At 63.6% G+C, this 54,465-nt stretch carries 56 protein-coding genes (2 of these 56 only partly in view); 14 read left to right on the top strand and 42 right to left on the bottom strand.

What is annotated here, in order from left to right; all coding sequences use genetic code 11:
* Positions 1-4,066, top strand: the 3' portion of a protein-coding gene (locus ACQ4W0_RS09835) for a translocation/assembly module TamB domain-containing protein (protein WP_436576551.1). Its footprint begins 353 nt before the window's first position; only the last 4,066 of its 4,419 coding nucleotides appear in the window; the start codon falls outside the window, past its left edge; its stop codon occupies positions 4,064-4,066.
* 132 nt (positions 4,067-4,198) lie between these two features.
* Here ACQ4W0_RS09835 and ACQ4W0_RS09830 read toward each other — a convergent pair whose 3' ends face one another.
* The 3 genes from ACQ4W0_RS09830 to ACQ4W0_RS09820 all read right to left on the bottom strand — a co-directional run bounded on the left by ACQ4W0_RS09830 (position 4,199) and on the right by ACQ4W0_RS09820 (position 7,190).
* On the bottom strand, positions 4,199-4,438 hold the full coding sequence (locus ACQ4W0_RS09830; protein ID WP_426073239.1) for a hypothetical protein: 240 nt from the start codon (positions 4,436-4,438) through the stop codon (positions 4,199-4,201).
* Positions 4,439-4,462: 24 nt separating this feature from the next.
* Positions 4,463-4,615, bottom strand: coding sequence for a hypothetical protein (locus tag ACQ4W0_RS09825; protein WP_168208500.1), 153 nt, complete (start codon positions 4,613-4,615; stop codon positions 4,463-4,465).
* A 67-nt stretch (positions 4,616-4,682) separates the two neighbouring features.
* Positions 4,683-7,190, bottom strand: coding sequence for an alpha/beta hydrolase family protein (locus tag ACQ4W0_RS09820; RefSeq protein ID WP_436576550.1), 2,508 nt, complete (start codon positions 7,188-7,190; stop codon positions 4,683-4,685).
* Between the two features lie 184 nt (positions 7,191-7,374).
* On the opposite strand from ACQ4W0_RS09820, the gene ACQ4W0_RS09815 reads away from it, so the two are divergent.
* Positions 7,375-7,893 (top strand): CcdC protein domain-containing protein, encoded by a 519-nt coding sequence (locus tag ACQ4W0_RS09815; protein ID WP_436576549.1) that lies wholly within the window; start codon positions 7,375-7,377, stop codon positions 7,891-7,893.
* A gap of 1 nt (position 7,894) precedes the next feature.
* On the opposite strand, the gene ACQ4W0_RS09810 is transcribed toward ACQ4W0_RS09815, so the two are convergent.
* From ACQ4W0_RS09810 to ACQ4W0_RS09775, 8 genes are all read right to left on the bottom strand, one after another.
* On the bottom strand, positions 7,895-8,704 hold the full coding sequence (locus tag ACQ4W0_RS09810) for a hypothetical protein (protein WP_436576548.1): 810 nt from the start codon (positions 8,702-8,704) through the stop codon (positions 7,895-7,897).
* Positions 8,705-8,792: 88 nt separating this feature from the next.
* Positions 8,793-9,419 (bottom strand): nucleotidyltransferase family protein, encoded by a 627-nt coding sequence (locus ACQ4W0_RS09805; protein ID WP_436576547.1) that lies wholly within the window; start codon positions 9,417-9,419, stop codon positions 8,793-8,795.
* Complete coding sequence (locus ACQ4W0_RS09800; protein ID WP_436576546.1) at positions 9,388-10,398, bottom strand: DUF4424 family protein; 1,011 nt, start codon at positions 10,396-10,398, stop codon at positions 9,388-9,390. The genes ACQ4W0_RS09805 and ACQ4W0_RS09800 overlap by 32 nt, the downstream gene beginning before the upstream one ends.
* Positions 10,398-13,229: an ATP-binding protein gene (locus ACQ4W0_RS09795; RefSeq protein ID WP_436576545.1), complete on the bottom strand. Its 2,832-nt coding sequence runs from the start codon at positions 13,227-13,229 to the stop codon at positions 10,398-10,400. Before ACQ4W0_RS09795 ends, ACQ4W0_RS09800 begins: the two co-directional genes overlap by 1 nt.
* A gap of 8 nt (positions 13,230-13,237) precedes the next feature.
* On the bottom strand, positions 13,238-13,972 hold the full coding sequence (locus ACQ4W0_RS09790) for a hypothetical protein (protein WP_219136191.1): 735 nt from the start codon (positions 13,970-13,972) through the stop codon (positions 13,238-13,240).
* Entirely contained in the window at positions 13,965-15,347 is a 1,383-nt protein-coding gene (locus ACQ4W0_RS09785) for a hypothetical protein (protein ID WP_436576544.1), read from the bottom strand. The genes ACQ4W0_RS09790 and ACQ4W0_RS09785 overlap by 8 nt, the downstream gene beginning before the upstream one ends.
* Before the next feature lie 226 nt (positions 15,348-15,573).
* Positions 15,574-16,338 (bottom strand): DUF3108 domain-containing protein, encoded by a 765-nt coding sequence (locus tag ACQ4W0_RS09780; RefSeq protein WP_436576543.1) that lies wholly within the window; start codon positions 16,336-16,338, stop codon positions 15,574-15,576.
* A complete protein-coding gene (locus ACQ4W0_RS09775; protein WP_436576542.1) occupies positions 16,339-17,454 on the bottom strand; it encodes a DUF3108 domain-containing protein in 1,116 nt (371 codons plus the stop codon).
* 149 nt (positions 17,455-17,603) lie between these two features.
* Here ACQ4W0_RS09775 and ACQ4W0_RS09770 point away from each other — a divergent pair, with 149 nt between their 5' ends.
* Positions 17,604-18,320, top strand: a complete 717-nt coding sequence (locus ACQ4W0_RS09770) for a PhaM family polyhydroxyalkanoate granule multifunctional regulatory protein (RefSeq protein WP_436576541.1) — start codon at positions 17,604-17,606, stop codon at positions 18,318-18,320.
* A gap of 21 nt (positions 18,321-18,341) precedes the next feature.
* Here ACQ4W0_RS09770 and ACQ4W0_RS09765 read toward each other — a convergent pair whose 3' ends face one another.
* The 11 genes from ACQ4W0_RS09765 to pdxR form a co-directional block, all read right to left on the bottom strand.
* A complete protein-coding gene (locus ACQ4W0_RS09765) occupies positions 18,342-18,557 on the bottom strand; it encodes a hypothetical protein (protein ID WP_436576540.1) in 216 nt (71 codons plus the stop codon).
* Positions 18,558-18,621: 64 nt separating this feature from the next.
* Positions 18,622-20,352: a response regulator gene (locus ACQ4W0_RS09760; RefSeq protein ID WP_436576539.1), complete on the bottom strand. Its 1,731-nt coding sequence runs from the start codon at positions 20,350-20,352 to the stop codon at positions 18,622-18,624.
* 11 nt (positions 20,353-20,363) lie between these two features.
* Positions 20,364-21,083, bottom strand: a complete 720-nt coding sequence (locus ACQ4W0_RS09755; protein WP_436576538.1) for a sensor histidine kinase — start codon at positions 21,081-21,083, stop codon at positions 20,364-20,366.
* Positions 21,084-21,240: 157 nt separating this feature from the next.
* Positions 21,241-23,052 (bottom strand): family 2A encapsulin nanocompartment cargo protein cysteine desulfurase, encoded by a 1,812-nt coding sequence (locus ACQ4W0_RS09750; protein ID WP_436576537.1) that lies wholly within the window; start codon positions 23,050-23,052, stop codon positions 21,241-21,243.
* Positions 23,027-23,956 (bottom strand): family 2A encapsulin nanocompartment shell protein, encoded by a 930-nt coding sequence (locus ACQ4W0_RS09745; protein ID WP_034753448.1) that lies wholly within the window; start codon positions 23,954-23,956, stop codon positions 23,027-23,029. The genes ACQ4W0_RS09750 and ACQ4W0_RS09745 overlap by 26 nt, the downstream gene beginning before the upstream one ends.
* A gap of 104 nt (positions 23,957-24,060) precedes the next feature.
* The gene (locus ACQ4W0_RS09740) at positions 24,061-24,285 is read right to left on the bottom strand and encodes a helix-turn-helix domain-containing protein (protein WP_034784364.1); all 225 of its coding nucleotides are present in this window, start codon (positions 24,283-24,285) and stop codon (positions 24,061-24,063) included.
* A gap of 7 nt (positions 24,286-24,292) precedes the next feature.
* Positions 24,293-25,279, bottom strand: a complete 987-nt coding sequence (epsC, locus tag ACQ4W0_RS09735) for a serine O-acetyltransferase EpsC (protein ID WP_436576536.1) — start codon at positions 25,277-25,279, stop codon at positions 24,293-24,295.
* 19 nt (positions 25,280-25,298) lie between these two features.
* A complete protein-coding gene (locus ACQ4W0_RS09730; protein ID WP_436576535.1) occupies positions 25,299-25,796 on the bottom strand; it encodes a rhodanese-like domain-containing protein in 498 nt (165 codons plus the stop codon).
* Between the two features lie 117 nt (positions 25,797-25,913).
* A complete protein-coding gene (mnmC1, locus tag ACQ4W0_RS09725; protein WP_436576534.1) occupies positions 25,914-27,545 on the bottom strand; it encodes an FAD-dependent 5-carboxymethylaminomethyl-2-thiouridine(34) oxidoreductase MnmC1 in 1,632 nt (543 codons plus the stop codon).
* Entirely contained in the window at positions 27,545-28,108 is a 564-nt protein-coding gene (locus ACQ4W0_RS09720) for a DNA-3-methyladenine glycosylase I (protein ID WP_436576533.1), read from the bottom strand. Before ACQ4W0_RS09720 ends, mnmC1 begins: the two co-directional genes overlap by 1 nt.
* A gap of 38 nt (positions 28,109-28,146) precedes the next feature.
* Entirely contained in the window at positions 28,147-29,637 is a 1,491-nt protein-coding gene (gene pdxR / locus ACQ4W0_RS09715) for a MocR-like pyridoxine biosynthesis transcription factor PdxR (protein ID WP_436576532.1), read from the bottom strand.
* A gap of 106 nt (positions 29,638-29,743) precedes the next feature.
* On the opposite strand from pdxR, the gene ACQ4W0_RS09710 reads away from it, so the two are divergent.
* Positions 29,744-30,205 (top strand): OsmC family protein, encoded by a 462-nt coding sequence (locus ACQ4W0_RS09710; RefSeq protein WP_436576531.1) that lies wholly within the window; start codon positions 29,744-29,746, stop codon positions 30,203-30,205.
* Positions 30,206-30,859 (top strand): FMN-binding negative transcriptional regulator, encoded by a 654-nt coding sequence (locus ACQ4W0_RS09705; RefSeq protein ID WP_436576530.1) that lies wholly within the window; start codon positions 30,206-30,208, stop codon positions 30,857-30,859. It begins immediately after the preceding gene.
* Here the strand turns inward: ACQ4W0_RS09705 and ACQ4W0_RS09700 are convergent.
* The 3 genes from ACQ4W0_RS09700 to ACQ4W0_RS09690 form a co-directional block, all read right to left on the bottom strand.
* Positions 30,843-31,796: an AEC family transporter gene (locus ACQ4W0_RS09700; protein ID WP_436576529.1), complete on the bottom strand. Its 954-nt coding sequence runs from the start codon at positions 31,794-31,796 to the stop codon at positions 30,843-30,845. The two genes, ACQ4W0_RS09705 and ACQ4W0_RS09700, sit on opposite strands and share 17 nt — an antisense overlap.
* 99 nt (positions 31,797-31,895) lie before the next feature.
* The gene (locus ACQ4W0_RS09695) at positions 31,896-32,333 is read right to left on the bottom strand and encodes a CHRD domain-containing protein (RefSeq protein ID WP_436576528.1); all 438 of its coding nucleotides are present in this window, start codon (positions 32,331-32,333) and stop codon (positions 31,896-31,898) included.
* Positions 32,334-32,490: 157 nt separating this feature from the next.
* Positions 32,491-33,048, bottom strand: coding sequence for a winged helix-turn-helix transcriptional regulator (locus tag ACQ4W0_RS09690; protein WP_010394680.1), 558 nt, complete (start codon positions 33,046-33,048; stop codon positions 32,491-32,493).
* 252 nt (positions 33,049-33,300) lie between these two features.
* Between ACQ4W0_RS09690 and ACQ4W0_RS09685 the strand changes: the two genes are divergently transcribed.
* Positions 33,301-33,537, top strand: coding sequence for a hypothetical protein (locus tag ACQ4W0_RS09685; RefSeq protein WP_436576527.1), 237 nt, complete (start codon positions 33,301-33,303; stop codon positions 33,535-33,537).
* On the opposite strand, the gene ACQ4W0_RS09680 is transcribed toward ACQ4W0_RS09685, so the two are convergent.
* Genes ACQ4W0_RS09680 through ACQ4W0_RS09660 form a run of 5 tightly spaced genes read right to left on the bottom strand, consistent with a single transcriptional unit; the run spans position 33,534 to position 38,157 of the window.
* Entirely contained in the window at positions 33,534-34,541 is a 1,008-nt protein-coding gene (locus ACQ4W0_RS09680) for a Csu type fimbrial protein (RefSeq protein WP_436576526.1), read from the bottom strand. The two genes, ACQ4W0_RS09685 and ACQ4W0_RS09680, sit on opposite strands and share 4 nt — an antisense overlap.
* The gene (locus ACQ4W0_RS09675) at positions 34,541-35,506 is read right to left on the bottom strand and encodes a fimbria/pilus outer membrane usher protein (RefSeq protein WP_436576525.1); all 966 of its coding nucleotides are present in this window, start codon (positions 35,504-35,506) and stop codon (positions 34,541-34,543) included. The genes ACQ4W0_RS09680 and ACQ4W0_RS09675 overlap by 1 nt, the downstream gene beginning before the upstream one ends.
* A 3-nt stretch (positions 35,507-35,509) precedes the next feature.
* Complete coding sequence (locus tag ACQ4W0_RS09670) at positions 35,510-36,901, bottom strand: fimbria/pilus outer membrane usher protein (RefSeq protein WP_436576524.1); 1,392 nt, start codon at positions 36,899-36,901, stop codon at positions 35,510-35,512.
* 42 nt (positions 36,902-36,943) lie between these two features.
* Positions 36,944-37,681 carry a fimbrial biogenesis chaperone gene (locus ACQ4W0_RS09665; RefSeq protein ID WP_436576523.1) on the bottom strand — a complete coding sequence of 246 codons (738 nt, stop codon included), beginning with the start codon at positions 37,679-37,681 and terminating at the stop codon, positions 36,944-36,946.
* A gap of 11 nt (positions 37,682-37,692) precedes the next feature.
* Positions 37,693-38,157, bottom strand: a complete 465-nt coding sequence (locus ACQ4W0_RS09660) for a Csu type fimbrial protein (protein ID WP_436576522.1) — start codon at positions 38,155-38,157, stop codon at positions 37,693-37,695.
* Positions 38,158-38,425: 268 nt separating this feature from the next.
* Here ACQ4W0_RS09660 and ACQ4W0_RS09655 point away from each other — a divergent pair, with 268 nt between their 5' ends.
* Positions 38,426-38,554, top strand: a complete 129-nt coding sequence (locus tag ACQ4W0_RS09655; protein WP_436576521.1) for a hypothetical protein — start codon at positions 38,426-38,428, stop codon at positions 38,552-38,554.
* Between the two features lie 12 nt (positions 38,555-38,566).
* Positions 38,567-39,373 (top strand): response regulator transcription factor, encoded by an 807-nt coding sequence (locus ACQ4W0_RS09650; RefSeq protein ID WP_436576520.1) that lies wholly within the window; start codon positions 38,567-38,569, stop codon positions 39,371-39,373.
* Here ACQ4W0_RS09650 and ACQ4W0_RS09645 read toward each other — a convergent pair.
* Positions 39,370-41,937 (bottom strand): TonB-dependent receptor, encoded by a 2,568-nt coding sequence (locus tag ACQ4W0_RS09645; protein ID WP_436576519.1) that lies wholly within the window; start codon positions 41,935-41,937, stop codon positions 39,370-39,372. The two genes, ACQ4W0_RS09650 and ACQ4W0_RS09645, sit on opposite strands and share 4 nt — an antisense overlap.
* On the opposite strand from ACQ4W0_RS09645, the gene ACQ4W0_RS09640 reads away from it, so the two are divergent.
* Positions 41,906-42,169, top strand: a complete 264-nt coding sequence (locus ACQ4W0_RS09640; protein ID WP_436576518.1) for a hypothetical protein — start codon at positions 41,906-41,908, stop codon at positions 42,167-42,169. The genes ACQ4W0_RS09645 and ACQ4W0_RS09640 overlap by 32 nt on opposite strands.
* Before the next feature lie 98 nt (positions 42,170-42,267).
* Here ACQ4W0_RS09640 and pnuC read toward each other — a convergent pair whose 3' ends face one another.
* On the bottom strand, positions 42,268-42,870 hold the full coding sequence (pnuC, locus tag ACQ4W0_RS09635; protein ID WP_436576517.1) for a nicotinamide riboside transporter PnuC: 603 nt from the start codon (positions 42,868-42,870) through the stop codon (positions 42,268-42,270).
* 220 nt (positions 42,871-43,090) lie between these two features.
* Between pnuC and ACQ4W0_RS09630 the strand changes: the two genes are divergently transcribed.
* Positions 43,091-43,852 (top strand): substrate-binding periplasmic protein, encoded by a 762-nt coding sequence (locus tag ACQ4W0_RS09630; protein ID WP_436576516.1) that lies wholly within the window; start codon positions 43,091-43,093, stop codon positions 43,850-43,852.
* 6 nt (positions 43,853-43,858) lie between these two features.
* Here ACQ4W0_RS09630 and ACQ4W0_RS09625 read toward each other — a convergent pair whose 3' ends face one another.
* On the bottom strand, positions 43,859-44,560 hold the full coding sequence (locus ACQ4W0_RS09625; RefSeq protein ID WP_436576515.1) for an isochorismatase family protein: 702 nt from the start codon (positions 44,558-44,560) through the stop codon (positions 43,859-43,861).
* Between the two features lie 56 nt (positions 44,561-44,616).
* Positions 44,617-45,483, bottom strand: a complete 867-nt coding sequence (locus ACQ4W0_RS09620) for a pirin family protein (protein WP_436576514.1) — start codon at positions 45,481-45,483, stop codon at positions 44,617-44,619.
* 118 nt (positions 45,484-45,601) lie between these two features.
* Here ACQ4W0_RS09620 and ACQ4W0_RS09615 point away from each other — a divergent pair, with 118 nt between their 5' ends.
* Together ACQ4W0_RS09615 and ACQ4W0_RS09610 are read left to right on the top strand one after the other, a co-directional pair.
* On the top strand, positions 45,602-46,507 hold the full coding sequence (locus tag ACQ4W0_RS09615) for a LysR family transcriptional regulator (protein WP_436576513.1): 906 nt from the start codon (positions 45,602-45,604) through the stop codon (positions 46,505-46,507).
* 46 nt (positions 46,508-46,553) lie between these two features.
* Entirely contained in the window at positions 46,554-47,357 is an 804-nt protein-coding gene (locus tag ACQ4W0_RS09610) for a metallophosphoesterase (RefSeq protein WP_436576512.1), read from the top strand.
* Between the two features lie 9 nt (positions 47,358-47,366).
* On the opposite strand, the gene ACQ4W0_RS09605 is transcribed toward ACQ4W0_RS09610, so the two are convergent.
* On the bottom strand, positions 47,367-47,540 hold the full coding sequence (locus ACQ4W0_RS09605; protein ID WP_436576511.1) for a hypothetical protein: 174 nt from the start codon (positions 47,538-47,540) through the stop codon (positions 47,367-47,369).
* A gap of 288 nt (positions 47,541-47,828) precedes the next feature.
* Positions 47,829-48,773, bottom strand: coding sequence for a subclass B3 metallo-beta-lactamase (gene bla / locus ACQ4W0_RS09600; protein ID WP_436576510.1), 945 nt, complete (start codon positions 48,771-48,773; stop codon positions 47,829-47,831).
* A gap of 140 nt (positions 48,774-48,913) precedes the next feature.
* Here bla and ACQ4W0_RS09595 point away from each other — a divergent pair, with 140 nt between their 5' ends.
* Positions 48,914-49,717, top strand: a complete 804-nt coding sequence (locus ACQ4W0_RS09595) for a metallophosphoesterase (RefSeq protein ID WP_436576509.1) — start codon at positions 48,914-48,916, stop codon at positions 49,715-49,717.
* Here ACQ4W0_RS09595 and ACQ4W0_RS09590 read toward each other — a convergent pair.
* A complete protein-coding gene (locus tag ACQ4W0_RS09590; protein ID WP_436576508.1) occupies positions 49,714-50,241 on the bottom strand; it encodes a dihydrofolate reductase family protein in 528 nt (175 codons plus the stop codon). The genes ACQ4W0_RS09595 and ACQ4W0_RS09590 overlap by 4 nt on opposite strands.
* 40 nt (positions 50,242-50,281) lie before the next feature.
* Between ACQ4W0_RS09590 and ACQ4W0_RS09585 the strand changes: the two genes are divergently transcribed.
* Positions 50,282-50,869, top strand: a complete 588-nt coding sequence (locus tag ACQ4W0_RS09585) for a TetR/AcrR family transcriptional regulator (protein WP_436576507.1) — start codon at positions 50,282-50,284, stop codon at positions 50,867-50,869.
* Positions 50,870-50,876: 7 nt separating this feature from the next.
* On the opposite strand, the gene ACQ4W0_RS09580 is transcribed toward ACQ4W0_RS09585, so the two are convergent.
* The 5 genes from ACQ4W0_RS09580 to ACQ4W0_RS09560 form a co-directional block, all read right to left on the bottom strand.
* Positions 50,877-51,554, bottom strand: a complete 678-nt coding sequence (locus tag ACQ4W0_RS09580) for a type 1 glutamine amidotransferase domain-containing protein (protein ID WP_436576506.1) — start codon at positions 51,552-51,554, stop codon at positions 50,877-50,879.
* Between the two features lie 22 nt (positions 51,555-51,576).
* On the bottom strand, positions 51,577-52,740 hold the full coding sequence (locus ACQ4W0_RS09575; RefSeq protein WP_436576505.1) for an iron-containing alcohol dehydrogenase: 1,164 nt from the start codon (positions 52,738-52,740) through the stop codon (positions 51,577-51,579).
* A gap of 86 nt (positions 52,741-52,826) precedes the next feature.
* Entirely contained in the window at positions 52,827-53,429 is a 603-nt protein-coding gene (locus ACQ4W0_RS09570; protein ID WP_436576504.1) for a TetR/AcrR family transcriptional regulator, read from the bottom strand.
* A 137-nt stretch (positions 53,430-53,566) separates the two neighbouring features.
* Positions 53,567-54,346: an enoyl-CoA hydratase gene (locus ACQ4W0_RS09565; RefSeq protein ID WP_436576503.1), complete on the bottom strand. Its 780-nt coding sequence runs from the start codon at positions 54,344-54,346 to the stop codon at positions 53,567-53,569.
* Positions 54,347-54,419: 73 nt separating this feature from the next.
* Positions 54,420-54,465, bottom strand: partial view of an acetyl-CoA C-acyltransferase gene (locus ACQ4W0_RS09560; protein WP_010394649.1) — the 3' portion only. The gene runs 1,151 nt beyond the window's last position; the window shows 46 of its 1,197 coding nt (coding positions 1,152-1,197); its start codon lies off the right edge, out of view — the gene reads right to left on this strand; it ends in the stop codon at positions 54,420-54,422.

The raw sequence follows: 54,465 nt of genomic DNA, 5'->3' as shown, positions 1-54,465 counted from the left end.
CAGCCTGTCCGTGGAAAGCACGGCGCCCTCCGAGGAACCGTCGACGATGCCAGCCAGCCTGGCCTCGCCGTTCAAGATTGGCATCAGCGACGCGCGCCTGGACAAGGTGACCTTGGTGAGCGCGGGCGGCAACACGGTATTTGAGAAAATCCATTTCACCTTGTCGGGCGACAAGACCCAATGGCAGCTGGAAGACGCCTCGGCGCTGACGCCGTTCGGCCAGGCCACGGCCAGCGCGACGATTGCCGCCACGCAGCCGTTCAAACTGTCAGGCAAGGCGGGCTTGACGCAGCGCAATGCCGCCGCCGGTGAAAAACCGGCCGCCCTGGCGCTGCAACTGGGTGGCGACCTGAATGTGCTGAACGTGACGGCCAAGGGCAGCGCGGGTGCGGCCACGGCCGACGCCCAGCTGGCGCTGGCGCCGTTCGACCCCGTCATCATCCTGCGCTCGGCCAGCATTCGCGGGCGCAACATCAATCCGGGCAAGTTCGACGCCACCCTGCCGCAGGCGGACCTGAGCCTGGAACTCGATGCCGCCATCGACACGCGTCCCAACGCGCAAACGGTATCGGGCAAACTGGCCATCCTCAACCACGCCACACCCGGCCCCATCGACCAGCAAAAGCTGCCACTGCGCCAATTCGAAGCGCGTCTGGGCGGCACCCTGACGGCCACGACGCTGGAATCGGCCATCATCGATTTCGGCAACGCGGGCAAGTTCACGGGTAGCGGCAAGCTCAACCGTGACGCGGCCGACGCTCCCATCGGCAATGCGCAACTGACCTTGCACACAGACAAGATCGACTTGCAGCACATGTACAGCAGCATCAACAGCACGAAGATCATGGGCGATATCGTGCTCGACAGCGACGGCAAGACGCAAACCCTGCGCGCCAAGCTGGGCGAAGCCAAGCTGCGCCTGGACGTGGAAGCGACACTGGCCGATTCCCTGGTGCAATTGCGCAAAGCCACCTTGCAAGCAGGCAAAAGCAGCGTCAACGCGACGGGCCAGATCAGCCTGAAGGACGAGCAGCCATTCAAGGCCGTGGCCAGCACCAGCCGCTTGAACCCGGCCGACTTCGGCGCCTTCCCCGTGGCCGACCTGAACCTCGACGTGCGCGCCAATGGTCACGTGGCCCCCAAGTGGCTGGCGAATGCGGACTTTACCGTGCGCCCCAGCAAGCTGCTCGACCAGCCGTTGTCGGGCAAGGGCAAGCTGACGGCCGATGCAGCCCATTTCAGCGGTATCGACGTGCAATTGGCGTTGGGCAAGAACAACGTGACGGCCAAGGGCAACTTTGGCGGTGCCGGCGAAAAACTCAACTGGAATGTCGATGCGCGGCAACTCTCTGCCCTGCAGAGTGACTTGCTGGGCGCCGTGCAAGCCAGCGGCGTCGTGCAAGGCACCCTGCAGCAGCCGCGCACGACGTTTGTTGCCGATGCGAAAGGACTGGGCCTCACCAGCGGCAGGCGCCCTGCGCCAGACAGCGCCATCCACGCCAGCGGCGACGTGGGCTTGACGGGTCCGAAGAAGGAAGCGGAATTGAAAATGACGGGTTCCTTGCAAAAGATCAACCCGGCTGCCTTTGGTGCGACATTACCCAACGGCAGCGTGAATGCGGACTTCAACGGCAGCGGCCGCCTGACCAGCGACTGGCAAGTGGCCCTGAACCTGGGTTTGCGCGAATCGACCCTGCAAAACGCGCCGCTGGCCGGCTACGCCAAGTTGTCGGCCAACGCGAAACGGGTCGACAGCGTCGATGCGGAACTGCGCCTGGGGCCGAACAGCCTGCTGGCCAAGGGCGCGCTGGGCGGCGCCACGGATCAGCTGACGTGGAAACTCGATGCGCCGCAGCTGTCGACCCTCGGTCCCCGCTTTGCCGGCGTGCTGCAGGCCTCCGGCTCCGTCTCGGGCAAGATGGACGCACCCGCCGCGCAACTGACGCTCTCGGGCCGTGACCTGACTTTCTTTGGCGACCAGCAATTGAAAGCCGTCAAAGGTAGCGCCAGCGTGGGCGCCGGCCAGGGCGCGCTCGACCCCATGGTCAGCAGCCTGGACATCACGGGCTACAGCACGCCCACCTTCAAGTTGGCCAGCGCCCGCCTGGGCACGACGGGCACGCGCGGCAGCCATACGCTCAGTGTGACGGCGCGCAATGACGATTTCGATGCCACCGTGCAAATCCGCGGTAGCCAGAGCGGCGCCAGCTGGACGGGCACGATCGACAGCCTGCAAAACAAGGGCCGCTATGCACTGGTACTGCAAGCGCCCGTGCCCGTGAAAGTGGCCGGTCCTGCCGGCAGCGGCGTGGCGGGCCTGGGCCAGCCTGAACAGATCAGCGTGGGCAACACCGTCATCAAATTGCCAGCAGGCAGCATCAGCATGCAAAGCCTGGTCAAGAACGGCCCCCGCTGGACCAGCTCCGGCCAGGCGGCCGGCGTGGCGCTGACCTACCTGGCGCAAGTGATTCCCTCGCTGCAAGCCAATGCGCGCAGCGACCTGACCCTGGGCGCGCAATGGTCGCTCGACATGCAGGTGCCAACGGCGAAACAGAAGGATCCGTCCTTGGCCGGCATGCTGCACATCTACCGCGAAAAAGGCGACGTGACGGTGGGCGTGGACCAGCCGCTGGCGCTGGGTTTGCGCACCTTCGATGCACGCATCGACGTGGCCAACCAGCAACTGCGCCTGGCCGTGAAACTCGATGGCGCACGCGCGGGCCAAAGCGATATCAATGCCACCGTGCAAATGCTGGGCGGACGCATCAGCAACGACAGCGCCCTCTCCCTGACGGGCACCACCAATATCGATACACTGGCATGGCTGGCGCCGCTGACGGGCCAGCCGGGCCTGGAGTTGGGTGGCGCCTTGAAAGTGGCCCTGTCCGGCAGCGGCACCATCGGTGCGCCGCAATTGAATGGCGACATCAACGGCAGCAAGCTGCTGGTGAACTGGGCTGACCAGGGCTTGAAATTGCGCAATGGCGTGCTGCAAGCCAAGCTGGCCGGCGATCAGCTGCAATTGCAGCGCCTGAGCTTTGACGGCGGCGACGGCAAGGTGCAGGCAGATGGCTGGGTACGCTTTGCGAATGGCGAAGCGAGCCTGGAACTGAAACTGATGGCCGACCGCCTGCAGGCGCTGTCGCGCCCCGACCGCACCCTGATCCTGTCGGGCAACAGCACCCTGGTGCGCAACGACAAGCGTTTCAGCTTCGAGGGCAAGTTCAAGGCCAACCGCGCGCTGATCGAACTGGCGCCGCAGGATACCCCGACGCAAAGCAGCGACGTGGTGGTGCTGGGCAAGGAAGTCAAAGGCAGCAAGGAAGCGCCTTCCTTGCCCCTGAATATCGACCTCGAGTTCGACCTGGGCAATGCCTTCCATCTGCGCGGCATGGGCATCGATGCGGACCTGGCGGGCAATGTGCGCGCGCGCGTCATCAACCGCGCCGCGCCGCGCGTGACGGGCAGCATCAAGGTCACCAACGGCCAGTACGCCGCGTATGGGCAGAAGCTGTCCATCGAACGGGGCTTGATCGCCTTCACGGGCGCCTACGACAACCCGTCCCTGAACATCCTGGCCGTGCGCAAGCGCCCCGAAGGCGAAGCGCTGTCGGAAACGAATGTGGAAGCGGGCGTGGAAGTGCGCGGCACGGCCCAGGCGCCGACGGCCAAGCTGGTCTCCACGCCGAGCGTCTCGGACAGCGACAAGCTGGCCTGGCTGATCCTCGGCCATGGCGCGGAAACGGCGGCCGGCGATGAAATGGCCCTGCTGACGACGGCCGCAGGCGCCCTCTTCGGCGGCTCCGGTGGCGGCCTGCAAGGCAAGCTGGCCAGTTCGCTGGGCCTCGACGAAGTGGGACTATCGCAGGCGCAAGGGTTGGAAAGCACGGTCGTCACCGTCGGCAAGCGCCTGTCCTCGCGCGCCTACCTGACGTTCGAGCAGGGCACCAGCACGGCAACGAGCCTGGTGAAACTGCGCTACAAATTGAATCGCCGCATCACCCTGCAGTTCCAGACGGGCACCAACAATGCGCTGGACGTTTTGTACACGTGGGCGTTTGATTAAGTGCTGGGGTCAGTCGCTCCGCGATCGGAATGCGTCCCATTGGGACGCATTCCCCCGACGGGTCTGACCCCGACCAACAAACAACAAAGGGCGCCGAGGCGCCCTTTTTCTTGATCTGCCGCAAAGGCGATCTTATTCAGCCACGTCGAGCCCCCGCTCGATCATGCCTTCGACGTAAGCGCGCAAATATTGTTCCAGCGCGGGGCCAGACAGCACGTTGGCCGTCAGCGCGCCGTGCGGCGAGCCTTTCAGCACGCCGTCGTGAGACACGCGCGCAATCCAGGCCACGTCCGCGCCCTGGGTGTAATCGAGTTCATAGTCAAACGATTCTCCGCTGACTTTGCGTGTGTAGACTTCCTTGACAATTGCCATCTGAAACAGCCTTTCTTGACGAGATTAACTGGGATGCGGGTGCGGCACGGGATCGTCCTGCGGCACCGGATGCACGGGCCCCGGGTGGTGCCCGGGCGCTTCTTGCGGCTCCGGCGCCGGCATGGGTTCATCGACAGGCGCCGGGTCGGGCGCGCGGTGGGCATGGATGACGGACATGGCTGACCTCCCTGCAAACAAAAGAAGACCATACCACGAGATGTGCCCCACCTGCCCTGCGCGCCCCTTATTTCGCTGCCGGCTTGACGTCGGCGGCCGCCGGCGCGGCGTTCTTCACATATTTCTCCAGCCAGTTGTTGCTTTCATACAGCATCTGCATGATCGATTCGCGCGCGCGGTAGCCGTGGCTTTCGTTCGGCAGCATCACCAGGCGCGCCGTGCCGCCCAGTCCCTTGACGGCCTGGAACATGCGCTCGCTCTGGATGGGAAAGGTGCCCGAGTTGTTGTCTTGCTCGCCGTGGATCATCAGCAGCGCATCCTTGATCTTGTCCGCATAGTTAAACGGCGACATGGCCTGGTAGACGGCCGGCGCCTGCCAGAACGAGCGCTCTTCCGACTGGAAGCCGAACGGCGTCAGCGTGCGGTTGTAGGCGCCGCTGCGGGCGATGCCGGCGCGGAACAAGCGCGTGTGCGCCAGCAAATTGCCCGTCATGAAGGCGCCATATGAATGGCCGCCGATGGCGATGCGGTTGCGGTCGGACACGCCACGGCGCACCACTTCTTCGACGGCCGCCTCGGCGTCGGCCACCAGTTGCGGCAGATACGTGTCGTTCGGCTCCTGCTCGCCGGTTCCCACGATGGGAAACGATGGGTTATCGAGCACGGCATAGCCCATGGACAGGAAGGCGGCCGGCCCCCAGTAGCTGACGGCATTGAATTTGTACGGCGAACCAGTGGTTTGGCTGGCGGCGCTGGCCGTCTTGAATTCCTGCGGGTAGGCCCACATCAGGGTCGGCAGCGGACCGTCGCGTTTCACGTCGTAGTTCGGCGGCAGCATCAATGTCGCCGTCAAGTCCACGCCATCGGCGCGCTGGTAGCGGATCAACTCTTTCTGCACCTCCTTCAATTGCGGCAACGGGTGGGCGAAATGCGTGAGGGCCGTCAGCTGCGCGGCGCCCTGCTGTTTCAGGTTGCGCACATAATAATTCGGCTGCTCGGTCGGCGATTCGCGCGTCGACAGCAGGCGGCTGCCATCCTCGTCCAGCACAGCCACCACGTTTTCATAGTAGGGCGCGGCGCTCTGGAACAGGCGTTCCTTGTGTTTCGTCGCCAGGTTCAGGCGGTCGATGAAGGGACGGTCGCCATCCTTCGAGGCGCCCAGGCCGTCGAGCAGGATGGAACCGTCGGCGGCGATAAGCAGGCGCGGCAAGCCGGCTGCGTCCGCGCGCATGACGGGCTGGCCCGGATCGTTGTAGCGGTCTTCGAAGGAACCGGCATACACGAGGTCGCCAGGCGTGCCCGCCACGGCGGACGGCTGGTCCGGCTGGATGCGCCACTGCTTGACGGCGCGCGTCTTGTACCACGCTTCGCTGAGCAGGGCCAGGTCGCCACGGCCCCAAGCCACACCGGCATAGCGCGAACCAAGCTTGGCCAGCACGGCCGGTTTGTTGGTGAACGGCGCCGCCTGCGTGTAGACGATGTCGCGGATCTCGGCGGCCTTGGCCGGATCACCGCCGTCCTGCGCTTCGGCCCACACCAGGGTGGCTGGCGCATCGACGCGCCAGCTGACGGAGCGCACGCCGGCGGACACGGCATCATTGCCTGGCGGCAGCCCTTCTTCCAGCGGCAGGGCCGCCACCGCATGCACCACCTTGCCATTCAGGTCGCGCACGTCGATTTTATGGCCGAAGTCATGCGCCGGCACGATATAGGAATACGGACGCACGATGCTGGTCGTCAGCAGATGCTTGCCATCGGGCGAAGCCGACACGCGCGAGAACTGGCCCGGCTGGCCTACCAGGCGCTGCTTGCCCGCCACGTCCAGCAAGGCCAGCTGGACGGTGATGTAGTGTTCGAACAGCTGTGCATCCTGTTCGTTCTTCAACAGGTCGGGATAGGTGCGCAATTGCTTGACGCCACCGCCCGGCACGCTGTCCTGGATCGACGGGCCGGTCGGGATGCCACTGCTCACGGGCGCCGCGCCCAGCTTGGCCGGTTTCAGCTGCACCAGCAAGGTCTTGCTGTCAGGCATCCAGGAAAAGCCGCGACCGTGGACGGTCGACAGCGATTGATTACCCAGCTTGCGGGCAGCTTTCGTCTGCACGTCGAGCAGCCACAATTGCACGCCGGACTCCTTCACGCCTCTGGCCGGATCGGCAAAGGCGATATGCGTGAACGCCAGGTAGCGCTGGTCGGGCGACCAGGCCAGGTCGGCGATGCGGGGCGACGCGGGCAAGCCGCTGACCTTGATCTCCTTCTGCGTATCGATGTCGAGCAATCCCAGTCCCGTGTGGAAATTGAAGCGGCTGGCCGCATACGTGCGCGGATTGATACGCAGGCCAGCCAGCTTCAGTTCCGGCTGCGCCACTTCGCTGATGCTGGGCAAGGATGGCGTGGGCAGCACGGCCGCCAAATTGCGTTTCGGGCTCAGGCTCAGGGTCGGTGCACGCGGCGCATCGACGATGGCTTGCAGGGGCGCCGGTGGCATTTGATAGCCGCCATCTTGCGCCATGGCCAGGGAGGACGAGGCCATCAGGCCGACAGTGATGGGCAGCAAAGGCAAACGAGTAGACATGAAACTCCAGTACAGGAAGGTGGTGACAAGCAGCAAGCGCGCCGCTCATGGCGGCACTTTGTGACAAGGCATAGTGCGTTCATGCCAAGTAAATGTCAATCGGCAACTTTTACCGTTTGACAAGCATCGCCGCCCGCCCTTATCTCGCTTACAATCGCTGTTTTACCCGTACCCGAATGCCTACATGGAAACCACCACCCTCGCCCTGCTGCTCCTGGTCCCGCTGTTGGTCTGGCGCATTTACTCACGCCTGAAGAAACTGGTGGCGCGCCAGAAATCGCAGCTGTGGCGGCACTGGAGCGTGGCGATCGCGATGCCCGCGCTGCTGCTATTCCTTGCAACGACGACGAAATTCGACGTCCTGCCCCTGTCCAGCCTGGGCGCGGCTGCGCTGGCCGGTGGCTGGCTGGGTGTGCTGGGCTTGAAACTGACACGCTTCGAACAGGTCGGCAAGGATTTCTTCTTTACCCAGCACCGCTACCTGGGCCTGGCCATCTCGATGCTGTTCATCGCCCGCTTGCTGTACCGCGGCATGGAAATCTACCTGAACACGCGCCTGGATGTGCCCGTGCCGCCGCCACCGTTCGGCCAGAGCCCGCTGACCATGGCTGCCTACGGCCTCGTCATCGGCTACTACGCCGTGTACGCATGGGGCCTGCTGCGCTGGCGCCAGCGCAACCAGCCCTTGCAGGATCCCGAGTAAATCAATAGTACTGGCACAGGCCTACACAACTGGTTGCCGCCAGCGCCTGGCGTATCGTCGCCAGCGCCGGCGCCAGGGCGGGATCGAGATCCTTGTCCGCATTTTCCAGACTGTTCAGCAGGCGCTCGCGCAAGGGTGGCGCCATCAGATTGGCATTCGCCGTGGCGTGCTGCGCCGCCGCTTCCAGCATCCGTTTCTTTTGCGCCACGTTCCAGAACGGCACCTGCACGAACTGCACCACGCTGGTGTAAACAACGGCGGTATTCTTGCTGAACGCGCGTGCGCGCAGACGCTCGGGACCGCTCACCGCGTCCGCCGGCTGGGTGCTGAATTCCTGCTCCATCAGCGCTATCAAATGGCCATGGCAATGCATGCTGAAAGCAAACAACGTGCTCATTTCATCGCCATAATTGGCCAGGTTTTGCGCCACTTGCTCCTTGCGCGCCTGCTGCAGCTCGGCGCCGGACAGCGGCAACGGCCATCCGAGGCCAAACGTATAGTATGTTTTTCCCAAACGCATGGCTTGTTCGCACGCGGCCACGCTCTGGTTCACGTCCTGCAGCGCGGCGACGGGTGCCTGGAACAGGCGCGGGCCATCGGCGATGTGGGCAAACAGCAGCGCCACGGCAGGATCGCCCAGGCGCGGCAAGCCGCTTTGAGGCGTCGCCTTGGCCATCAGCGCTTCCAGCTGGCCGCTGGCTTGCTGGAAATCGGTATGGCTGTCGGCCCAGGCTGCGGGCGCCATGAGGACGGAGGAAAGGCAGAACAGGCGGCCGAGGCGGCGCAACGGCGTGGAAATCGAGAGGGACATTGGATCAGAAGAATACTATTGGATAATTGGCAATTATAGGCAATCTGTATCCACAGTGCATTTAATTGTGTTTTACACCATCAATTGCCTAGGCGATGATGGTGACGCGCGGCCAGCGCGCCGCGTAGTCTTTGCTGGCCAGGCGCTGCGCATAGCCGTCCAGGCTGATGCGCGCCGGGTTGCGCCGCACAATCATGTTGAACAGGTCATCGAGGCCATGCGGCGCAAGGATGCCGATGCCGCCATCGCGCTGCAGATAGAGTCCGACCGAAGTGGCAAACTCGGGCCAGGAAGCGATGGCATCGTCCAGCGAGCGCAGAGGCGGCACGGCGTAGCCAAAGTGGTCTTCGAACCACAGGTGCACCCTGGCCTGGTTGCACACGTCCCACGGCACGCCAGGCAACACAGTTTCCAGGCGCTGGCGCAGATGCGTTTCGCTTTCCGGACGCAAATCGTGCGCATCGAAATACACCACATCGACGTCGCTCAGCGCCGACGGTTGTGCGTAGCCGTGCAAGGCGTCCCACACGAGGTTGCGCACGGCGCCGGCGCCGATGCAGCAGTCATGCAAGCCCAGCTGCGCCACGGCTTGCAGGGCCTGCATGCACCACGGCGTGGCGCTGGCGATGGCGCGCAGGCGCGCCGCCAGTGCATCCTGGGTGCTCAGGTGCGTGCGCAAGCGCTCACGGCCGGATCTGCGGCGCCACGCCGTCATGGCTCACCGTGCCTTCGACATTGCCGAAGTACACGTCCAGATCCTGCTTCGGATGGAAGTTGCGCAGCTTGACTTGCAAGGTGGTGGGATTGATCTTGGTAAACGTGCCGGGGAAGCATAGGCTGACCAGCTCGTCCGGTTTTCCCTTGATCAAGTTCAAGGTAAAGTCTTCGATGCCATTCTTCCAGGTGTTGCCCGTCGTCAAAATGTACGAGACCCACACGGCATTGACGAAGCCACTTTCGCCCTGCTGGGCCGCCAGACGATTCCACGTCTTGTAGAAGGCCTTGTCGCCGCAGTATTTCTTTTCAAATGCATTGCCATCGCCCAGGTAGGACGCACCGGGACCGGCCGCGACGAATGGCGCATATTGATGGCGCACGCGCACGACTTTGCCGGCGGGAAATTTCTGCTGCCACAGGTAGATGACTTTCACGCTCCAGGCCGGCACCCATTCCTCGTCATACAGCTGGGCCAGCAAGCCCTCCTTGATCATGATCTTGCTCTGCGCGGCCGTCAGCGGGGCCACTTTCCTGTCGAATGGCGTGTGCGAGGGAAAATAGGCGATCTGCGCGTCCGACAAGCCCAGCTGGCGCAAGCGGGCCGTCACGTCTTCGGCATCAAGCTTGGCGACAAAGGTGGTTTTATACTCCTTGCGCTTGCCATCCACGTCGACGGAAAACTGCTGCGGCTGGCCGTAATACGTGGGCGAGCCATGGTAGCCGGAAGTGTATTCGGGTAGCGGGAAGAAAATCGTCTCTTCCACATCCGTTTTCGACTCATTGAGGAACTCGTACTCGACCTTGATCAATTCCGCGCTCACGCTGAGCACTTCCTTTTTCATGGCCACGGCATCCGTCTTGCCGAACAGAATGCCACCGGCGCTCACGGAACCGATGCCATCATTGGCCACGGCCGGCGCCGAGCACGCCAGCGCAAGTACCGTCGCGGCAACTGCCAGCCAGGTGCGCACGCGCATCACGCCACCTTGCCCGATGCGGGGTCGACTCTGCGCTGCAGTACGAAGATCGGTTGCGCCCATTGCGTATCCTTTTTCTTCTTGCTGGTGATCAAAGTCAGCTCCGACGGATCGTAGACATCCGTGTTGTGCGTCAACGGCGTCGTCATCAGGTATTGCGCTTGCGTGTTTTTCAGGAACTCGCCCACCAGCTGGATGTTGCGGATGTCGAGGTGGGCAAACGGTTCGTCGATGAAGACGAAGCCGCCGGAACCGTCTTCCGATTTCAGCAAGCCGATCAGCAGCACCAGTGACTTCATCACCTGCTGGCCGCCCGACGCTTCGCCATCGTTCATGCCGATCACGCCCTTGCCGTCGAACTTGAAGCGCACGTGCAAGCCCGCCTGCGACAGCTGCACATCGTCGTTTTCCAGGCGCACGGGGTCGGCATGCACTTCGATGCCGGCCAGTTCGCCCAGCTCCTTGATGTTCTTGCTGTAAGTCTTGATGGTGTAGCGCAAGCGTTCCATGTAGGCGCCGCGCGCATTGCCCGTCGCTTCGATGGCGCGGTTGTTCTGGTAGCGGCGCTCGTCCGTTTCCGACTGGCGGCCATGCAGCTGGTCCGACAGGCGGTGATGCTGGTCGATGACGGTAGCGTCGAGTTCCCAGTCGTCGCGCGCCAGGCTGTTTTGCAGGCTGGCCACGCGCAGGTCAACCTGGTGCGCATTCTGGTGCTCGGCGACGAGCGCCGCGCGTCGGCCCGGCCTGCGCCAGCTTTTCGGCAGATGGCGCCACGCATGGCGCAGGGCCAGCAAGGCGCGCGCATGCTCGGCGCGCTGTTCAATTTGCTTCTTGTAACCGAGGCGCGAACCCGCTTCCGCTTCGGACAGGGCCAGGCGCGCGTTTTGCCACACGGTATCGGCACGCGTGCGCGCCACGGTGGCGTTCTTGGTGAGGTTTTGCAACTCGCCCAGGCGCCCGCCCACTTCCAGCCTCTCTTCCTTCAGCGGCTTCGAGTTGCGCAGCGCTTCGGCGAATTCATCCTGGCGCGCACTGAGTTCCTTGGCCGCGTCGACGCCAGCGATGCGCGCTTTTAACGCGCCCACTTCGGCCGCCAGCTTCGAAATCGCCAGGGTCAGCGTGTCTTCCTGCCCTTCCAGACCCGGCAGCGAGCGCAGCAGCGCTTCCAGGCGGCCGCTGCGGCCAGCCTGGCCGAAGCGGTAGCGCGACGCTTCCACGAACAGGGAACGGCCGCCGCGGCGTTCGCGGTGATATGCCTCGGGCGTGATCCACTCTTCGTGGTTGCCCAGCTTGAAGCCCGCTTCGACGGAATCGACGCGGGCGATGCGCGACAGCTGCTCGATCAGCCAGCTAGGCACGGGCGCGGAAAATTTCACCACGGCCAGCAAGCTCTCGTCTTTCGCGACGGGCGCGGTGACCAGCTCGGGCACGATGAAGTGGCGATAGCGCTCCTTCTCGGCCAAACGATACGCAGCGGCCGCATCCTTGGCCTTGTCCAGCAAGACCACCGAGGCGTAACCGCCCAGTACGCCTTCGACGGCGCCCTGCCAGCGGCTGTCCGTCACTTCGACGATGTCCGACAGCATCGCGTGGCTGATGCCCGCGTCGCGCAGCGCGCGGCGCATGCCGCGCACATTGTCCGGCTCCGGCATGGCCGTCTTGCCTTGCAGTGCGGCAATGGTTGCCTGCTCAGCCGCGATGCGCGCCGACAGGGCGTCGCGCTGCTGGCGCTGCTGCAGCAATTGCGCTTCCTTCTGTTCCAGCTGCGCCGCCACTGCGGCGATATCGCTGCCCGAGTCCGCCGCCAGCTTGTGCAAACGGTCTTTCTGTTCCAGCAGGCTGTCCAGCGGTTTCAGTTTTGCATTGATCAGCGATAAACGACTCTGCAGACCAATCGATTCCTGCTCCAGCAGGGTTTCGTTCATCTGCGCGTCGGACAGGGCCTTCGCTTGCGCCGCCAGCGCATTGCGTTTATCGGTCAGTTGCTGGTCCGCCTGCGCCATCGGTTTGCGCGCATCGCGCAATTGCCGGCTGGCGATGGCGGCTTTTTCGCGCGCCTCGTGGTACTGCAGGCTGGGCAGCACTTCTTCCAGCAAGTTGCGGCGTTCCTTGTGCAGCCCTTCCCACTGGTGGTAATTGGCCACGCGCAGGCGCAAGCCTTCCAGGTTGGTCTTCGACGCCTCGAGTTCCGTCTCGAAGCGTTTCAGTTCCACTTCCGTATCGCGCTGGTGGCGCTTGGCTTCATCGTAGGCGTCCAGCACTTCCTTGTCGCCGAAGACCTGGAATACCAGGTCGAGCAACTGGCGCGGCGCGTATTCGCACAATTTGTCCGTTTCGCCCTGCTCCAGCGCCAGCACTTTCGACATGGCGGGCGACAGGCCCGCATTGGCCAGGCGCTTGCGGTAGTTTTCCACGCCCAACCAGTCGTTGGCGTCCGTGATGTCCTCGATCTGCACATTGCCCGGGCGCATCAGATACTGGCGCTTCCAGTCGCCGCCATTTTTCTGGATCTGGCAGAACAGCGTCACTTCATCGTCGCTGAAGAAGCCGGAACTGCGGAACGGGCGGTTCGACAGCTGCTTGCCCACGTTCTTGTTGTCGACCACGGCACGCAGCCAGGCCGTCTGCTGGCCCGAGTGGCGCGCATAGTGCTTGTATGTGCGCCCCATCGAACAGTCGAGGCCAAACAAGGTGCGCAAGGCGTCCAGCAAGGTGGTCTTGCCCGAACCGTTCTGCCCCGCGATGGTGATGATCTTCGCGTCGAGCGGAATATTCTTGATGCGCTGCCAGTAATCCCAGTGCACCAGTTCAAGTGATTTGATATGAAACATGGGTGCTTTCAGTGAGGGAGGTCGGACGCAGGCTCGTCGCCGGCGTCTGGCAAGTCGCCGATGTCGGCGGACAGGTCGTCAGCCAGGTCGGCATCGGGGTCGACAGCCACCAGGCGTGCCGGCGCGCGCTTGAAGACGTCGGCCAGGGCGCCATTGATGATGCGCTCTTTCAAGACGTCCGTATCCATCATCAGGTCCAGCAGCGGACCTTCCAGGATAAAGTCGCCGCGCCGTTCGATGAAGCCCAGCTTGGCCAGCGTGCCCAAATTCATGTCCATGCGCGTCTTCTTGCCCAGCTTGTCGCCGAAGTCCGACAGCAGCGCCTTGTAAGAAATGCCGATCGATGCGTCTTCCGCGCGCGGCAACGGCTTTTCCGTGCCAAACATGTCGTTCTGGTCATCGTCCGCGTGCTGGTGCGTTTCCTGGCGTTCGCGCTTGGGCAGGATGATCTGCGCCCACAGCACCACCAGCAAGGCTACGCCATCGCGTGCCAGGCCGAAGTTATTGTTTTGCCACACGTCGCGCGCGCCGAAAATCTTCGGCTCGATGGTGCGCGTCAGGGCCAGGGTGACATGGTCGGCATACACGTTGTCGAGCAGTTTCAAGCCGCAGGCCAGCAGGCGCGCATCGATCTCGGCGCGGAACAGCTCGTCGGACAGCACGCGCTTGACGAGCTTGTCGTCGCGGCGCAGGGTTTGATGCGTGAGCAGGCGCGCAATCAGGATTTGGGAATCGTCATTCATCGGCAGTGCCGCTATCTAAATCAAGTGAAACATTCAGTGAAAGCGAGGCGATCGACATGGCCGCCACGTGGGGGTCGGTCAGTTGGACCATCTCGTCGGTCGGTGTAAAGGTAATCGGCAAGCGGGCCAGTTCGGCCGTCGAGCCTTGCAAGCTCGCTTCGGATACATCGCCCAGCAGCGGCAGCATGGAAGCGCGGTAGGACGCCACGGCAAAGCTGGCCGGCAGCAAAGAATCCTGCACGGGCACCGACTTCGGCCCTTCTTCGCCGATGCTGGGGAAATTGCCCAGGCTGGCGAAGTTCGACAGGCGTTCGAGCAAATCGTCGAGTTCAAGCTGCATGACGGGTCCGTCGCTGATGGTGGTTGGGGCATCTTCGCCGCTGGGCAAGCCCGTGTTGGTCACGCCTGCGGCCCGTTCGGACAGCAGTTCCGTCTCGGCCACGTCGATCATCTCGGCCGGCGTGGAGAACAGGGGCACGACGGGCTGGTCGATGGCACCCTCGGCCAGGCTGGCCAGGTCTTCATGCAACAAGAGCCAGCGCTTGATGTCGGTGGTCGACAGGCCGGACTGCCCCAGGTGCACGCGTTGGCGCTCGATCTGGTTCAGGGCGCGCGAAAACATGCCTTGCATGTTCAACAATTTACTTTGCGCGCGGCCGATCGCCTGCGCCGCCTTGTGCGTGGCGCTGTCCGCATTTTCATCGGAGGTGATCGCCACGAGAATCTCGGAACCCTTCTCCACCCAGTCGCAAGCCATGTTCCATTTCGCCTGCGCCGTGCGCAGCCGGAATTCGGAACCGGAAGCGATGGCGTCGGAAAACTCTTCCGTCAAATCCACCAGACGTCCCAGCAAATGCTGGAGTTGCTCGACCGACACGCCACCCACGGCTTGCGCACCGGCCACCTGCGACAGCAGGAAGCCCATTTCCGCTTCGTCTTCCGTCTGGCCCAGGCCCAGCAAGCTGTCGATGGCGGACAGCACATTGCGCGCCATGGGCGTGACGCGGTACACGCCCTGCTGCGCATCCCACGCCAGCAACTGGTTCGAGCGCAGGCGCAACAAGACCGTTTCCAGGCTTTCCGGCAACAGATACGCCAGTTTCGTGTTGATATCGGCGCGCGTGTAGGCGGACGTGGCCGCATCGGACGCCAGCTCGCGCAACACCAGCAGACGCACCAGCACGCCATCGAAACCGCCATGAAACAGGGCCGTAAACACTTGCAGCAAGGGCTGCGCCCGCTTCAAATGAAAAACTTGCTCGATTTCATCGGCCGAAATATTGGGCTGAAAATGCGCCTGCAAGGAATCGTGATGCTCTTGCTCTGTCTGATGTGCATCCGTAGCCACGGCTACACTTGCCATTATATCAATCATTCTTTTCCGGATGAGTGTTCAGCGGGCGGCGCAGCGGGCTAACGCAGCGCTGCGGGGCGGGGGCGTCAGTATATCAGTTCTGACATGCAATTTAGCGCGTGGGAGGGCAGCCAGCGGGCAGCCAGGTTGCCGAGTGTTGTATTGGGGAAAACCCTAACGGCAAAGGGCTGGGGTCGGACCCTCAGGGTCCGACCCCGGTTTCTGCATCGGGGTTGTTGGCAAGCGCTTACTTCTTGACGATCTTTTGCAGGGTTTGCTCGACGTAATCGCCGCCGTCCGCGTCGGCAAACGTCACCTTCACGGGATACCATTCCAGCGACGGCGCCAGCCACAGGTCCACTTGCTGCCCCTTCTTGTCCGGAGGCGGCGCCTTGACCAGGTGAATGGCGGCAACCTCCCCCATGCCCGTGGCCACCGGCTCTTCCTTGACGACCTTGAAGGTCCACGGTTCGGCATCGTGCGCGCCGGCCACGAAGAAAGTCCATTCCGAGCCGGGGATAAATTTCTCGGGCGCGGCACGCGCCACGCTGGCCAGCTGCCAGACGGCGCTGTTGCGGTCCTGTTCGCCGCCTTTCAGCGGATAGGTTTCATCGCCCTCGTCAAAGACTATGGTCTTGCTGTCGCGCTTGAAAGTGGTCGTGACGGCATCCTTGCGGAAGCGCTTTTCCACGAATTGGAAGGGCGCCAGGCCATAATCGTCGATCTTGCCTTCGCTGCGCTGCTCCAGGATCTTGCCGAACAGGGCAGCCTTGGTTTCGGCCAGCAGCGAATACTTGCCGTCGCCCACGCGCCAGTTGCTGACCGATTCGCCGGACAGCCCGATGCCGCGTTGCCTGGCCTTGATCGAGTAGACGAGGTCTGCCGACGGCGCCAGCTTGTAGGGGCGCTTGATGGCGGGATGCTCCACGGGCGCGTCGGCCATGGCGGGAGACAAGGTGGCGGCCAGCAAGCTGGCAAACACAACGCGTTTCAAAGTCATCAAAGTAGTCATTTATTTTCCTGTAGCGTCATTGACGCGAATTTGGGTCACGGTTTGCGTGGTCAGCGCCCCGCTCGCTTCGGTATTGCGTATTTGTACCGGATACCATTGCATGGACGGCGCCAGCCAGATATCGAGCTGCGACGAATACGTGCCTGGCTTCGGTGGCCGGCGCAAATGCCAGGTCACCAGGCGGCCCATTTTGGTGTCGAGTTCTTCCTCGCCCACCAGCTGGAAGCGGAACACGGTCGCTTCCTTTTCCTCGCCGACGAGGATATCGATATTGCCGGCCAGCTGGTTGACGTCGGCGCGGCCGATGGCAGCCAGCTGGAACGGCACGCTGGCCTTGTCCTGCGCCCCCTCCTGCCATGGCGCCGTGGCCGTCGAGGCCGAAAACGTGATGCTCTTGGCGTCGCGCTTGAAATGCGTGGCCGTTTGCGCGCGGCCCTTGCGTTTCTCCGTGGCCGTGACGGGCACGATGCCGCTGGCATCGATCATGCCCTCGCTGGTCAGCACCAGCAGGTTGATGCGCGTGATCAGCATGCTCAAGCCCACTTCCAGTGTCAGCTGATACGTGTCGCCCCGGTTTTCCCACGCCATGGCGGCCACGCCCTGCCACTTGGTGCCATCGGCATCGCGCCGGTCCACATGCAAGTCGAACTGGGCCGACGCAGGCGCATTCGTCTTGTAGTGCCGCGCCTGCTCGACGGCCGGTGGCGGCGCGCTGGCCGGCGCGGGCGCGGCCGCCACGACTGGCGCGGGCGCCGTGATGGCAGGGGCAGCCACGGCGGCCGGCTCGGACGTGGCCGGGCCTTCCGGCACGTCGCTGGCGGGCGCCGTCCACTGGGGCGCTTCGCTCGACGCCAGCTCCGTCGGCGGCGGCGGTGGCGGCCTGGGCTTGGGCACGGGCAGCAGTGCGGGCGGCGGTGGTGGCGCCAGCACCGGCTGGGGCTTGGGTGGTTCGACGATCAATGCCATGCTGACCACTTGCGCATGATCCTGCCCCAGCGGCACCATGCTCGCATGCGAGGTGAGCCATTCCAGCGCCACGTAATGCAGTGCGCCGATGACCGCGACAAAGATGACGGTACGGCGGCGCGGTGGCGAAAAGAAGGAGTCAGGCATCATAGGCCGTAGTGTAACGCTTTCACCCCACTTCCCGCTTCTTGCCCGCGCTCAACTCCTGATGTTTTATGTAAGAAAATGTTGGCAGCGTTGCGTCAGTTGCAAGCTGATATCTGCTACGCTAGGGACATCCACCTACCAGGAGATTTCGCATGGCAAATCCGCAAATGCCCCAAATACCGGGCGCAGCAGTTGTGACCGATACCCTCGACTTCGTCAAGAACCTGTGGGGCAGCATGAGCGTGCCCGGCATGGGCATGCCAGGCATCACGGCGCCCACCATGTCGGTGGAAGAGCTGGACAAGAAAATCAGCGACTTGAAAGCCGTCGAAGCATGGTTGAACCTCAATACCAGCATGCTGCGCGGCAGTATCCAGGCGCTGGAAGTACAGCGCGGCACCATCGCCACCCTGAAATCAATGGGTGCTTCGCTGGCGGCGGCCATCACCCAGCCAGGCGCCAGCGAGAAAACCGTCTTGGAATCGGTGCCCTACGCTTCCGCGTTTTTCCAGCATGCAGCGCCTGCGGCACCCGCGCCTGCACCGAAACCTGCGCCAGCGGCCGCACCGGAACCCGCTGCGGCGGCGCCCAACGATGCCGGCGGTCAGGCATCAGCCCAACTGGCCAATCCAAGTGCCTGGTGGAATTTGTTACAAGATCAGTTCAAGCAGGCCGTGTCGACGGCAATGGCGCCCGATGCTGCCAGCGCGGCAGCGGCCAGTTTTGGCGGAGGCGCCACGGCCAAGCCAGCGGCCAGCAAGTCAGGCAAGCCTGCCGAAGCCGGCACGGCAGCCAAGGCCAAGGCCCCGCTGCGCAAGGCGCCCGCGAAACGCGCAGCGCCCAAGTCCAAAACGCCAGGCAAGGCCTGACGCGTCAAGCCGGCGATATGATCAGGCGATACGATGAATGCGGATCGCCTCGATCATGTTGTCGGACTGGCGTTTTACGTCACCGATCGTGATCAGGCCTTCGTCGGCCAGCGCCTTGGCGTGCTCGTACGAAGACTGGAATGTTTCCAGCGTGTCTCCCTTGGCGGCGACCGGGCGTACCCAGGCAATACTGCCGACTTTCATTTTTTTGTACACTTCATTGACCACATCACGCATAGTTTCTTCCTTATTGTTGTAAAGCAACTCAAGCACGGGCGAACCCACGCTGGCCCCTAGTTTATCATCCAGCACGCTCGCGCACGGATTTTCCCCCTTTTTCCGGCGCCGGCGGCGCTTTTTCCGGCACCACGACGGTCTCTTCCGGCCCGGGCGGCGGCGTCAGTTGCACCAGTTGCTCCATCAATTGCGCGAAGCGCTGCTGCCCTGGTGCAATTTTGTCTACATACAACAACACTTCCATGGCCTCGGCCGCCAATTCCGCCTGGTAGCCGCGCTGTTCAAGGAAAGACACGATGATTTGCGCGGAATTGAACAGGATGCGCAGGTTGTTGGGCAGTTTTTCACGCGCCGCGCGCATCCATGCGACCGCCTCGTTGAGCTTGTCCGTCTTCCACAGCAGCACGCCTTTGTTCATCAAGTCCGACGCTTCCTTGCGCGAGGCGATGATCAGGCTGGTTCCTTCGTCGCCCATCTTCGCCTTGTCGAAGATCTTTTGCACCTCGTCCTGCACCACCTGGTTGTCGTGGTTGTTCTTCACCACATAGCACAGCAGGCCAGACGGCGCATCCTTCACACCGACGGCGAACAGCAGGGTGGCCAGTTCCATACAGATACTTTTTTCGGGCCGCGCCGGGTCTTCTGCCAGCATGGCTTCGAGTTCGTCGCCGCACTTGCGCGCGCGCCGGTAATCGCCCGTTTCGTGGTGCACCATGCCTTCCGTGATCTTCGCGCGTAAACCAATTTGCTCGGGCGCGAATTCACGCTGCGCCAGCAGCAGCCATTGCAGCGCCTCCTTGGCATCCTTCTTCAAGCCGCACACGCGCGCCAGTCCCAAGTAGGCGTCGGGCGTCTTCATGACGGAAAATTCACCGATGGAAATACACTTGCGAAAAGCCTTTTCCGCCATGCTGACATTGCCGACTTTTAAGGCGGCCAGCCCCAGATTACGCTGGCGCGGCACGGAATTGGGCGACAGGCGTGCCGCTTTTTCCAGCACGCCGCACGCTTCCTCGTGCTGACCCATCAGCTGGTAGGCAACGGCCATCTGGTCGTAGGCGTCGATGTAATACTTGTTTTCGACGATCACGCCCTGGAAGATCTGCCGCGCCGCCTCGTGCTCGCCGTTATTCATGCGGATCTTGCCCAGGCCCGCCTTGGCCCAGCTGTAATCGCGCTCGGCCAGCACTTTTTCGTACACGGCACGGGCCTTTTCCGGCTCGCCGCTTTTCAGCAGCAGCGATGCCTTCATGCGCAGCAATTCCAGCGCGTGCAGCTTGTTGACCTCGATCTGCGCGTCGCACAATTTGGCCGCGCGCAGATAGTCCTTTTCCATGCAGGCCTGGTCGATTTCGCGAAACACCTGCTTCTTGTGCCACACGCGGTTCAGCCGCGTCAGCAGCACTCCTTCCGTGATGGGCTTGATCAGGTAGGCGTCGGGCTGATGCTCGGCCGCGCCCATCACCGATTCCACGCTTTTCTCGGCCGACACCATCAGCCACACGCTCGATGGTGCCGTCAGGTTACGCACGCGCGTCTCTTCCAGCACTTGCTGGCCATTCTTGCCTTCACCCAGGTTGTAATCGCACAGCACCACGTCATAGCGCGTCTTGGCCAGCAGCTTCATGGCTTCACCGCCGCTGGCCGCCTGGTCGATATGGCGCGCGCCCAGGTTGCGCAAGGATTCGCGCAGCAGGATGCGGATGCCGATGAAGTCATCGACCAGCAGATAATGCTTGTCGGCCCAGTCGGTGCTGCCCGCTTCGGCGGCGGTGGCGTGGCTGTCTGTCGTCATGGCATCCTCGTTCAGGGCAGGCGCAGGATGAAACAGCCGCCGCCCAGCGCGCCGCCATTTTCCAGGGCAATGCTGCCGCTGCTGCCCCGGTGCTTGTGCATCTTCGCCACGACACTGGAAAAATACAGCCCCAGCCCCGTGCTGTTGGTGGAAAAGTTCACGCCGGCCGCCATGCCATCCATGGCCGCGCTGCCCGCGTCGAGCAGCGCCTGCGAGTAGCCGTCGCCATTGTCTTCCACGCACAGCTCCAGCAAGGCGTCCACCTGGCGCACGGACAGGCGGATCGTATCCTTCGTGTAGCGGATGGCGTTGTTGATGGCATGCGCCAGCACGCCGATGACCAGGTCTTCATCCAGGGTCCAGATCAGCTCCGGCGGGCAGGCCGTCTCCAGGCGGATGCCTTTCGATGCCAGCAGGATCTTTTCCTGGTCCACCACCTGGTCGACCACCTGGCTCACCAGTTGCGGCTGCACGTCGAAGGGGTAGCCGGGCTTGCCCACTTCCTTGTACAGGGCCAGCAGCTGGATCAGGTTATCGTTCAGGCGCTTGGTCTGGTACAGCATCTGTGCCATCTGCAGGTAGGCGGGGTCGGCCTGCGGCGCGGGCTTGGCCTGCTCGGCCGCCAGCAAGGATTCCAGCGTGCCGCTGACCACGCTGATCGAGTTTTTCATGTCGTGCACGGTCGACGCCAGGAACAGGAAAAGCTCGGGCGAGCTGTGTTGATCTTCCACCGGATATCTCCTTGGGGCCGCAGCTTGAATATTGCCAAGGATAAATTATACCGCCAGCATGCCGACGTCAGCCAGCCGCGCGCAAAGACCGTGACCTGACGCAACAATGCCGCCCCCGCTTGCGCAGGGACGGCATAGTCTTGGCAAGGCGGCAAGATCAGCGGCGCGCGCCCGCCAAGCGTTTGACCACGACGATCATACGGTCGATTTCCTCATACGTATTGTAGAAGGCGAAAGATGGCCGCACGGTTGCTTCCACGCCGAAACGGCGCAAAATCGGCTGGGCGCAGTGGTGACCAGAGCGCACGGCGATGCCCTCGTCGTTCAGGGCGCGTCCCACCTCCGCTGGCTCGTAGCCGGCCAGCACGAACGACGCCACGCTGGCCTTCTCGAATGCCGTGCCGATCAGGCGCACGCCGGGAATGGCTTGCAGCTGGTGCATGGCGTACTCCAGCAGCGCGTGCTCGTAGGCGGCAATGTTGTCCAGGCCAATGCGCTGCACGTAATCGATGGCCGCGCCCAGGCCCACGGCATCGGCGATATTGCCCGTGCCCGCCTCGAAACGGTTCGGCACGCCCTGGTAGACGGTGCGCTCGAACGTCACGTCGGCGATCATGTTGCCGCCGCCCTGCCATGGCGGCAGCTGCTCCAGCAAGTCCGCCTTGCCATACACGGCGCCGATGCCCGTCGGGCCGAACACTTTATGCCCCGAAAACACGTAAAAATCCGCACCCAGCGCCTGTACGTCCACGCGCAGGTGCGACACGGCCTGCGCCCCGTCGACCAGCACGCGCACGCCGGCCGCATGCGCCAACGCGATGATCTGCGCCACGGGCGTCACCGTGCCCAGCGCATTCGACACCTGCGTCACGGACACCAGTTTGGTGCGCCCGTTGAGCAGCTTGCGGAATTCATCCAGGAGTATCTGGCCGCTGTCGTCGACGGGAATCACGCGCAGTGTCGCGCCCTTTTCCGCCGCCAGCTGCTGCCACGGCACGATGTTGGCATGGTGCTCGAGCTGCGAGACGATGATTTCGTCGCCGCTGCCGATGTACTTGCGCCCGAAGGTATTGGCGATCAGATTGATGCCTTCCGTGGCGCCGCGCACGAAGATGATTTCATTGGCCGAGGCGGCGCCCAGGAAATTGGCGACCTTGGCGCGCGCGGCCTCGTACGCGTCGCTGGCGCGCGCCGCCAGCGCATGCGCCGCGCGGTGGATGTTCGAATTCTCGTGTGCGTAGAAATACGACACCCGGTCGATCACCGACTGCGGCTTGTGCGTGGTAGCCGCATTGTCGAACCAGGCCAGCGGCTTGCCGTTGACCCGTTCGGCCAGCACGGGAAAATCGCGCCGCACGGCATGCACGTCGAATGGCGCCGGCGTCTGGTGTTGGCCCGGCTTCGTCGCGGAGGGCAGCTCGGTCTGGAAATAGAACGCGGGCTGGCTGTTTGAAGGCGCCACGGGCAGTTGCTGCGCAGGTGAGCGCTGCGGCGTGGCAAACAGTCCCCGCAAATCATCGGGGGCCGCCGGCCCCTGTCCCAGCCCCTGCTGCGCCAGGCCATCGAGCTTGCCGTTCGACACGGGATAGCCATGCGCGCCGCCGACAAAATAGTAGGGCGACGGCGCACCGAGGGCGGACAGGCGTGGCGTCGGCACGGAAGCAGGCGCCGGCGCGATGGGCGACTCCAGCGGCGCCTTCACGGGCGGCACTTGCGCCGTCGCCACGCCGGGGGCGATGGCGGCGAACGAAGGGCCGGGCTGCGGTGGCGCACGGTTCGCGTAGCGGGGCGCCGCATCGAGTACGCTGCCGGAACCACCGAGGCTGGGAGACTTGTCCAACGCAGGGGGCAACCCCGGCAACCGCGCGAAAAACTCGCCCGCCAGCCGGTTCAGGGTCGCTTCATCGGGTAAAAACGGGACGGCAGGCAAGCCCGCCGCACCATCACTTGTAGGTGTCTGGGTAGTCATGGTATTTACCGATCTCCACGTCTTCCAGTACGGCCAGCGCATCGTCGGTCAGCACGGCCAGCGAGCAATACAGCGAAATCAGGTAGGACGAAATCGCGTGGCGGTTGATGCCCATGAAGCGCACGGACAGGCCCGGGCTTTGCTCGCCCGCTAGGCCAGGCTGGAACAGGCCGATCACGCCCTGGCGCTGTTCGCCCGCGCGCAGCAGGATAATTTTCGTCTTGCCGTCTTCGATCGGCAGTTTGTCGGACGGCACCAGCGGCACGCCGCGCCACGTCAAAAACTGGGAACCGAACAGGCTGACGGTGGGCGGCGGCACGCCGCGGCGCGTGCATTCGCGGCCGAAGGCGGCAATGGCCAGCGGGTGCGCCAGGAAAAAGCCCGGCTCCTTCCACACTTTCGTCAGCAGTTCGTCGAGGTCGTCCGGCGTGGGCGCGCCTGTCAACGTAAAAATGCGCTGGTCGTCATGCACGCTGGCCAGCAGGCCGTAGTCGGGATTGTTGATCAATTCGCTTTCCTGGCGCTCCTTGATCGTTTCGATGGTCAGGCGCAGCTGCTCCTTGATCTGGTCGTGCGGGCTGCTGTACAGGTCCGACACGCGCGTGTGCACGTCGAGCACCGTGCTGACGGCATTGAGAAAATACTCGCGCGGCTGGTCGTCATAGTCGACAAAGGTTTGCGGCAGTTCCGACTCGTCGCGCTGCGAGCAGGCCACGCGCACATCCTTCGGGTTTTTCACGCGGTTCAGGCGGTAGATACCCGCTTCCACGGGCAGCCATTGCAGCAGGTGCACGAGCCAGCGCGGCGTGATCGTGGATAACTGGGGGACGCTCTTGCTTGCATTGGCCAGCTGGCGCGCGGCGTTATCGCCCAGCGCGAACTGGCTCTCTGTTGCTTCTGCCATGACTACTCCTGATGAGAAAAGTGAATATGCTTATCTGAAAAACGAATAAAGTATCGGACGCCCCTCTCTTTTTCTCAACATGCTATCGCCATCAATGCGGCGTTTTAATCCACCAGCTCCGGTTCGCAGCGGGCCATCAATCCCGCCAGGCCGATACCGAGCGCGCCGGCCAGTTTTTCCACCGTCAGCAGCGACGGCGTGGCGGCGCCCCGTTCGATTTCGCCGATGAAGGAGCGGTTCAAGTCGGCCGCTTCGGCCAGGCGCTCCTGCGACCAGCCATGCCCTTCGCGCAACTGGCGCACTGCCAGTCCAAACTGTTTGATCAACATGCTGTCCTCATGGGTGATGGGCGAAAGAGGGGTGCGATGGCGCCGGCAACTCCGGTGCTTCCTGCTGGTTGTGCGCTTGCGTCACATGGCTGCCTGGCGCCACGCTGCGGGTCAGCCAGACATTGCCGCCGATGACGGAACCCTGGCCGATGGTCACGCGCCCGAGTATGGTGGCGCCCGCGTAGATGACCACGTCGTCCTGCACGATGGGATGGCGCGCCAGTCCCTTTTTCAGCACGCCGTCGGCGCCGGCGGGAAAGCGCTTGGCGCCCAGGGTGACGGCTTGATAAATGCGCACCCTTTCGCCGATGATGGCCGTCTCGCCGATCACCACGCCCGTGCCATGGTCGATGAAAAAGCTGCTGCCGATGATGGCGCCCGGGTGGATGTCGATGCCCGTCTGCGAATGGGCCACTTCGGCGATGATGCGCGCCACCAGCGGCGCACCCAGTGCATACAAGGTGTGCGCCAGGCGGTAGTGGATGATGGCAAGGATGCCCGGATAGCACAGCAGCACTTCATCGACGCTGTGCGCGGCCGGGTCGCCATGAAAGGCGGCCGCCACGTCCGTGTCGAGCTGGGCGCGGATGCGCGGCAACGCGCGGGCGAAGCGCTGCACGATGGCCAGCGCCTGCTGTTCGATGGAGACCGTCTGCTGCAGGCCATGCTGGCGCGCGTGGTAACTGAGTTCGCGCCGCACCTGCTCATGCAGACCCGTCAAGGTCGTGTCGAGCGTATGGCCGACAAAAAAATCCTCGCTCTCCTGCTGCAGGTCGAGGGGCCCCAGACGCATGGGAAACAGGGCCGCGCACAAGGCGCCGACGATGTCGCGCAAATGCTGGCGCGAGGGGAATTCGCGCGCGCCGCACTCCTGGCTGCTGGCCAAGCCTTCGCGCCACTGCGCGCGCACGGCGCGCAATTCATCGACGATCTGGTGCAGCTCCCATTGCGGCTGCACGGCAAGGGAGACAGGGGGAAGGGCTCGCTGGTTCATGGTGGTCCCGGGAAGAGAATTAATCTTGCAGCCAAGGCAGCGCATGCCAGCGCCAGCCGCCGCTATGGCCACGCTGTTGCTGCGCGTCGAGGTCGCCCTCGAAGCCTTGCGCGATATTGAAGACGTGCGTGAAGCCGGCCTTGGCGGCCGCTTCGGCGGCCGCTGCCGAACGCTTGCCGCTGCGGCACAGCAGCACCACGACGGCATCCTTGCCGCCCGCCTTCGCTTCCAGTTCGCGCACAAAGCGGGGATTGCGGTTCATGGCCGTGCCGGTCGCCCACGCCACGTGCAACGAGGCGGGCACGTAACCGACGAAAGTGCGCTCTTCGTTGGTGCGCACGTCGACCAGCACGGCTTTGCCGGCCTGCACCAGCTGCCATGCATCCTGCGCGCTGACGATGCCCGCATACGGCAAGCCCTGGGCCTGCGCCTGAGCGCGCGCCAGATGGAGCACTTCGTCAAAGGCCGCCTCGCCGTGCGCGGCGCGGGGATCGAAAATCAGTTCTGCAGCAGCCATCGTTCCACCTTTTTATTGCGTCGTCAAAAACCAGCACACGTCCACTGTAGCGAACTTATGTTGTTCGGAAAACAAATTAAAAAGAGTTTGGAAAGATGAAAAACGTATATGGGAGAGTTATGAAGTGCGGCGGCGTTCGCGTAGCAGGAAGCGCGCTGGATCGAGTGCGGCAGCCAATTGTGCCTCGACAGGCAGCGGCTCGCCCTCCAGCTGGCAAGCCAGCAGCTCGGCCGCCAGCGGCGCCCAGATCAGGCCACGCGAGGCATAACCGAGCAAGCCAAACAGGCCGGGCCAGCGGGGCACGTCGCGCAAGCGTTCGCAGCGGCCCGGCACGCCCGGGTCGGGCAAGGCGCCCGCCAGCGGCAGGCGGTCCGGCGCCATGCAGCGAAAGCCCGTGCGCCCGGCCAGCGGCGCGTCAAACCCAGGCACATCGAGGATAGCGGCGATCTTGCGGATATTGTCGTGCTGGCTCGATGCGCGCACCTCGGCATCCGCGTCCGCATCGTAACTGGCGCCCACGCACACGATGCCCTGGTGCGCCGGCGTCATGTAGGCTTCGCGGCAGACGACGAACGGCAACGAGGGCAAGCTGCCTTCGGCCAGGTGCGTGACCTGGCCGCGCACGGCGTCCAGCGGCAGACCGGCCGCCTGTTCGAAATCCATGGCCCCCGTGCCTGCCGCCAGGATGACGGTGGGTGCCGCCGCGATCAAGGCACCGTCCGCATCGCGCACCAGCCATTCCTCGTCGCCACGCTCCAGGCGCAGGGCGCTGCTGGAAAAGCGCCGCGTGAGCAAGGCGCCGCAGGCGTCCAGCATGGCCGCGCAGACGGAAGACGGTCGCGCCCAGCCACCCTGTGCGAACCACCAGGCGCCATCGGGCGCCGGCGCGCCCAGCATGGCGGTCGCCTCGGGCGCTTCGAGCCAGCGGGCGAATTCGCGCGGATACAGGCCACTGGCGGCGATCTGCCGCTGCACCTGCGCATGTGCGCCGTCGCGTGCCAGGTGCAGCACGCCGCTTTGCACACCCTCGATGGCGGCGCCGATGCCGCCCAGGTCTTTCCAGCGGCTCAGCGAGTACAGGTAGGCTGCGCGCACCAGGCGCGTGGCGATATTGTCATCCTTCGACATCAGCGGCATGAAGATGCCGGCCAGGTTGCCCGACGCTTCGCTGGCCGGCTGCGCGTGGCGCTCAATCAAGGTCACCTTCCAGCCGCGCGCGGCCAGCCGTTCACAGGCGGCCGCGCCGGCCACGCCCGCGCCGATGACGATGGCGCGCCGCTCGGGTGCCACGGCAGCCACGTGTTCTCCGCGCCGCGCATAAAACACGGCGCGCAAACGGCTCTCGTCAAAAACAAAGCCGTTCTTTTGCAACTCCGCGCGCTGCGCCTCGTCCAGGTGCACGGCCTGCAGCAGGCCGCCGTCCATCATCAGGCGCGCCAGCACCGGCGTGGCTGCCGGCACCCAGGCCAGCAGCACTTCATCGATGCGTGCCGATATCTGCGCCAGGCAGGCATCGGGCTCGCCGATCAGCACATCGAGGGTAAGCAAGCCATCGCGCGAAACCATGCGGTGCAAGCCAGGCACGCAAGGCGGCCATTGCATGCGCCACTCTTCGGGCAAGTGGCTGGCGTCGACGGGACGCGGCGCCAGCGCGATGTAATGCAGGCGACGACCGCCATGCGCCGCACAGGCGGCGCGCAAGCGCGCGCCGTCAAAATCCGTGTCGAGCAGGACCAGGGCGCGGCGCATCAGTGCCCCGCACGACAAAAGCAGGTCGGCGCATGGTCGTTGACCATGCCGATGCCCTGCATGTAGGCGTAGATGATGGTCGAGCCGACGAACTTGAAGCCCCGCTTGAGCAAGTCTTTCGACAATGTATCGGACAAGGCCGTCTTGGCGGGAAATGCGCCCGGCTGCCAGCTGTTGACGATGGGCTGGCCATCGACATACGCCCACAGGAAGCTGTCCAGGGTCTGACCTTCCGCGCGCAGGCGCAGGTAGGCTTGCGCATTCGTGATGGCTGCCGCCACCTTCAGGCGGTTGCGCACGATGCCGGGGTCGAGCAGCAGCTGCGCCACCTTCTCCGGGCCATAGGCGGCGATCTTTTCCGCGTCCCAGCCGTCAAAGGCCGCGCGGTAGGTGTCGCGCTTGTTGAGGATGGTTTCCCAGCTCAGGCCTGCCTGCGCGCCTTCCAGGTTCAGCATCTCGAACAGCCGGCGCTCGTCGTGGCAGGGCACGCCCCACTCCGTATCGTGGTAATCGAGATAGCGGGGATTGGCCGGATTGGCCCAGGAGCAGCGGATGGTAGTCATGGTTGTGTTCTTCATGTGCGGGCAAGCACCAGTATAGTTTATCGGCCACGCAAGAGGCGCCCCAGTTCCAGCAAGCCGTGCTGCATCTCGGCCGGGGGAATGGCGGCAAAGCCCAACAGCAGCCCGGGCGGCGTGGCGCAGGCGTCGCCGGCGTCAGGGTCGGCATAGTGCCCCAGCGGACGCAGTTCGATGCCCCGTTCCAGCCCCGCGCGCGACACCGTTTCTTCATCGTGGCCGCCGCGAAAATACGCGCACAATTCCAGGCCGCTGTCGGTCGGCCCGCACACGAGCTGATCGTCAAGTTCGCGCGCCAAGCCGCGTACCAGCTGGTCGCGCCGTTCCGCATTGCTGTCGCGCGTGCGGCGGATATGCCGGCCAAAGTGTCCCTCGGCGATGAAGTCGGCCAGCGCCATCTGCGGCACGATGGCCGTATGGCGGTCCATCACGGCCTTGGCCTGCACCAGTGCCTCGGCCAGCGCGGGCGGAGCCACCATGTAACCGAGGCGCAGGCCGGGGAACAGCACTTTTGACAGGGTACCCACGTAGACCACGCAGCCATCGCGGTCCAGGCTTTGCAGGGACGCCAGCGGCGCGCCCGAGTAGCGGTATTCGCTGTCGTAATCGTCTTCCACCAGCCAGGCCTTGTTGTGCGCGGCCCAGGCCAGCAGGGCCAGGCGGCGCGGCAAGCTCATGCTCACGCCCAGCGGCATCTGGTGCGATGGCGTCACGTACGCCAGCTTTGCCTGCGGACAGTGCGCCACGCCATACGCCACGTCCAGCCCCTGCGCATCGACGGGAACGGGAAACACGCGCGCGCCGGCCGCGCGCAAGGGGCCGCTGGCGCCCCGGTAGCCGGGTGATTCCATCCAGGCTGCGTCGCCCGGCGCCAGCAAAATAGTCGAGAGCATGAACAGCGCCTGCTGCGAGCCGGAGGTGATCACGATCTGCTGCGGCGTGCATTGGACGCCGCGCGAGGCCTTCAGATATACGCACAGCAGTTCGCGCAGCGGCAGGTAGCCGGCCGGGTCGCTGTAGCCGAACTGGTGGTCGGGGCGGCGCCAGCGCCGCGCTTCCAGGCGGTTCCACACGTCAAACGGGAAGTGGTCGATGCGCGGCATGCCGACGCGAAAAGCCCGCAGCGGCCCCCGGTGGAACGCCACCTGGCGCATGGCCGCCACCACACCTTGCCCGCGCGCCGACAAGGGCCGCAGCAAGCCGGGCGCGTCCAACTTGCCGGCCGGCGCGGCCACAGGCACGTCGACGCTGACAAAGGTGCCGCGCCCCACGGCGCCATCGAGATAGCCTTCCGCCGTCAGCAGCGCATACGCATTGAGCACCGTCTGGCGCGACACGGCCAGCAGGTGGCAAAAGTCGCGCGTGGGCGGCAGCTGCATCCCGGGACTCATGCGGCCATCGAGGATGGCGGCCTTGATGGCCGCATACAATTGGCGAAACAACGGTTCGATGGCGCCGCGCTGCAGCGGCAAGGCAGCGATGATCTGGTTCAGGTGCGTGGCAGGCATGGGCATTGGGCATCCTCAAATTGGTAGCTTCAAGATAGCACTTATTGGCTGTTTTAAATAGCCAAGACTGACGCTAAGATGACGCATCCCCTCTTACTCCCGTGGAGCACCCATGCATCAGTTTTTCGCCACCGTGGCCTGGCAGCGCGCCGGCCAGGATTTCGCCGGCCAGCGCTACAGCCGTGGCCATGAATGGCAGTTCGATGGCGGCTTGCGCGTGCCCGCCTCGTCGTCGCCCCTGTCCGTGCCGTTGCCCATGTCCGTGGCGGAAAATATCGATCCGGAAGAAGCGCTGGTGGCCGCCACATCGAGCTGCCACATGCTGTTCTTCCTGTCGCTGGCAGCGCAGCGCGGCTATGTCATCGACGACTACCGCGACGACGCCGTCGGCGAACTGGGAAAGAATGCCGCCGGCCGCCTGGCCATGACGCGCATCGTGCTGCGTCCGCGCATCGCCTTCGCGGGAACACCGCCATCGCCCGAGGTGCTGGCCGCCCTGCACCACGACGCGCACGAGCGCTGCTACATCGCCAATTCGCTCACGGCCGACGTGGTGGTGGAAGGCGCGGCCTAGATGTACACGCCGGCCAGCTTCCGCGAAGAGCGCCTCGACGTGCTGCATGGGCTGATCCAGGCCCATCCCCTGGGCGCGCTGGTGCGCCATGGCGAGGAGGGCTTATGCGCCGACCATCTGCCGTTCGAGATCGCCGCACCCACGCCCGAGGCCCCGTTCGGCATCCTGCGCGCCCACGTGGCGCGCGCCAACCCGCTGTGGCGCAGCGCTGGCGGAAACGATGAATGCATGGTGATCTTCCAGGGGCCGCACGCCTACATCACGCCCGCCTGGTATGCGGAAAAGCAGCGCAGCGGCAAGGAAGTGCCGACCTTCAATTACGCGGTGGTGCACGCCCACGGCCCCCTGCGCGCCATCGACGATGCGGCGTGGCTGATGGACTTGCTGGAGCGGCTGACGGCGCGCCATGAGGCAGATCAAGCTGCGCCATGGCGGGTGAGCGATGCGCCGGCCGACTATATCGACAAGCTATTGAAAGCCATCGTCGGCATCGAAATCCCCCTCACGCGCATCACGGGCAAATGGAAACTGGGCCAGAACCGCAGCCTGCAAGACCAGGCCAGCATGGCACACGGCCTGGCGCTGGACAATCAACCCGGCGCGGCGCAGGCCTTGGGCGCGCTGATCGCCGCCAACCTCACGCCATCCAGCTGACGGCTGCCGAAAACGTCAAAAACGACAGCGCCGTCGACACTAAAATGATGCGGGCGATGCGCGCCGTGTTCGCCCCAAAACGCTCGGACAGCAGCGACACATTGCTGGCGCTGGGCAGGCAAGCCACCAGCACCATGCAGGTCAGCGCGAACGGATCGAGCGGCGCGCCCAGCGCGATGGCCGCGTGGCCGATGCCCCACACCAGCAGCGGATGCAGCAGCAGTTTTTTCAGCGCCACCGGCACATAGTCGCGCATCGGCGCCGGGTCGCTGGTGCTCATCTGCGAACGGGCCAGCACGGCGCCGATGGTAAACAAGGCAACCGGCGAGGCGGCATCGGCCAGCAGGCCCACCGTCTGCGTCAGCGGCTTGGGCATGGCCAGTTCCAGCCACGACGACAATGCCCCGAGCACAATCGCCCACGGCATGGGATTGCCCGCCATGCCCTTCAAGGCATTCATAATGGCGGCGCGGCTGCCGTGCGCGCCGCCGCTGCCGATGCGCGACAGGGCGATGCACAGCGAGCTGGTAATCAACATGTCGACGACGATGGTGACGATGACGGGGCCCGAGGAACGGGGCCCGAGCAGAGTCAATAGCAGGGGTACGCCCATGAAGCCCGTGTTCGGGAAAGCTGCCACCAGCGCGCCGAAGGCGGCATTATTCCAGTCGATGCGGTGGCTGAGAGTCATGGCCATGGTCACGCCCACCATGATCAGGGCGCACAGCAGATACACGCCAAACACGCTGGCGTCGAGCAGCTGCGCGATGGGCGTGGCGGCGCCGAAGCGGTACAGCATGCAGGGCAGCGCGAAGTACAGGACAAAACTGTTCAAGCCGCCGATGGCGGCCAGCGGCAGCAGCGTGCGCCGCACAGCCAGGTAGCCGCACAGCACCAGGGCGAAGAAGGGAAAGGTGATGGCAAGGATGGTCAGCATGGAGCGCCATTGTAGCGTGCCGCGCGCACCGGCCATCTGGCGCAAAAAAAGGCCGCTCGCGCGGCCCAAGGAGGTTACGGAGAAAACGCCGGTGGCCCGCTATGGCTTGAGCTGGGCGCGGATCTCGCCGGCCGGGTAGGCGGCGCTATGCACGTTGACGTACAGCTTGCCGGCCTGGTAGCTCGCATACTGGGGCGGCGTGAGCATGGCGCCGTCCGGCACGGCAAACATGCCGGCGCCCGTCTGCAGCAGGGGCAAGATGACGGGACCGTTGGCGCCCGTGGGCGCTTCATGGAGATGCGCGACGGTGGCCAGCATGCCCGTATAGCGCACGCCGCCGGTGATGCTGAGGTCATGGGCAACGCGGATCGTGCTGCTGCCGCTGGCCGTGCTGGTATTGGCCGGCACTTCCTGCGCGCCCGTCAAGGTAACGTCATCGCCGCCCGGATGATGCGGACCATGGGAACAGGCGCCCAGCAGGGCTGCCAGCGCCAGCACGCTGGCGGCGCGGCATACGTGTTGTTGCAATGTGCTCATCGCAGGTCTCCTTCAACGGATAGCGGATCACGGATGGCGCCCTGCCCCGCACAACCGGGCCTACGCCGCACTGGTGTTGCATAGTGCGACAGTAGCGCCAGGCCGCGCCGCCCGCTTTGCTTTTCGCCAAACTTGATGCTCGCCCACAGTCGCCCCGTCAAGCCAGATGCCCTTCCGCCACCCAGCCGCGGTTGGCGGGCGCGGCCTTCGGCTTGGGCGCGATGCCGCTGCTTTTCTCTGCGTCGAGGATGATGCTGCGCATGCTGTCGCTGGCGGCCGGCCCCGGCGCAAACGCGTAGTACTCGTCATTGATGGGCAAGCCCGTCATGGCGTCGACCAGCACCGGATCGGCGGCCAGGCCCGTGTCGCGACTGGCGATGACGAGGCTGGCGCCTTCCGGCGCGAAGTTTTCATTGCCCCAGGCAATAAAAGCCAGCAAGACAGGCTTGAAGGCGCGCCCGGACTTGGTCAGCACATAATCGTAGCGGGGCGGCTTGGCGCAATACAGACGGCGCGTCATCAAGCCGCCCTCCACCAGGTCGGCCAGCCGGCGTGTCAGGATGGTGGGCGCGATCTTGAGGCTCTTTTCAAATTCGTCAAAACGCGTCTTGCCGTAAAACGCTTCACGCAGGATGAGGATGCTCCACCATTCCCCCACCTTGCCCAGGCTGCGTGCGATCGGGCAAGGCAAATTATTAAAGTTGGTATGTTTCATGACCATCTCCTCACGTTGACTCAACACAACAATCGAAAAATATTTCAGTTGCAACACGGAAACTTAGTTACTATCACTTTGCAAGTGACCTTCGCGCTACGGTAGCGGCCTGAAAATACGCAAAAACTCACACTTTTCTTGCTCAAGTACAATCATGGCTCGTTCAATTCCCCAATCCAGGTGCGAAAAACGGTGTCAGCCACGCCTTCCAGCGCTGCTGCCCACGCCCGTTTTACATGCGATACATTCACGATGACCCCTTTGAAGCTTGCCGTACTGCCCGCCCTGCTCGCCCTGTCCCTTTGCCAGACCACCACCGCCGATACCGTGTCTTCCGCTACGCTGCAGGCCACCTTCATCGTCCAGGAAGCGTGTACCATCGTTGCGCAACGCAACAGCGCCCAGGTGCGCTGCCAGCACAACACGCCGTATCTGCTGCTCCAGCAGACAACACCATCAGACGCCGGCCTCATCACCGTCACGTTCTAAAAATAAATCGTTGCCGTCACCGTGTCCTTGTAGTCGCCGGGGCGTGGCGTGGTCTGCGCCGGCACCCGCCCATAAATCGCTATTGGCAGGCTGCTGCCCGTGCCGGTGCCGCTGACCATGCTGGTACCGGCAGTGCCGTCGCCCCAGATGGGGCCGTCCAGGCTGCCCGATAATTCATATGCGATAAGGTCCGCCGTCACGGTATTTTTCATTTTGCGCGCCGCCACGCTGGACGCCACCGTACCGCCGCTCAAGGCGATCTGATACGCATTGTTGTTGACGCAGCGTACCGACAGGGTGCTGGTACTGCGTACGGGTCCGTTCAGCACCGTCGCCGTGGTAAACGCCATCGACGCGGCAGTGATGGTGCAGTTATTGATCGCCGTGGCGTTCACGTTAAAACTGAAGCTGGCACTGTTGCCCAGGCAGGTACCGGGATCGTTAAGCAAGCCATACATGGCGTAGGTCATGGTGCCAGCGCCACTGAAGCTGGAGGTGTAGACGGTATTGCTGTTGCTGACTGTCGGCACGCCCGCCAGCGCGGCACCAGCGGGAATCTTGCCGTAGAAATTGAAATTCTTGGTGTAAGTGCCCCCCAGCGTCAGCAGGCCGGCCGACAACTGGAGCGGATACGAAGTGGTAGCGCCGGTCACGCCCGGCCCGCCCCATATCGACGATGGCGAATAGGTAGCGTCCACATACAGGTTGTACTGCATGCGGGCGGCGCCATTACCGAGGGTGCGCGGCACGGCCGACAGCGAATTGCTGCCGATGCCCAGGTTCAGGCACACGCGCGCATTCGGCGTCAGCAAGACGCCCAGGCTCAAGGTGGAAAAGGTGCAGCTCAGCGTGCCGGAGCCAGTGACCGTATAGTCGCTGCCTGAAATAGGCGTTACCTGGCCGAAATCGACGTCGTTCACGCTGACGGAGCAGACATCGGCGCGCGCCGCCGTGCCCAGCATGCAGCCCAGCACGACGACAAGCACAGGCAGCAGGCGGCGCATCAGCGGACTCCTCCGGCAGCGCAGCGTAGCGGACCGATGACGGGCAGGCCACCTTCGGCCGGGCGCACATAGGGGAAATGCACCGCGCACAGGCTATCGCCTTCGCCTATGCGCAACTGGTTATCGGCGCCCAGGTCGTCGACGAAGATGATGCCGTCAAAGCCTACCACGGTGCGCTTGCCGCTTTGCACATGCAACACCGGCAAGCCGGTCGACAGCGGCTTGCCGTCCGCGCCTTGCACGATGACGGTGGCCGCGGTGTAGCGCTCCACGGGAAACGCTGCCAGCACCCCGGACAGGCTGCGCGGCACCACGTTGATGTTGGTCACCGGCACCCGCGCATCGACGTCGAGGCTATCCGTACCGATGCTGATCTGGTTATCGCCATAGGCATTCAGGTTGGGCACAAGCAGGTAACCGCTGCCGCCCGTGATGCCGATCTGACGGTTTTCATGCATCACGGGAATGTTCGGCACGCCTCCCGTCGAGACCAGCGCGAAGCCGCTGCCCACCTGGCGCGCTGCCTCGACATGGCCATCCATCAGCACCAGCGCGCCGGAGGCGTCCAGCGACGCCGCATGGTCCATGGAATCGCTTTGCACGCGCGCCGTCACGCGGCCATAGTTGCCCAGGTACTCCAGCTGACCCTGGCGATAGCTGGAGCTGCCGGACATGCCGCTCTGCATGGCCCAGCCGAAGCCGCCGCCAAAATCGGCCGTGCGCTGGGCGCCAAAATTATGGCTGCTGACGTCATTTTGCCGGTTGGTATTGGCACTCGTGGCAATGTTTCCGTCCAGGACCATGCTCAGGCCGATGTAAAAACCCCGGTTGCGATGCTGGCTCAGGTCCTGGAAGGCGCTGGTGCTCAGAAATACGCCTTTGAACAGCGAGGCCGAATAGCCGAGGGTGACGATGCGCGACGTCGCCTCCCCCTCGGGGCGGTAGCCGATATAGCTGAGATTCATGCTTTACCCTGCCGCCAGCGCCAGGGTCAGCGACACCCTGTCGGCCGCCCGCACCACGGGACTGCCGTCGCCCGATGCCAGGTCGCCATAGCCGGCGCTGGCGCGCGCGCTTTGCACATCGATGCTGTAGCGGGGTCCCAGGTACTGATAGCCCGCGCTGACCTGCATGCCCTGGCCGTGACCACTGCTGCCGGCGATGGCGCCGTTAAGCACCCCGGCCTGTCCCAGCCGCAGCAAAGCGCCAGCGCCCGCGTTCAGCACACCGGCGCCGGCTTCGCCATGGCCCTCGACCGTTAGAGTATCGCTGAGTCCATAGCGTCCAGTGACGCTGGCGATGGGACGCTTCTGGTAGCCGAAGGAGCGGCGGCCGTAGTCGCGCCGCAGCACTCCCGCCTCGACCGAATAATCGCTCAATCCGCTGGCCAGCATGCGCGTGTCGACATATAAAGGCAGGGTGGTGGCCACGCTGCGTCCGAGCGCGTCGCGGGTGATCACGGTAGCCTGCCCTGCGCCATTGATGCCTGCCACCTGGTTCAGCACGAATGGGCCGCTGGGTACGCTCGCCGCGTACTGTTGCACCCCATTCACGTACAGACTCAGCGAAGACGGCACGAGCGCCGTGCCATTCACCGAGGTGACGGGAAAGGTCAGCAGGTCGGGGCGCAACTGGAAATTCTTGCGCCACTGGAAGCCGCCCATGCGTACGGCGCGGCTCCAGCTCAGCGATGATGAAATCAGGTCTCCCACCTGCCACGATTGCAAGGTGTCGACATCGGAATGGTTCCAAAAGGTATCGAAACGCATGTACTGGCGCTGCCCCGCAGTCACGTTCAGCGTGCCCGTGCTGCTGAACACGCCGCTGTCGTTAAAATAGCGGAAATCATTGAAAATTGCGGAGCGGCGCGCCTGCCCCAGCTCTGTGTAAGCTTCATAGTTGAGCACGGCACCGGGCGTCACGCTGGACTTTGGTGCGCGCTCGGCCGTATGCGCGTCAATGCTGTAGGGCGTGCGCAGGCTATCGCTGATGCGCAGGGCCAGGTTCTGGCGCGTCGCATCGTAATCATAGGCAAGGCCGGGAATGGCGTCGAGCGCGACATCGAGCTGGCCCGGCACGCCCAGGCGCGCCGGGTCCAGCCCGAGCTGCTGCAAGTTGTCCACGCTGCTGCGCAAGCGCTTACCCTGCTGGGTAAAGCGCAAGATCAGTCCGCTTGATTCGCCATTCACACTAACCTCCAGATAGAGTTCTCTCGGTGCCGACATATTCACGTCCGCGCTGGCCGGGCCGGGATCGTCGCCCGAGACGGGCGCGCGCTCCACGCCGTCCGCTCTGGCGACGCACGATGCCGCCATCATCACTACCGTCCAGCAGGCCTGCCATGTCAGTGACCACATCATGGTGTAACCCGGTTGAGCAAGCGTTCGCCTCGGCGGCGTTGGTCAAGGTGGCGTCGATGTCCTGGCAATGATCGCCTTTGCATTCACGTTGGCTGAAATCGTCAACACGCCATCGAGCGCGGCATCGTTGGCGACGGGAAGGCGCCATTCGCGCATGCGTCCCGCCAGCACGTAGCCAAACAAACCCTTGCTGATGTCATGCTCCTTGCCGGCTTGGTTCGCAAACGACGTAGCGCCTATTTGCGCATGAAAATTACCGCTATTGCTGATACGCAACATCCACGCACCCTCCTTGCGGAACACCTGCCATGCCAGCACTTCCTTGCCGGGCGCACCGACAGGCAGCACAAAGACAGGCACCGAATAGCGCAGCCGAATGTCCACGCCATTGCCCTCCGTCTCGGCATCGCGCGCGACTTCGTCGATCAATACGCGGAAGGTGCGCTCCTGCGCCGCTGGCCCGGCGCTGCGCCGCACCAGGCGGATCGTCTGGCGTCCGCTCGGCGTCACTTCGACGATGGGCGGACTGGCCATCAGTTCCTGCGTCGGCAGCAGCACCTCCTCACCCTTCACCTGATCCCAGGAAAATACGCGCACCTGGCCATACAAGGGCTTGTCACCCAGATTTTGCAAGGTGATGCCGGCCGCATTCTGCTCGGCTCGCAAGTTGATAGTGACAGGGGAAATCTGCAGATTGGCGGCACCCACGGAAGCGCCGCCGAGCATGCAAAGCATCGGCGCCAGCCATAGCAAGAAAGCAAATGCGCGACGTACCGTCATATGCGCCCGCCCTAGAAATATACGGTAGCGGTAATGGTCGATTTATAGGCATCGGGAGCGGGTGTCGCCTGGGCCGGCACCTGCCCGTAGACAGTCAGCGGCTGGGCCACGCCGGAGCCCGTGCCACCCTGCGTATTGGTGCCCTGCGTATTGCCCCAAACGGTCGCGCCAGCCGCCTGGAACAGGTTGAACTGCACCGTACCCGTGTTCGAACCGGTGCCGCTCATATAGCGCGTCGTGCCGGACGAGCCCGTGCCTGTGCCCGCACTCAGGCCCACGTTATACGGCGTAGTATTAGTGCAGGTGACGTTCACCGTGGTATTGACGTTCACGGCAGTACTCAGTACGCCCTGGACCGAACCGAAGTTCAACGGTGCCGCCGCAATCACGCAGTTGGCAACGATGGTCAACGTGACGTCGAAGTTGGAGGTGGCGCTGCCATTCAGATAGGTGGCGGCGTCGGCGGAAGCAGACATGGAAGCTGCGCCAAGGGCAAGGCCAGCGGCGATGACAGCAGGGGAAAATTTAACGCGTAACATAAAACCTCCGGATGATGAAACATCATGAACGGGCCCTTCCGAAAAGGTAAGGGCACTGAGGATAGTCACGGAATTGCCGGCGTTTTCTAGGGCACGCAAACCAGGACAACTAACAATACTGAAGACCAACAGCTTGGGACTTCATTACTTTTGCCGCATAGGCAAAGCAGTTTTTTTAACAATCGACATTGCTTTAAGTCAATGCATGAGTGAATTATTAGCGATCTGGGAAATCGCCGCTTCTTCTGGCGGAGAAACCTCTTTTGAAACACGAGAAAAACAGAAAAAAAAGAAAAAGCGAGGCATAATAAGCCACAACTTGCTTTTTGGTTAAGTCATCCAATCCATGCCATTGACCAGCGAAACCATCAAAAAAAACATCTTGATCGTGGACGATTCCGCGTTCGAGCAGCGCATGCTGATGGAGCTGCTCAGCGAGCAGCCCTACCGTTTCAGCATCGCGTTCAATGGCTATCAGGGCTACCAGCTGGCATTGGCCACGCTTCCCGACCTGATCCTGCTCGATGTGCGCATGCCCGAGATGGATGGCTACACGGCATGCCGTTTGCTCAAGGCCAACCCCGAAACGGAACAGATACCCGTGATCTTTCTCAGCGGCGCCGATGCCGCCAAGGAACGCATCATGGGCTTGCAGGTGGGTGGCGTCGATTACATTTCAAAGCCGTTCACGCCGGAAGAACTGGCCGCGCGCATTCATATCCACCTGGGATTGATGCGTAAAAGCAACAGTACCTTGCCAGCCACGATGCCGATCAGCGACAAGCTGCAGCATCCCGACCTGGTGTTCGTGAATGCCGTCAAACAACTCATTCTCGACAATCTGGGCAGCCTGCCCAACCTGTCCGACATCGCGCGCAGCGTGGGCACTTACCGCGAAAAGCTGACCCTGATGTTCCGCGAGCAAACCGGCATGACCGTGTTTGCCTTCATCCGCGAAGCGCGCATCGCCCGCGGCGTGGAATTGCTGCAGCAGACAGATATCGACGTGCAGGATATTGCCCTGCTGATCGGTTTTCACAACGCGGGCAACTTCGCCACCGCCTTTCGCGAACGCATGGGCGTCACGCCCAGCGCCTACCGCCAGCGCCTGCAGGAACAGACTGGCCAGCGGCAGGTGTCAAACGGTCATTAGAACTTGTAGTTCAGCTTGAGCGATGCAAAGCGTCCACGCGGGTCGGCCTGGGTAAAGTCAAAGCCGGTCGAGGCGTAGTCCCAGGGTGCGCGCTTGTTGGCCAGGTTTTGCACGATGAAAGTGACGTTCGCCTTTGGTGTCAGCTGCCAGCTGCTGGTCACGTCAAAGGTGCTGAAGGCGGCCACCGATTCGTCGAGATGCTTCTGCTGCGCATAGCTGCCCACGTAGTTCCAGGTCAGGGTCGACGACCATTTCCCCTGCTCCCAGGTGGCAGAGGTGACGCCGCGCCATTTCGGGATGGAACCGAAATAATTGGTGCCGGCGCCGTCCGTCAGCGGCGCGCCATCGGACAACGGCTCGGCAAAGCGCAGCACGCGGCTCAGCTGGCCGGCCAGGGTCAGCTTGCCCCAATCCTTGTCGACAAAGCGCTGGCGCAGGTCGATATCGATGCCCGACACTTCGCGCTGGCCCTGGTTGCGGAACTGGCGGTACAGTGTCGTGATGCGTCCATCGGCACCGCGCGTGATCTGTTGCGGCGCCGTTTTTTCATTCTCGAGTATGGTGGTGGCGCTGGCCGTGCCGATCACGCCATCTTGCTTGATGCGGTAGTAATCGAGGCCGATGCTCGAGCTGCTGGTGGGCGACACCACCACGCCCAGGTTCAGGTTGTTCGAGCGCTCGGGACGCAGGTTCGGATTGGCGATGGTCATGACCGTCACGCCGCGCGACTGCGTTGGCGTCAGGGGATCGCGGGCATCGATCACGCCGGTATAGCTGACGGCCGTGCTGTCGGTGATTTCCGGCAGCGACGGCGCACGGAAGGCGCGTGACACGGTGCCGCGCAGCAGCAGCCATGGCGCCGCCTGATAGCGGGCGCTGGCTTTGGGCGAAAACGCATTGCCAAAGTCGCTGTAATGGTCGGCGCGGCCCGCCACGTTGACGGACAAATCCTTCACCACGGGCACGTTGAATTCGGCGAACAGGGCCGACACATTGCGCGAGCCGTCGATGATATTGAGTGCGGGACGCAATTCCGTGCCCGACAGCACGGCTGTCGAGGTTTGCGAATCCATCTTTTCGCGGCGCCATTGAACGCCGGCGGCAAACCCCAGCGCACCGGCGGGCAGGTCCCAGATATCCTTGGCCGCCGAGAAGTCGAGCGTGTCGAGCGTCGATTCGGCCGGGCGCAGGGTCGACAGGCGCAGGCGGTTGCGCACCGCTTCGCTATTTTGCGATTGATCAAAGAAATTGTAGCTGCCCTCGGCCAGCACTTTCTGGAATTCGTAGCGGTTGACGAAGTTCTGCACCGTTTCTTCCAGCTTGCTGCTGGAATGGGCCACGGCCGTGTCCCAGTCCCAGCCCGCCCAGGTGCCCTTGACGCCGGCCAGCGCGCGGTAGAAGGTGACGCGATCCTGCTTCAGGCGCGGTCCCAGGTCAAACAGGGTGGCCGTGAACGGCAAGGGCGTCGCGCCCGGATTGTTCGGGTGGCCCACGGGCAGCACCACGGGAATGGTGTCGAGCAGCTTGGTGCTGTTGTTCCACACGCGCGTGGCGTTATTCACCGTCAGCGGCGCGCTGAAGGTCTGGTCTGCGCGCGAATAACTGTGCAGCAGATCGACATAAGCTTCCGTGTCCGCGTTCAGCTTGAGGGTGCCGCGCAGCGAAGAATGGATGCGCTGGATGCCCGGGATCAGCGTTTTGTACGGCGCCGGATTGTAGGCCAGCACCTGGCCGCTGCCATCGGGATTGATGTCCTTGTACGGCACCAGTTGCAGCGGGCCGCGCACGCCGCCCAGGGTCCGCGTGGGATCGTTGCCGGCGTAATTCGTGGCGGTCCAGCCCAGGGTGCCGCGCTGCTGCTGGCGGTAATCGGCATCGCGCAACCATGCAACGTCGCTTTGCTGCAGCTTGTCGCGCTGCTGCGCGTCGACCGAGAAGACCACGCTGTAGCCATCTTCTTCGAGCTTGCCGAAACCCGTTTGCAGCGCCGCGCTCTTTTCGTGCTGGCCCGTGCCTTGCGTCGAGCCGCCCCATTGCGCCGTGATATCCGTGCCCGTGAATTCCTTGTACAGGATGATGTTGACCACGCCGGCCACGGCGTCCGAGCCATACACGGACGAGGCGCCATCCTTGAGCACTTCGATGCGCTGCACGGCCGCCATCGGCAGGCTGTTCAGGTCAACGAAGGTTTGCTGCAAATCCTGCGCCGTGGCATAGCTGGCCACGCGGCGGCCATTCACCAGGATCAGGGTATTTTGCTGGCCGATGCCGCGCAGCGACAGGCCCGAGGTACCGGCCGAGAAACTGCCCGTATATTGTTCGTTGTAGCTGTTGCCGCTGTTGGCGGAAATGGCACGCAGCACCTCCGACACGCTGGTCTTGCCGCTGGCTTTCAATTCCTTGGCGGTGATGACCTGCACGGCGCTGGCGCCCTCCTTTTCGCTGACGCGGATATTCGATCCGGTGACGTTAACACGCAGCAGTTCCTCCTCGGCGTGGGCAAGGGTGGGGAAAGCGGGAAAGGCGGCGGCGATGGCAAGACTGATGGCGAGTGGTTTGAACATGGTTTCCTCTTATTGGGATTGCAGCCTTTTTCAGATAAAAAAGGCCGAGCAGGGGCACGCGGACCGGGTGGGTCAGCGGGCAAACGACAATGAAACGGATGGGAATGACTTACGGGATGCGTGGACGGGCACGCATCGGCATCCACTGCGCCATGCATTGCATGGTCAGCTGGTGCCGGGCGGCGTAAAAGCAGGTAGAAAGACTAAAGCGCAACATAAAAAACACCGGTAAGCGGGGAAAGGCCACTATATCTCGGTGTCTTTATGGCGTGAACGAATTAAAAATTGATTGTATATACGATTTGAATCTAAGGGCTTGGCGTGGCAATATCAGGCGTCGGCGATTGCCGTGGAAGGCGCCGCGGGCGCCAGCGCCGCGCGGCGCGCCTGCACTCCCCACCAGTACCAGGAAATCAGGGCGTTGACCCAGTAGGCCGCATACAGCACGGCCGTCAGGTGCAAGCCGCGGCTGTAGTAGAGCGGCACGGCCACTGTGTTGACCAGCAGCCAGAAGACCCAGGTTTCGATGCGCCGGCTCATCAGCAAGAATTGCGCGATGATGCTAAATACCAACACTGCCGAATCGATGAAGGGCGCGTAGGCATTCGTAAAGCGATGCAGCAGCATGCCGTAGATGACCACGGAGGCGATGCCGGCCGGCACTACCCAGGCCAGGCTGCGCCAGCCCGTGCGCGTGATCGGCAACGGCTTGCCGCCAGCGCCACGCCGCCATTGCAGCCAGCCGATGACGCAGGTGACGATGAAAAACAGCTGCAGCATCACGTCGGCATACAGATTAACCTGGAAAAACAGCACGGCAAACAGTACGCAGCCAACAATGCCGATCCACCAGGAATGAATATTATTGCGTCCTGCCAGAATGATGGAGGCAGTCATCAGTACATTGGCGGCGATCTCGAGCGGGGCAGTCAAGCGGTCTTCCTTTGCGGGGCAGTGGTGGCACCGCGCCACTATAGCCGATTACACTGCAAGGTGTTCACGGCGCCGGACGGCGGCGCAGGGAATCGACAAAAAGCGTGCACAAATGCGCGAAAAGCATCGCTGTACCTGCCCAGAAGACCCCGCCCCCTTGACTTCCACCGGTATTCTGGCAAATTGAACATCAGTGACACACCATGGAAACACCTCCCGTATGCGTATGCGCCATTTCCTGTTGTTGGCAGTGCTCGGCCTCTGCGCCCTGCCCGCCCTGGCCTGCCGCATGACGATGGCGTTCGAGCAATGGCCGCCCTACCTGTATCGCGACGCACAAGGCAGATATACGGGGCTGGACCTGGAACTGCTGCACGCCATCTTCAAGGAGGCGCGCTGCACCTTGCTGACCGTGCCGGAACTGCCCACCGCGCGGCGCCAGTTGCTGTTCCAGAAAGGCGAACTGGACTTGCTGCCCGCCGCCTCCGACACCTCGGAACGCCATGCGTATGCCCGTTTCAGCGTGAGCTACCGCGACGAAACCGTGGGCATCTTCGGCAAGGCCGGCACGCACGCCGTGCAGCGCCATGTCGGCAGTTTCGGCCAGCTGGCGCGCGGCACGGCCACCCTGCTGGCGCCCAAGGTGGGCTGGTATGGGGCAGACTATGCGGCGGCCCGGCCGGCGCTGGAAAAGGCCGGCCGGCTGAATGCGTTCGGCAGCTTCCGGCAGGGCATCCTCATGCTCGACGCGGGTCGCGCCGACCTGCTGCTGGGGGACGTGCTGGCCGTGCGCCACGAAGCGCGCCTGCAGGGCGTCCCCCTGACCGCCCTGCCCTTCCTGGCCCTGCGCGCCCCCGTGCACCTGATGCTCAATGCGCGCACGACCAGCGCCGCAGACCTGGCGCGCCTGAATACCGCCATCACGCACCTGGAACAGCGCGGCGTGCTGGCGGCGATACGCGCCCGCTACGAAGCGCCGTAGCGGCGATCAAGCCTTGGCAGCCGCCTCGAGGATCTCCAGCCTGGTTTCCCGGCCATGCTTTTGCACGCCCTGCGCCTTGTCATAGCTTTCGATCAGCGCGCGGTAGGGCGGCACGATATGGTCGGTCATGATGGCGGCGAATTCCATCGCGTCGGCGCGGTTCCAGGTGCTCATCACTTCAGCCAGCACGGCATACGTGTCGATCGGCACGGCGCCGGCCTGCGTCACGCGCGCCATGGTGATGTCGGTGGCCATCTTCGACCAGTTGCCCGAGGCGTCGATGATGGCAAACACCTTGTAGCCGGCCGCCAGCGCGCTGATGGTGGGAAAGGCCATGCACACGCTGGTGAGCGTGCCGGCGATCAGCAGGGTCTTGCGGCCCGTCTTTTCGATGGCCTCGACCCAGGCCGGATTGTCCCAGGCGTTGATCTGGCCCGTGCGCGGAATGTAGATGGCGTCCGGGTTGAAATGGTGGATTTCCGGGATCAATGGGCCGTTCGGGCCGTCGGGCACGGAAGCGGTGGTGAAGGTCGGCATGTTCGCCAGGCGCGACAGCTTGGCCAGCGCCGTGACGTGGCCGCGCAGCACGTGCTGTTCGATGTCGCGCACCAGTTGGAACAAGCCGCTCTGGTGGTCGATCAGCAGCATGACGGCATCGTCGGGATCGATCATCGGTGGCAAACCTTGGAAGTTGGCGGGGGTGCTCATGGTGGTCTCCTGAAAAACCATGCCGCGGGATGCGGCATGGGTACTGCACAAATGAATTACTTCTCGATGCGGGCAAAGCGTCCGCTGTTGAAATCCTCGAACGCCTGCACGATTTCCGCTTCGGTATTCATGACGAACGGACCATGGCCGACGATGGGCTCGTCGATCGGCTCTCCGCTCAGCAGCAGTACCACGGCGTCGTTGTTCGCTTCGACGGTGATGCTGTCGCCATCGCGCTCGAACAGCGCCATCTGCGCTTCGCGCACCACGCTCTCGCCGTTGACCAGCACCGTGCCATGCAGGACGATCAGCGCCGTGCTCCACCCCTTGGTCACGGGCAGCTCCGTCAGCTTGCCCTGGGCCAGGCGCAGGTCCCACACCTGCATCGGCGAAAACGTGCGGGCCGGGCCATGCTGGCCATCGAAGTCGCCGGCGATCACGCGCACGGAACCTGCATCGTCGGGCAGCGCCACCGTGGGAATCGTGTCGCTGGTGATGGCCTGGTAGCCGGGCGCCGTCATCTTGTTCTTGGCCGGCAGGTTGACCCACAGCTGCACCATTTCCAGGGTGCCGCCCGACTGCGTAAAGGCAGGCGAGTGAAACTCTTCGTGCAGGATGCCGGCACCGGCCGTCATCCATTGCACGTCGCCGGGGCCGATCACGCCGCCCTGACCCGTCGAATCGCGGTGCGCCACTTCGCCCTTGTAGACGATGGTCACCGTTTCAAAGCCGCGGTGCGGGTGCGAGCCGACGCCGGGCGGACGCGTGCCGGGCACAAAATCGGCGGGGCCGGCGTAGTCGAGCAGCAGGAATGGGCTCAACTGCTTGCCATGGCCGTTATACGAAAACATCGAGCGCACGGGAAAACCGTCGCCGACCCAGTGCTGGCGCGGTGCGCTGTAGATACCTGTGACTGTGTTCATCTCGATCTCCTGTGGGGTGTACATGACAATGGAGACAGAATACGCTTGCAACGATGGAGGCGGTAGACGGTAAAATACGCCATCAGTGTTCCAAAAATAGAACGATAAAGGAGGCGGCATGCAGGATTTGAATGACTTGTATTACTTTGTGCAGGTGGTCGACCATGGCGGCTTCGCGCCGGCCGGGCGCGCGCTGGGCATACCGAAATCCAAACTCAGCCGGCGCATCGCGCTGCTGGAAGAGCGCCTGGGCGTGCGCCTGCTGCAGCGCACGACGCGGCATTTTTCCGTCACCGACGTAGGGCAGACGTTTTACGAGCATTGCAAGGCAATGCTGGTGGAAGCCGAAGCGGCGCAGGAAGCGATCGAACTGACGCGGGCGGCGCCGCGCGGCACGGTGCGTTTGTCCTGCCCCATCGCCCTGCTGCATACACTGGTGGGCCCCATGCTGGCCGGCTTCATGCGCGAGCATCCGCAAGTGACCCTGCTGCTGGAAGCGAGCAACCGCCGCGTCGACCTGGTGGCCGAAGGCATCGACGTAGCCATCCGCGTGCGTCCGCCGCCGCTGCCCGACAGCGACCTGGTGCTGCGCGTACTGGCCGAGCGCAGCCAGTGCATGGTGGGCAGCCCCCTGCTGTTCGGCGACGCCGCCAGGCCAACCGCGCCGGCCGACCTGGCCGACTGGCCCAGCCTGGCCCTGGGCATGCCGCAACAGCACTACCAATGGGATTTGCACGGCCCGGACGGCGCGCGCGCCCAGCTGCGCCACGTGCCGCGCTTCGTCACGGGCGACATGCTGACCTTGCGCGACGCGGCCGTGGCCGGCGTGGGCGTGGTGCAGCTGCCGACCATGATGATCACCGAGCAGGTAGCCAATGGCAGCCTGCTGCCGCTGATGGAGCAGTGGCGGCCGCAGCGTGAAATCATCCATGCCGTCTTTCCCTCGCGGCGCGGCCTGCTGCCGGCCGTGCGCGCGCTGATCGACTACCTGGCGCACAGCTTCGCCGCGCTGGAAGAAGAGTAAGGTTTTTCAGGTACGATGGCGTACTCTCGAATCGCCTGGATACCGCATGCGTTTATTGATCCTGTCGGACCTGCACCATGAGTTATGGCGCGACGCAGCGCCGCAAGGCGATCTTGCGCTCAGCCGTCCCGATGCCGTCATCCTGGCAGGCGACATCGACACGGGCACCCGCGCCGTCGCCTGGGCCGCCAGCACGTTTGCGGGACTACCGGTGCTATACGTGCATGGCAACCACGAAGGCTATGGCCACCACCTCGACAAGGTGCGCCAGGAGCTGCGCAGCGCCTGCTCCACCACGGACAACGTGCATTTTCTCGACGCCGATAGCCACGTCATCACCGACCAGGCAGGCAACAAGGTGCGCTTCCTGGGCGCCACCCTGTGGACGGATTTCCGCCTGCTGGGCGACGATACGCGGCAAGCGGCCATGCGCGAGGCGGAAGCCGTCATGAACGACTACAAACGCATCCGCCTGGCCAACATGGGCTTTCGCAAGCTGCGCGCGGCCGACACGGCCATGTTCCACGCGCAGCAAAAAGCCTGGCTGGCGCGCGAACTGGCGCAGCCCTTCGATGGCGCGACAGTCGTCATCAGCCACATGGCGCCGTCGCTGCTATCGGTCGATGATGCGTATGGCAGCGAGGGGTGTTCGCCCGCCTACGCTTCGCGCCTGGACGAGCTGGCCGCGCAGGCGGACCTGTGGGTGCATGGCCACCTCCACGTCACGCGCGATTACCGCATCGGCCCGTGCCGCGTCGTAGCTAACCCCTGCGGCTACAGGACGCGCAACGGAACGCCGCAAAATCCCCAATTCAACCCGAACTTCATCGTCGAACTGCAGTTGCGTTAAACAAGCGCGCTAATCGTCCGACTTCAAACGGCCCGCCAGCAATTGCAGCAGGCGGTGCTTGCCGGCCCGGCGCGCCGCGCGCGGCGAGGACTCCGACTGATGCGCACCGGCGCCGCCGCGCAACCTGGCGGCCGCCACCAGCGGATTGCGCGGCTTGGGCGTGGCTTTCACTTTGATTTTCATGGTGTCTCTTTTCAATCCTTGATGCAGACGAGTTATGCCGGGGTCGTCCAAAACAAAAAACCCCGGCGAGTTTCCTCACCGGGGTTTGAAGGACACCGGCTCGGGATCGGCAATGCTGCCGATGGCCCCGAGCGTCATGCGCGGGGCTAGTGGTAAGTCAACTTGCTGCCAGCCTGCTCGAACATGGGTTTCCTTTCTATTTGATGGTTGATCTGCACTGCGGATGACGATTCTGCGCCGTATGCTGCAGTGCGTCAACCGCTTTTCATGGCGCATGCGCCAACGTTGTTAATTTGTCGCAGCCGCCTTTTCCTTGGCGATGCGGGCATCGAGCTTGGCTTCATTTTTGGCCGCATAGTGGCTGCACGCCTGCGCATCGATGAAGGGGTTCGGCGTGGCGCCTTCCAGCAATTGCGTCAGCTTGCGGTCGCCGCCGGAATGGTCGGGGTGGGCCGAGATCAGGATGTCGCACGGCAGTTTGGCAAAGTCTTGCATCACGCGGCGGAAGGCCGGCGTCAAGTCCGCATGGCGTTCATCGCCCAGGTAGTGAAAATCGTCGGCCGCCACCGGCGTGAGGCTGGCGCCGAACACCACGTTCAGGCAGTCCTTGCGCTCCGCATCCTCGCACGAGACCCAGGTCCAGCTGGTGCTGCCCGGCGTATGGCCGGGCGTGTAGCGCGCAGTGACGGTCACGTCGCCCAGCTGCAGGGTTTCGCCATCGGCGATCTCGCGCACGTTTTCCACGGCCGGCATGGGGTCGATTTCACCGGCTTGCGGGTCCATGGCGAGCACCGCTCCCGCGCGCAGCGCCTGCGCACCCAGCGGGCTGGCGACCACTTGCGCGCCACTGTCGCGGGCCAAGGCGGCGACGCCGCCCGAATGGTCGAAATGCGCTTCCGTATTCAGGATGAATTTGATGTCTTCCAGGCGAAAGCCCAGCTCGAGGATATGTTCCTTGATGGCGGCCACCGATTGCGGCAACGCGCCATCGATCAGGATCAAGCCTGCGCGCGTATCGATCAGCACCACGCTCAAGCCGCCCACGCCCACGTAATACGTATCGCCATGGATGCGCGCCGGTTGTTGCGGGCGGTTCCATTGCGCCGCGTAGGGCGAGGCAATCGGCTGCGTCAGGGGATCGATGGCGGGCGTGGCGGCATGTGCCGTCAACGGCAGCGCCATGGCGGCCAGCGCGACGCTCAGCAAGGTCTTGGGAATGAAGAAAGGCGACATGCGGCTCCAGGAGTGAGTGTGTGGTAATCGATGCCATAGGGTAACGTCACCACCCTGGCGCGGTCAAGCAGACGGGCGCAGCGACTTGCGCTACGATAGAGGCCCATAGACCTGCCCCGCGCCTTGCCGCGCCCACTGCCATGCGTTTGCTGATCCTGTCCGACCTACACCTGGAAGTCTGGGGTGAAGACTCGCCCACCCTCGACCTTGCCACCAGCCGCCCCGACGTGGTGATCCTGGCCGGCGACATCGCCACGGGCAACCATGCCATCGCCTGGGCCGCACGCACCTTCGGCGCACTACCCGTGCTGTATGTGCACGGCAATCACGAGGGCTATGGACACCAGCTTGAATACATGCAGGACGCCGTGCGCGACGCCTGTGCCAGCGCCAATGCGCACGGCGCCAACATCCGCCTGCTCGACGGCGACGCCGTGGTGCTCGACGGCGTGCGCTTCCTCGGCATCACGCTGTGGACGGATTTTTTACTCTTCGGCGCGGCGCGCCAGGAAGAAGCCATGCAGGCGGCGCAAGCCTACATGCCCGACTACAAGCGCATCAGCACGGGTGGCGACACGCCCCGCCTGCTGTGCGCCAGCGACACGGCGCAGCTGCACGCGCGGCACAAGGCCTGGCTATCCGAGCAACTGGCGCAAGCCTTCGATGGCAAGACCGTCGTCATCACGCACATGGCGCCATCGATGCTGTCGGTGGAAGCGCAATACGCAGCCAACCTGGGCTCGCCAGCGTTCGCCTCGCAGCTGGATGAACTGGTGGCGCAGGCGGACCTGTGGGTGCATGGCCACATGCACGCCTCGCTCGACTACCAGATAGGCGAGTGCCGCGTCGTGTGCAATCCCTGCGGCTACAAGCGCCCCGATGGCACGCCCGAAAATGACCGTTTTGATACAGGCTTTATCGTCGAACTCGATAACGCGGTTTAAGGTTTACGATAGCGCAGCTGCGCCACGCCGCTGGGCAGCTGGCGCGTGCCGTCCAGGCGCCAGTCGCTGCGCGGCAAGCCATCCTCGAACAGGCGCACGCCCTTGCCCAGCACCACGGGCAGCACGGACAAGGTCACACTGTCGATGACGCCCTCGCGCAAACCGGCGCGGATGACGGCGCCGCCATCGAGATACACATGGTGGCAGCCCTCTTCTGCCAGACCCTCCAATACTTCCCGCACGCTGCCTTCGCGGCGCTGCTCGCCATGGCGCGGCGCGAAGTCGCGGTGACTCAGTACCACCACGCGCTTGCCCGCATACGGCCACGGCTCGAAGCCCAGCACGGCGTCATACGTGGTGCGCCCGATCAGCAAGGTATCGACTTGCGCCATCAAGGCCGTGTAGCCGGTGGCATCGGGCGAGTCGGGCGCCAGTTCAGCCAGCCAGGCCAGGTCGCCGTTTTCTCCGGCGATGCAGCCATCGATGCTGATGCCGAGAAAGGCGCTGACAAAAGGTTTTTGCATGGAGCTCTCTCAATTAATTCTACAGTGTAGAATTATGCCCATGAAATCGCCAAAACTTCAAGCTATTGAAAATTCAGTGCGCCGCGCGGGCCGCCCCCGCCGCATCGCGCCCGCGCTGGACAACGCCACCATCCTGCAGACGGCCCTGGCCCTGCTGGAAGAAAAAGGCGAAGCCTTTTCCATGCGCGCGCTGGCGCTGTGCCTGGGCGTCGATGCCATGGCCCTGTACCACTATTACACGGGAAAGGAGGAATTGCTGCTGGCCCTGATGGCGCAGCGTTTCACCGCACTCGATCCACGCCAGCCGCCGTTTACGCGGCGCCAGGCGCCTCGGCGGCGCCTGTTCGCGCTATGCGCACTGTACCTGGAACTGGTCAGCGCCACGCCGTATTTCGTGCGCCTGATGGCGCGCGGGCTGGTGACGCACGCCGATGTCGCCGAGCGGTTTACGGCGCTGTTCGAGCTGGCCGTCGACGGTCTCGCGCTGGACAAAAAAACCCGGCTGCGCGGGCGCGATACGCTCGTCGATTTCCTGCACGGCTATGCGCTGGCGGGCAGGCCGGCCAGCGAAACAGCCTGGCAGGCTTCGGTTGGCCTGATCATGGCGGGCATGGCCGCCGGACACTAACCGCGCATCAGGCCAGCAGCTTGAGCAGCGCCTGCGCGGCCGCTTCCGACGATGCGGGATTCTGGCCCGTGACCAGCAAGCCATCGGTGACGGCGTACGGCTGCCAGTCGCCCAGCTTGGAATAGATGCCGCCGTTTTGCTTGAGCATGTCCTCGACCAGGAAAGGCACGATGGCCGTCAAGCCGACAGCGTCTTCCTCGGTATTGGTAAAGCCCGTCACCTTCTTGCCGCGCACCAGCGGCGTGCCGTCAGCCGCCTTCACGTGGCGCAGCACGCCCGGTGCGTGGCAGACGGCGGCAACGGGCTTGCCGGCGGCGATCATCTGCTTGATCAGCGCGATCGAATGCGGGTCTTCGGCCAGGTCCCACAGCGGACCATGGCCGCCCGGGTAAAACACGGCGTCAAAGTCGGCCGCCTTCACCTCGGACAGCTTGCCCGTGTTGGCCAGCACGGCTTGCGCGGCGGCGTCCAGCTTGAAGCGGCGCGTGGCGTCCGTTTGCGAATCGGGCTCGTCGCTTTTCGGGTCCAGCGGCGGCTGGCCACCGTTGGGCGAGACCACCGTCAGCTTGGCGCCCGCTTCTTGCAAGGCATAGTAGGGGGCGGCGAATTCTTCCAGCCAGAAGCCGGTTTTCTTGCCGGTGTCACCCAGTTGATCGTGCGAGGTCAGTACCATCAGGATGTTCATGTTGTTTCCTTTTATGTCAGGGTTACAGTGCTGCTTCGAGGATACGGCGGCTGCGCGCGAGGTCGATATCGCGGTGTTCGCCTAGCGAGGTCATGCCGTGTGCTGCCAGTTGCTGCAATACCGCTTCTACCGCTTCCTGGCCCAGCTGGTAGGCCGACAAACGGGTCGGCAGGCCCAAGCCTTCAAAGAAGGCGCGGGTGCGGGCGATGGCGGCGGCTATGCGCTGCTCTTCGCTGCCGCTGGTAATCTGCCACACGCGTTCGCCATATTGCAGCAACTTGCCACGTTTCTGTTCGCGCTGCACCTCCAGCAGTGCGGGCAGCACCAGCGCCAGGGTGCGTGCATGGTCGATGTCGTAGAGGGCCGTCAGTTCGTGGCCGATCATGTGGGTGGCCCAGTCTTGCGGCACGCCAGCGCCGATCAGGCCATTCAGGGCCAGGGTGGCCGTCCACATCAGGTTGGCACGGGTATCGTAATCGTCAGGCGCGGCGATCGCTTGCGGGGCTATCTCGACCAGCGTCTGCAGCAGGCCTTCGGCAAAGCGGTCCTGCACCTTCGCCTGCGCCGGATAGGTCAAATACTGTTCCGTGGTGTGGACAAAGGCGTCGACCAGGCCATTGGCCACCTGCCTGGCCGGCAAGGTAAAGGTCTTGCTCGGGTCAAGCACGGAAAATTGCGGGTACAGCAGCGGACTGCGAAAACTCAGCTTGTCATGCGTGGCTTTTTTCGTCACCACGCCGCCGTTGTTCATTTCCGAACCCGTGGCCGGCAAGGTCAGCACCGTGCCAAACGGCAGGGCTTGACGCACATTGGCGCCGCCGCGCTCGGCGATTTCCCACGGCTCGCCGTCGTACAGGGCAGCTGCAGCGACGAACTTGGTGCCATCAATCACGGAGCCGCCACCGACGGCCAGCAGGAAGTCCAGCTTGTCGCCACGTACCTGCGCCACGGCACGCATCAGGGTTTCATAGCTGGGATTGGGTTCGATGCCGCCAAACTCCTGCACCGTGCGCTGGCCCAGCGCAAGAGCAGTTCGCACCTCGGCCAGGGTGCCGGTCTTTTCCGCACTGGCGCCGCCGTACAAAATCAACACGCGCGCATCGTGCGGCACCAGGGTGGACAATTTGGCGACAGTGTCGGCGCCGAACACGATACGCGTCGGGTTATGGAATTCAAAATTTTTCATGATGTCGCTCCTTATTATTAGACTGGTCGTCTAGAATGCTATTCAAAAAAACGCGGATGTCTGTCATCCGCGTACTTGGCGTCCGCTTACTGGTCCGGCGACAGCTGCAACATCGCCAGGGTCGCCTGCCGGGCCGTTCGCAGGGCGCTGGCGTCGCGCCGCAGCTTGGTCAGCAAGGCCGCGCCCAGCCACAGCTGGTACAAGGTGGCTGCCATCTGCGCCGGATCGGCCACCGATGGCAGGGTATCGTCCACCCTGCCCCGCGCGATGGCCAGGGCCAGCTTGGCGATGATGCGGTGGGTGCCATCGAGCAGCGCCACGCGCATCGGCTCCGACATGTCCGCCACTTCGCTGCTGAGCTTGACCACCAGGCAACGGCAGTCGCAAGCGCTGCCATCGAGGCTCTCGCTGGTCCAGCTGGCCCAATACGCCATCAGCGACTGCGCCGCGTTCTGGCCCGACTGGCCCAGCACCACATCCATCCCGGCCAGGTAGCCGCTCAAGTAATCTTCCAGCATCGCCTCGCCAAACAATTCCTTGGACTTGAAGTAATGGTAGAACGACCCCTTGGGCACGTCGGCGGCCGACAAAATCTCGTTCAGCCCCACGCCGGCAAAGCCCTTGCGCGTGATGATGGCCTTGCCCTGGTCGATAATGTGCTGGCGCACGTCAGTGTATTCAGCTTTCATGCGATGCATTGTAGCACAATTAGACCAGTCGTCTAGTTTGAATTAAACCCAGAGGGAAATTCTGGGGTCAGACCCTCAAGGCCGCTAACTCAGCGGCTTGCGCTAACGGGCGCGGGGGTCTGACCCCGGCAGTCAGCTTATGCAAACTTCTTGAAATCCGGCTTCCTCTTTTCAAAGAAGGCCGTAAACGCTTCCTTCGCTTCGGCGCCGCCCAGCATGGCGCTGAACAGCTTGTTTTCTTCCGCGATGGCCGCCTTCATCGGCTCCATGCGGCTTTGCTTCATCAGGCGCTTGGTGGCGCGGATCGAGGCGGCTGGCAGGGCCACCAGCTTGGCAGCCTGGCCTTGCGCGTACGTCATCAATTCGTACAGGGGCACGACCTTCGAGACCAGGCCCATCTCCAGCGCTTCCTGTGCAGGGAACGACTCGCCCAGCATCAGTTTTTCCGCCGCACGCGGGTAACCGGCCAATTGCGTCAGCAGCAGGCTGGAGCCGAATTCCGGGCACAGGCCCAGTTGCGTGAACGGCATCGAGAAGCTGGCGTTGTCGGCCGCGTAGACCAGATCGCAGTGCATCAGCAAGGTGGTGCCGATGCCGATGGCGGGGCCGGAGACGGCCGCCACCACGGGCTTGCTGCTGCCGTACAGGGCGCGCATGAACTGGAACACGGGACGGTCATGGTCGAGCGAGCCATCCTTCGGCCGCGCCGTCTTCATGAAATCATCGAGGTCGTTACCCGCCGTGAAAATCTCGCGCTTGCCGCAGATCAGGATGGCGCGCACCTCGTCGTCCGTCTCTGCCGCCACCAGCGCATCGGCCAGGGTCTGGTACATGGCGCCGGTGATCGCATTCTTGCGTTCCAGGCGGTTGAATTCCAGGGTGAGGATGCCCTCGCTCTTGCTGCACAAAATATCCATGTCGTCTCCAAAAAGATAAAGGGCGCCGGGGTAATCCCGCAGCGCCCTGTTTTATTGCTTTAGCCCGTCAAGCTTATACGCGCTCGAAGATGCCTGCTGCGCCCATGCCGGCGCCCACG

The sequence above is a fragment of the Janthinobacterium breve genome (assembly GCF_051380895.1).
Taxonomy (GTDB): Bacteria; Pseudomonadota; Gammaproteobacteria; order Burkholderiales; family Burkholderiaceae_D; genus Janthinobacterium.
This window is presented reverse-complemented; position numbering and strand designations above follow the sequence as displayed.

Excerpts from the sequence above, each read along its gene's own strand:
- ACQ4W0_RS09615 (WP_436576513.1), top strand. The coding sequence starts at position 45,602 with ATGCAGGATTTGAATGACTTGTATTACTTTGTGCAGGTGGTCGACCAT.
- ACQ4W0_RS09585 (WP_436576507.1), top strand. The coding sequence starts at position 50,282 with ATGAAATCGCCAAAACTTCAAGCTATTGAAAATTCAGTGCGCCGCGCG.
- ACQ4W0_RS09760 (WP_436576539.1), bottom strand. The coding sequence starts at position 20,352 with ATGACGACAGACAGCCACGCCACCGCCGCCGAAGCGGGCAGCACCGAC.
- ACQ4W0_RS09640 (WP_436576518.1), top strand. The coding sequence starts at position 41,906 with ATGGCAAGACTGATGGCGAGTGGTTTGAACATGGTTTCCTCTTATTGG.
- ACQ4W0_RS09800 (WP_436576546.1), bottom strand. The coding sequence starts at position 10,398 with ATGCGCGTGCGCACCTGGCTGGCAGTTGCCGCGACGGTACTTGCGCTG.
- ACQ4W0_RS09660 (WP_436576522.1), bottom strand. The coding sequence starts at position 38,157 with ATGTCTGCTTCCGCCGACGCCGCCACCTATCTGAATGGCAGCGCCACC.
- ACQ4W0_RS09710 (WP_436576531.1), top strand. The coding sequence starts at position 29,744 with ATGCATCAGTTTTTCGCCACCGTGGCCTGGCAGCGCGCCGGCCAGGAT.
- ACQ4W0_RS09770 (WP_436576541.1), top strand. The coding sequence starts at position 17,604 with ATGGCAAATCCGCAAATGCCCCAAATACCGGGCGCAGCAGTTGTGACC.
- ACQ4W0_RS09730 (WP_436576535.1), bottom strand. The coding sequence starts at position 25,796 with ATGGCTGCTGCAGAACTGATTTTCGATCCCCGCGCCGCGCACGGCGAG.
- ACQ4W0_RS09820 (WP_436576550.1), bottom strand. The coding sequence starts at position 7,190 with ATGTCTACTCGTTTGCCTTTGCTGCCCATCACTGTCGGCCTGATGGCC.
- ACQ4W0_RS09645 (WP_436576519.1), bottom strand. The coding sequence starts at position 41,937 with ATGTTCAAACCACTCGCCATCAGTCTTGCCATCGCCGCCGCCTTTCCC.
- ACQ4W0_RS09685 (WP_436576527.1), top strand. The coding sequence starts at position 33,301 with ATGACCCCTTTGAAGCTTGCCGTACTGCCCGCCCTGCTCGCCCTGTCC.
- ACQ4W0_RS09670 (WP_436576524.1), bottom strand. The coding sequence starts at position 36,901 with ATGATGTGGTCACTGACATGGCAGGCCTGCTGGACGGTAGTGATGATG.
- ACQ4W0_RS09575 (WP_436576505.1), bottom strand. The coding sequence starts at position 52,740 with ATGAAAAATTTTGAATTCCATAACCCGACGCGTATCGTGTTCGGCGCC.
- ACQ4W0_RS09765 (WP_436576540.1), bottom strand. The coding sequence starts at position 18,557 with ATGCGTGATGTGGTCAATGAAGTGTACAAAAAAATGAAAGTCGGCAGT.
- ACQ4W0_RS09830 (WP_426073239.1), bottom strand. The coding sequence starts at position 4,438 with ATGGCAATTGTCAAGGAAGTCTACACACGCAAAGTCAGCGGAGAATCG.
- ACQ4W0_RS09570 (WP_436576504.1), bottom strand. The coding sequence starts at position 53,429 with ATGAAAGCTGAATACACTGACGTGCGCCAGCACATTATCGACCAGGGC.
- ACQ4W0_RS09825 (WP_168208500.1), bottom strand. The coding sequence starts at position 4,615 with ATGTCCGTCATCCATGCCCACCGCGCGCCCGACCCGGCGCCTGTCGAT.
- ACQ4W0_RS09780 (WP_436576543.1), bottom strand. The coding sequence starts at position 16,338 with ATGACTACTTTGATGACTTTGAAACGCGTTGTGTTTGCCAGCTTGCTG.
- ACQ4W0_RS09605 (WP_436576511.1), bottom strand. The coding sequence starts at position 47,540 with ATGAAAATCAAAGTGAAAGCCACGCCCAAGCCGCGCAATCCGCTGGTG.
- ACQ4W0_RS09620 (WP_436576514.1), bottom strand. The coding sequence starts at position 45,483 with ATGAACACAGTCACAGGTATCTACAGCGCACCGCGCCAGCACTGGGTC.
- ACQ4W0_RS09630 (WP_436576516.1), top strand. The coding sequence starts at position 43,091 with ATGCGTATGCGCCATTTCCTGTTGTTGGCAGTGCTCGGCCTCTGCGCC.
- ACQ4W0_RS09665 (WP_436576523.1), bottom strand. The coding sequence starts at position 37,681 with ATGACGGTACGTCGCGCATTTGCTTTCTTGCTATGGCTGGCGCCGATG.
- ACQ4W0_RS09610 (WP_436576512.1), top strand. The coding sequence starts at position 46,554 with ATGCGTTTATTGATCCTGTCGGACCTGCACCATGAGTTATGGCGCGAC.
- ACQ4W0_RS09675 (WP_436576525.1), bottom strand. The coding sequence starts at position 35,506 with ATGAATCTCAGCTATATCGGCTACCGCCCCGAGGGGGAGGCGACGTCG.
- ACQ4W0_RS09690 (WP_010394680.1), bottom strand. The coding sequence starts at position 33,048 with ATGAAACATACCAACTTTAATAATTTGCCTTGCCCGATCGCACGCAGC.
- ACQ4W0_RS09590 (WP_436576508.1), bottom strand. The coding sequence starts at position 50,241 with ATGCAAAAACCTTTTGTCAGCGCCTTTCTCGGCATCAGCATCGATGGC.
- ACQ4W0_RS09680 (WP_436576526.1), bottom strand. The coding sequence starts at position 34,541 with ATGCGCCGCCTGCTGCCTGTGCTTGTCGTCGTGCTGGGCTGCATGCTG.
- epsC (WP_436576536.1), bottom strand. The coding sequence starts at position 25,279 with ATGAACCAGCGAGCCCTTCCCCCTGTCTCCCTTGCCGTGCAGCCGCAA.
- ACQ4W0_RS09815 (WP_436576549.1), top strand. The coding sequence starts at position 7,375 with ATGGAAACCACCACCCTCGCCCTGCTGCTCCTGGTCCCGCTGTTGGTC.
- ACQ4W0_RS09655 (WP_436576521.1), top strand. The coding sequence starts at position 38,426 with ATGAGTGAATTATTAGCGATCTGGGAAATCGCCGCTTCTTCTGGCGGA.
- ACQ4W0_RS09790 (WP_219136191.1), bottom strand. The coding sequence starts at position 13,972 with ATGAATGACGATTCCCAAATCCTGATTGCGCGCCTGCTCACGCATCAA.
- ACQ4W0_RS09775 (WP_436576542.1), bottom strand. The coding sequence starts at position 17,454 with ATGATGCCTGACTCCTTCTTTTCGCCACCGCGCCGCCGTACCGTCATC.
- ACQ4W0_RS09695 (WP_436576528.1), bottom strand. The coding sequence starts at position 32,333 with ATGAGCACATTGCAACAACACGTATGCCGCGCCGCCAGCGTGCTGGCG.
- ACQ4W0_RS09720 (WP_436576533.1), bottom strand. The coding sequence starts at position 28,108 with ATGACTACCATCCGCTGCTCCTGGGCCAATCCGGCCAATCCCCGCTAT.
- ACQ4W0_RS09745 (WP_034753448.1), bottom strand. The coding sequence starts at position 23,956 with ATGGCAGAAGCAACAGAGAGCCAGTTCGCGCTGGGCGATAACGCCGCG.
- ACQ4W0_RS09595 (WP_436576509.1), top strand. The coding sequence starts at position 48,914 with ATGCGTTTGCTGATCCTGTCCGACCTACACCTGGAAGTCTGGGGTGAA.
- ACQ4W0_RS09650 (WP_436576520.1), top strand. The coding sequence starts at position 38,567 with ATGCCATTGACCAGCGAAACCATCAAAAAAAACATCTTGATCGTGGAC.
- ACQ4W0_RS09795 (WP_436576545.1), bottom strand. The coding sequence starts at position 13,229 with ATGTTTCATATCAAATCACTTGAACTGGTGCACTGGGATTACTGGCAG.
- pdxR (WP_436576532.1), bottom strand. The coding sequence starts at position 29,637 with ATGCCCATGCCTGCCACGCACCTGAACCAGATCATCGCTGCCTTGCCG.
- ACQ4W0_RS09785 (WP_436576544.1), bottom strand. The coding sequence starts at position 15,347 with ATGATTGATATAATGGCAAGTGTAGCCGTGGCTACGGATGCACATCAG.
- ACQ4W0_RS09700 (WP_436576529.1), bottom strand. The coding sequence starts at position 31,796 with ATGCTGACCATCCTTGCCATCACCTTTCCCTTCTTCGCCCTGGTGCTG.
- ACQ4W0_RS09810 (WP_436576548.1), bottom strand. The coding sequence starts at position 8,704 with ATGTCCCTCTCGATTTCCACGCCGTTGCGCCGCCTCGGCCGCCTGTTC.
- bla (WP_436576510.1), bottom strand. The coding sequence starts at position 48,773 with ATGTCGCCTTTCTTCATTCCCAAGACCTTGCTGAGCGTCGCGCTGGCC.
- mnmC1 (WP_436576534.1), bottom strand. The coding sequence starts at position 27,545 with ATGCGCCGCGCCCTGGTCCTGCTCGACACGGATTTTGACGGCGCGCGC.
- ACQ4W0_RS09580 (WP_436576506.1), bottom strand. The coding sequence starts at position 51,554 with ATGAACATCCTGATGGTACTGACCTCGCACGATCAACTGGGTGACACC.
- ACQ4W0_RS09805 (WP_436576547.1), bottom strand. The coding sequence starts at position 9,419 with ATGACGGCGTGGCGCCGCAGATCCGGCCGTGAGCGCTTGCGCACGCAC.
- ACQ4W0_RS09740 (WP_034784364.1), bottom strand. The coding sequence starts at position 24,285 with ATGTTGATCAAACAGTTTGGACTGGCAGTGCGCCAGTTGCGCGAAGGG.
- ACQ4W0_RS09750 (WP_436576537.1), bottom strand. The coding sequence starts at position 23,052 with ATGACTACCCAGACACCTACAAGTGATGGTGCGGCGGGCTTGCCTGCC.
- ACQ4W0_RS09625 (WP_436576515.1), bottom strand. The coding sequence starts at position 44,560 with ATGAGCACCCCCGCCAACTTCCAAGGTTTGCCACCGATGATCGATCCC.
- ACQ4W0_RS09565 (WP_436576503.1), bottom strand. The coding sequence starts at position 54,346 with ATGGATATTTTGTGCAGCAAGAGCGAGGGCATCCTCACCCTGGAATTC.
- ACQ4W0_RS09705 (WP_436576530.1), top strand. The coding sequence starts at position 30,206 with ATGTACACGCCGGCCAGCTTCCGCGAAGAGCGCCTCGACGTGCTGCAT.